The sequence below is a fragment of the uncultured Paraglaciecola sp. genome (assembly GCF_913020055.1).
Classification (GTDB): Bacteria; Pseudomonadota; Gammaproteobacteria; order Enterobacterales; family Alteromonadaceae; genus Paraglaciecola.
This window is the reverse complement of the sequence record NZ_CAJWCF010000002.1, coordinates 1-57,671: the sequence shown is the minus strand read 5'-3', so window position 1 is coordinate 57,671 and position 57,671 is coordinate 1. Positions and strand designations below refer to the sequence as shown.

Sequence of the window (57,671 nt, the reverse complement as noted above, 5' to 3'; positions counted from 1 at the left end):
CATATAAATTTAAGAAACATTTAAATAGTGATCTTGCGAACCAAAAAAAGTTAATGTCTGGTGATGTCAGTGATATTTTAGTAGGTAAAGGTGGTGAAATATGGATAAGTACATTTTCAAATGGATTGCACCTTTTCAACCCACATTTGCAAGCACCTTTAGATGATACTGGGAAAAACACAAATTTATTAGATGACATCCAATTTTCACCTGTGATTACTGATGTATTTATCAATGACAAACTATCTTCATTCGAAAATAACACTTTACTACTGCCTGTAGGAGCTGATCGTTTTTCAGTGGAATTTACAACGCTTGACTATACCTCACAGTCAGAAATCAAGTATGCATACATGCTTGATGGCTATGACAACGATTGGATATATATTGATTCAAAGAATAAGCGAGCAACATATACCAATATTTCTCCAGGTAATTACTTACTAAAAATAAAATCTACTAGATCAGGTGAAAACCTGGGAAGCAAAGAAACCACACTTGCAGTCATAAAGGCAGCTGCGTGGTATGAAATGCTGTTATTTCAATTAATAATCCTATTTTTAGTTATTAGTCTTATTATACTTATTTATAAATGGCGATTTAAAAATATTATCCGTCAGAAACAAAGATTGGATTTACTTGTTGAAGAGCGCACTAAGCAGTTACAACAAACGCTGAGTGAAGTTGAAAAACTGAGCCTGACCGACCAACTAACGAAACTTAATAATAGACATTTTCTAGCTAAAAACATCAATCATAGAATGGCTGATCTACAACGTGAAAATTATGCAAAACCTACAGAGCAACATGTAAAACTTGGCATATTATTGATTGATGTTGATTATTTTAAAAAAACAAACGATTCATATGGTCACTCTGCTGGTGATAAGGTACTTGTTCAAATTGCCAATATATTAACTAACTCATGTAGGAAGACTGATTGGATCGTCCGTTGGGGTGGGGAAGAGTTTTTGGTTTTAGGTAAATTTAATCATCAAGATGAAATTAAGATCTTGGCCGAAAAAATCATAGCTAATATTGAGGATTTTAAATTTGATATTGGTAATAATCTAGAAGTTAACTGTACATGCTCTACTGGAGTAACCAGTTTTCCGTTCGATCCTTACAATCAAGAACTGGTTTCTTGGGAAGAAGCTATCAACATAGCAGATTTATCACTTTTCATTGCCAAAGATAGTGGGAGAAATACATGGGCATCTATGTTTGCAGGAAAGATTAAAAATAAAGATGAATTCTACACACATATTATCAGTGACTATCAATCAAAAATCACAAGTGGAGAGGTGATTTTAGATACTCGCAAAGGTCACAAAGATACATCACCTAGCAACGGATATTAATCCTTTTCCTTGCGATTAGTAGTTACTTGTTTAGGTAAAAATTAATCATTAAAGCTCTTCATTATTAAGAATAAGAATCACAACTTTGTGTGCGACGTTAGAACCACACTAGCCTAGTTTGACGTTCCAAGGCAATAGTTGTTCAGGCTCAGTACCACCTTGCATAATTTTTTCCATCACGTGAACTAAGTAATCATAGGGAACGAGGCCGTTAGCTTTCGCTGTTTCCACAATAGAATATAACGTGGCACTGGCGTTAGCACCGTTGGCAGTTTGACTAAATAACCATGCCTTCCTGCCCATCACGAAGGGTTTTATCGCTCGCTCTGAGCGATTATTGTCGATATCTAATCGACCATCATCGCAATACCTAATGGTTTTATCCCATTGGTTGAGCGCATAGTTAAGCGCTTTACCCAATAAGCTTTCAGGTAATACATTGGGCGCTGACTTATCTAACCATGTTTTGAATTGGTTGAGTAGCGGTACTGATTTTTCTTGCCTAGTACGATAGCGCTCCTCAATGGGTAAGCCTTTAATTTGTTTTTCAATCCGATACAGTTTCTGAATTTGACTAAGTGCCCAATCCGCTTTACCCGTTTTTTGGCTGCTTTTACTTTGTGCTTTTTTCGCTTCATCGAATTTACGACGGATGTGCGCCATGCAGACCACAAGGTTACAATGCAGTTTATGATAACCGGCATAACCGTCTACTTGTAAGTAGCCGGTGTAATGCTGTTTATCATCGTTTTGTAAAAAGTCCACTGCACACTTACCTGCGCGCGTCGGCTGGTAGTCGTATAAGACGATATTGGGCGCACTGTCACCGTTAATATTAGCGAGTCAGCCCCACTGCTGTATACCCACATATAGGATTTAATGTTGTCATCCTTAATGACCTTTAGCGGAGTTTCATCGGCCTTTATCACATCTTGTTGCAGCAGTATTTTATGCCAGTATTCATACAATACTGGGTGTAACACGTTGGCGATTTTAATCAGCCAATCGGACATAGTTTGGCGGGATAATTCGATACCCAGTTGTCTAAATATCACTTCTTGACGATACAGCGGCAAGCCATGTTGATATTTGGCAGCTATTAACTGCGCGATCAAGCTCGGGGTGGCGTAACTTTTGGATAATATGCTCGGTACTGGCGGCGCTTGTTTAATCGGTGTCTTGGTATCGTTTTTATCACACCCTGTACACGCATACTTTAAGCGGTGATGCTCTTCGATTTTAGTCAAGGCTGGCACAAACACTAACTTTTCATTTACTTCTTTGCCCATGCAGTGCATTTCACCTTGGCAGCATGCACAGACTTTATCGGCATCATCAATATCATGGACAATGACTTCACGGGCAATATGAGCAGCAAAGGGTGCGTTTCTTTTTCTGTGTGGGCTGCTTTTCTTCGCTATCCGCTTGTTCACGCTCAAACTCGGCAATGTCTTCAACCTCGTTGAACAAGTCATCCTGCCCAGGATGCGCTTCGTTTTGACTCGCAAAGCGTTTGTGCTGGGCTAGGCGAAACTGCTCATCTAAAAAATCAAGACGCTGCGACAATTTCGTAATAAGCATGTCTTTTTCTTCACCCGACAAGCCTTGCTTCGCTTGTTTTTGCTGAAGCAATTCTATTTCGATATCACGCTTATTTGGCTTTGTTTTCATAGTCTGTATTTTACCGCAAACCACACCTAAGATGTTGTTTTCACTTAGACTAAATCGTGATCGATAATCCCTACTTATGATCGGATGTTATAAGCCAGCAGAAGCATAAAACAAGGGCTGATGACCATGAATATCAAACCCGCCTAGTAGGCTGTTGAGTTGCTGTTCGCTTAAACTCATTGAAGTTTGCGTGCTGCTAGGCCACTTAAATACGTCTTTTTCCAAACGCTTACTCCACATGGCTAAACCGGTATTGTCCCAATATAATATGCGCAAGCGTTTGCGGGTACGATTGGTAAAGATAAATAAGTCGCCAGACATTAACGGCACATCAAATTGCTGCTCGACAATTAATGCAAGTCCATTAAATTGCATTCTGAAGTCTACTGTTTTGGGGTATAAATAAACGGCGCTTGGGTCGACAAACATTCTCATGCGGCGAGACCTTTTAATACTTTAGCAACCCACAGTGGGTCACACTGACTAGAAAATGATAATTGGGCTTCACGCGTTTGCATGACAATACTGCAATTGGGCGTGACTATTTGAGCTTGTACAAACTGACTAACAGGTTTAGCTGGCGTTACTTTAGGTTTGTTATGTCTTGGCTTCGCCAAGCCTAAAGCATGGCGGCGCGAGTAGAAGGTTTGCAAATGAATATTGTGTTGCTCACAAAATGCTCTCGTGCTGAGAGTAGATTGAGCATATTGCTCTACAATACTTTGCCATTGCGCTTTGGTTCGCCTAGTCATCTTCGGTTTCCTCAAGTGAAAACCTGATTATCAGATAGCTGACAGTAGTAGACTAGGTGTGGTTGTTTTGACGGACACGAATAACTCATCAATCGAACCTTTTTAATTCCCTCCCCAAATTATATAGGCAAAATATATTTTTGGCATGGATAAAATAAGGAAATTTTAAAGTCATCAGAGATGCGTTTTAGTAAAGTATCGTTACTGTTTTAGGTGAGAAAGGTTGGATGTTTATATGCCGTTTGGGTTACTAAAGTCGTAAAGATATCAATGCCTGTAATTTCATAAATTTCGTTAACTACCTTTTCGAATAAACTTTGCAACTTCACAGTCTTTCGGCACTCTCTCGACACGGTTATCTATGTTATCAGCTACCGCAATCAATTCAGAACGAGCGGGAAGTTGCTTAGGAAGTTTAATATTTTTAACAATCCTTAGGTTATGCAATGCATTTAATACCCACCACCCAGGATCAGGTTCGTCGCTATATAACCCTAACATTGCAGAACCAGGGTAAGCATGGTGATTGTTATGCCATGCTTCACCCATTGATAGCAAACCCGCAATTCTAATGTTGTGACCTTGTACAGAAGCTCCTTCAACTTCCCAAGTGCGGTCACCTTTATTGTGGGCGAAATAACCAATTAACCAATGTCCGCCAACAGAAATAACAATTCGTACAGAAACGCCCCAAATTAACCAAGAAACCCCACCGAGAAGAAATAAAGGAACGGCTAAAACTAATTGCTGAAGCATCCATGTTTTCTCGACGAATTGATAAAATTTATCTAATGTAACTTCCTTTTCTATATGAAATTCAGGTGGTTGATTTAAATCTAAATCACAATTTAATTGCCACCAACCATCTTGTAGAATTTTAGAACCATGCAATAAATAATCATGACATTGCGATTGTCGTTGTGCCCAGTCACGAAGGTCATGTTGTATCAACATTCCTATTGGGCCAGCCATGCCGACTAGCACACCTAAATACACAAACAGATATTCTATCCATTTAGGGCATTCGTAGGAACGATGAATTAATAATCTATGCATTCCGAGAGAATGACCAAAACATAATGTTATTGAAGTAAAAATTAGAAAGACTAAAAAAGTAGATATAGATAGAACAAACGGAGCGACCAAAACAGTTACTAATAAATGAGTTAAAAACCAAATAGATTTAATTGGCTTCCACCTTACAACGCCAATGAAAGCACTTGTCTCATTATTCGATCTAACTCTATCCGTATTGAGCATTACTATCCTAGCGCTGCTAACTTTAAGATAGCAGGCAATATTGTAACGGAAAAATAGCGAAACGCGGCTGCGCTTGCGTTTCAGTGACCCGAGAGTAAGAGTTTAGCGCTTTGTTAGGCATCTACGTCCAAAACCTTGATTTGCGCAATGTCCATTACCCTGATGTGTGTTTGGAAATAATATTTGCTAGATGGTTTACCTTGGGAAACAAAATTAATTCTAATCCTTTTAGCCTGTCCAATAACTGAGACAGATTTATTTACGAAATACTCTTGAGGTGTTGCTCCATACTTATCTAAAAACAAGGGAACTAGACGAGGATGGATAGCAACTGTGACTGAGCGTTGGTCACGGTAGTCAAATTCTGTATTGAGGTATACAAACGGCCCTTGATTCCCAGCCGCTTTGATTTTTAATACGTATTCGCCTTCGACACCATCAGGCGCAGAACCTGCCGCGCTTTTAATGATCTCCATAGTGTTGGAATAAGATACCGCTATTTCCTTATTGGTTTTAGGCTGAGTTGTGGTGCATCCAGCTAAAACAAAAACGAGACTTAATAAAACTATTTTCATTTTTTATTTCCTTATAAATACCTAACAATATTAATAACCGGAAAAGTTACGTGTTTAAACACGTAACTTTTCCGGCTTTCTACATTCCTCATTTCTATCACAGCATCTAACCCAATGTACAGGTTAACTTTATTACCTACTCCTAATTTGCCAACTGGGGAAACACGGAATTTTTCTTAGATCTTGCTGTTAACCGGAAGTCTTACCTGAACTTTGTAAAAACACAGTTATTTTGTGACAACTTGTTGATACACCCATAGCAAGAATACGTAGGGCAAAACTTAAATAGACTAAGACAGTTGTCGGCGAAGCCTGTGCTTTTGATTTACCCTCGACTCAAAGCTCGCCACTAAACGACTCATTTTTGTAGGACAATCGCCATGGACAGGCGATTGAGTAATGCGTCGTCGGGAATGAATCATTACGACCTGCAAAAATGAGTCGTTTAGTGGATGAAGAGTTTTGTCCTCGAGCGGCTTTTTTTGCTAACTTTTTGCAGCTGTAGGCAAAAAGTAAGTCGTACAGCAAGGATGCTGTGTGAAAAAAGCCAGGATGGCAGTAAGCGCCAGCGCTTGCTTTAACCAGAGCAAAAAAAGGTCTTGGTATAACCCAAGACCTTTTTCATAATTGGTGCGGATGGAGAGACTCGAACTCTCACGGCCTAAGCCACAGCCCCCTCAAGGCTGCGTGTCTACCAATTCCACCACATCCGCAAATTAGTTTTTAAACCTTAGAGGTTAGGAATGTCGTCTTCGTCAGCAGTTTCTGTTGCTGCTGGTACATCAGCATCAGTAGTAACCGGTAGAGACTGTTCAGTCACTGGCACATCAGAATTCATAACTTGTTCTTTAACAACAGGTACTTCTAGGTTTTGCCAATCGTCTACTGCTTTTTCTTTATCTGCTGTTTGGTTACCCAAAATCAAACTGATAACAAAAAATAGTGTCGCAAGGATAGCCGTTGTTCTGGTCAAAAAGTTACCTGACCCCGTGGAACCAAATACTGTATTTGAACCGCCACTACCAAAAGACGCGCCCATTCCGGCACCTTTGCCTTGTTGGATCAGTACAAAACCGATAAGCATAACTGCTACGATCAAATAAACAATAACTAAAATTTCATAAAAAACCATGTGCTGCCTCTACTGATTTGCCGCTTGGCAAATACTTAAAAAATCTTCTGGATTCAAACTGGCACCGCCAATCAAACCACCGTCTACATCTGCCTGAGAAAACAATTCTTGGGCATTATTACCTTTAACACTACCGCCATATAAAATCACTATATTGGCCGCAATGTTGTCATCTTGTTTTACTAAACACCCACGTATAAAAGCATGTACTTCTTGAGCTTGAGCTGGGCTAGCTGTTTTACCTGTACCTATTGCCCAAATAGGCTCATAGGCTAATACAATTTTAGAAAATTGGTTTATACCAACTTTACTTAATACTGCATCTAGCTGCGCGGCGATATAATCGAAAAATGTGCCATCTTCTCGAACATTTTCAGGTTCACCTACACATAAAATTGGAGTTAAATTAGCTTTTAAAACCTGTTCAACTTTTTTCGCGACTAATTCATCAGATTCATTATTATCTGCGCGGCGCTCAGAATGCCCAACAATCACATATTCACAATTGAACTCATGCAACATGGCAATAGATATTTCACCGGTATGTGCACCCGAGTCAAATTCGCTGATGTTTTGCGAACCTAATTTGACGCGACTATCAAACAAACCTAAATAAGGAAACGGCGGACAAATCACCACATCCATATTTTTCAGACTGGCACCCGCTAGTTGTTTCTGCATTTGCTCAACTAGAGCTTTATCGCCATTCATCTTCCAATTACCAGCGACTAACTGTCTACGACTATTTGTTTGCACGTTTCACTCCGTGTCGCACCAATAAAAAAGCGCGCGAGATATTAACTAACCCAATGACAATATACAAGTGGATACACCTAATATTGCCCGCTAAACCTTATCAATCGGTTACTTTACGCACAGCTTCAGCAATATGTTCTGCCCAACTACTAGAATCCTGTGCATCATTCGCTTCTACCATGACCCTAACAAGCGGTTCAGTACCACTTTTACGTAACAAAACCCGGCCTCTATCATCCAAGGCTTTTTCTGCCTCAACTACGGCTTGTTTAACGGCTTTGTTCTCAAGTGGCTTAGTGCCTTCCTCAAACCTGACGTTGATTAGTGTTTGCGGGTATTTAGTCATACCGCGACTCAATTCGTTTAAGGTCATATCAGCGTTTAACATAGCTGCTAGAACTTGCAGCCCTGCCACTATGCCATCTCCTGTAGACGCTGCGTCTAAGTTCAGCACATGTCCAGACCCTTCGCCTCCAATTGACCAGCCTTTTTTCTTGAGTAACTCCATGACATGTCGATCGCCGACTTTACTGCGTAAAAATGGCACACCTAAGGTGCCAAGTGCCACTTCTAAGCCTAAGTTACTCATTACGGTGCCAACTACTCCACCATGTAAACGTCCACTCTTAAGGGCATCTCTAGCAATAATATAAACAATTTGGTCGCCATCAATCACGTTACCTTTGTGATCAACTAACATTAAGCGGTCGCCATCGCCATCTAGGGCAAAACCTAAATCGGCCTCATTTTCAAGCACACTTTCAGTAACGGCCTTCATCGACGTAGCGCCAACTTTACGGTTGATATTCAAACCATCTGGCTCAGTACCGATCTCTATGACTTCAGCACCTAATTCAGCGAGTACATTTGGCGCTATATGGTAAGTTGCACCGTGAGCACAATCGACTACTATTTTTAACCCTTTGAGTGACAACGAAGAAGGAAAGTTACCTTTGCAAAATTCGATATAACGACCGGCTGCATCAGCAATACGCACAGCTTTACCCAATTTATCTGAAGCCACACACTCCATGGGTTTATCCATTTGTTCTTCAATAGCCATTTCGATGTCATCATCTAATTTCATGCCATCGGCAGAGAAAAACTTGATGCCATTATCATAATAAGGATTATGTGAAGCACTAATAACAATACCGGCTTCAGAACGAAATGTTTTGGTGAGGTAAGCAATGGCTGGGGTTGGCATTGGGCCAAGCAAACCAATATTGATACCAGCGGCAGACAAACCAGCCTCTAAGGCCGATTCCAGCATATAACCTGAAATTCGCGTGTCTTTGCCAATCAATACTTTATTGGTGCCTTGGCCAGCGAGTACCTTCCCAGCTGCCCAACCTAACTTCATTACGAATTCCGGATTGATAACCGTTTCACCGACTTTTCCGCGAATACCATCTGTACCAAAATATTTTCTATCGCTCATTATTACTCCTGTAAGCGTTAAGCATGTTTATTATTTTAACAGCATCTACTGTCTCTTTAACATCATGAACTCTAATTATTTGCGCACCCTTTTGCGCGGCGACTGTGGCAACAGCAATATTACCTGCTAAACGTTGTTCTACTTCTCGCTGCAACAAGTTGCCAATCATCGATTTACGCGACATACCAGCCAAAACTGGCACCTTTAATTTATGAAACAACTGAAGGTTAGCTAAAATTTGGTAGTTATGCTCAAGTGATTTACCAAAACCAAACCCAGGATCAACAATAATTTGCTCTTGAGCGATACCTAATTGAAGGCAAACAGAAATCCGATCCTGCAAAAATGTCATCACATCCTCAACTACATTATCGTATTGAGGGTTTTGCTGCATGACTCTTGGTTGCCCTTGCATATGCATCAAACACACAGGCACGTTAGCTGCAACCGCTGCCTCTAGCGCACCGTGTTCTTGTAATGCTCTTACATCGTTAATTAAGCTAGCGCCTGCATTAACGGCTTCGGTCATCACTTTAGCTTTACTAGTATCGATTGAAATAATGCTATCAAAACGTTGAGATATTGCTTCAATGATAGGGATAACCCGGTCCAGCTCTTGTTGTACAGAGACGTCTTGAGCGCCCGGTCTGGTAGACTCACCACCGATATCAATAATGTCAGCACCTTCACTTAACATTAAGTCTGCTCGAGCTAAGCCGTTTTCAAGTACATTAAATACACCACCATCGGAAAACGAATCCGGTGTGACGTTTAATATGCCCATGACTTTAGGTGTAGATAAATCTAAAAACTTATCTTTAAACTGCATACATACTCAATATTTTATTATTGCTAATAAAAAAAACGCCTTGCTGAACAATCAACAAAGCGTTTTCATCACAACAGATTACTCTAGCTGGTTGCGTCGCCAGGATTGCCAACATTTGGCTTCACTGGTTTATCATCTTTTTTATCGCTATCCGATACAGTTGCGCCACCAGAAGGTTTGCTACCGTCATCTTTGTTATCACGTTCCCAATCAGCTGGTGCTCTGGGTTCAATTCTTGCCATTAGGTCATCAATTTGTAATGCGTCAATGGTTTCGTATTTCATCAAACAATCTTTCATTGTTTCCAAAACATCGCGATTTTCAGTCAGTATTTTTTCGGCACGTTCGTAGTTACGATCGATAATTGATTTAATTTCAGCATCTATTGCTCGGGCCGTATCATCAGACATGTTTTTGGATTTTGACATGCTGCGACCAAGAAATACTTCACCTTCTTCTTCGGCGTACAACATAGGGCCCATTTTTGAAGATAGTCCCCACTGTGTCACCATTTTGCGCGCTATGTCGGTTGCACGTTCGATATCATTTGATGCACCGGTGGTCACGCCATCTTCGCCCAAAGTCATGGCTTCGGCGATACGCCCACCAAACAAGCTAGAAATCATACTTTCTAAATGCTGTTTACTGTGGCTGTATCTATCCTGCTCTGGCAGATACATAGTTACACCTAACGCTCTACCGCGAGGAATAATCGATACTTTATAAACAGGATCATGCTCAGGCACCATACGCCCTACGATTGCGTGACCAGCTTCATGGTAAGCAGTGTTAGTTTTTTCTTCTTCAGACATCACCATGCTCTTACGCTCAGAGCCCATCATGATTTTATCTTTGGCTTTATCAAACTCTTCCATTGCTACTGTTTTCTTGCCTGAACGTGCGGCAAACAATGCAGCTTCGTTAACCAAGTTGGCTAAATCAGCACCAGAAAAACCTGGGGTACCACGAGCAATCAAACTAGCCACTACATTGTCGTTTAAAGGCACTTTACGCATATGTACTTTAAGAATTTGTTCACGACCACGAATATCAGGTAAACCAACAGTCACTTGACGGTCAAAACGACCGGGCCGCAATAAAGCCGGGTCAAGTACGTCAGGACGGTTAGTAGCAGCAATAACAATTATGCCTTCATGGCCTTCAAAACCATCCATCTCAACTAACATCTGGTTAAGGGTTTGTTCTCTTTCATCGTGACCACCGCCGAGCCCAGCTCCACGTTGGCGACCTACCGCATCAATTTCATCAATAAAGATGATACAAGGAGCAGATTTTTTAGCTTGCTCAAACATGTCACGTACACGAGATGCACCAACACCAACAAACATTTCCACAAAATCAGAACCTGAGATAGTAAAGAAAGGTACTTTTGCTTCACCAGCAATAGCTTTTGCTAATAAGGTTTTACCTGTACCTGGAGGACCTACCATCAAAATACCAGTTGGTATTTTACCGCCTAATTTTTGGAATTTAGTTGGGTCACGTAAAAAATCGACTAACTCAGAGACGTCTTCTTTAGCTTCATCACACCCTGCCACATCGGCAAAGGTAGTTTTAATTTGATCTTCACCTAACAGACGGGCTTTACTTTTACCAAAGGACATTGCGCCTTTGCCACCGCCACCACCTTGCATTTGGCGCATGAAAAATATCCAAACACCAATGAGTAGTAACATAGGGAACCAAGATATAAATATCGAGGTTAAAAGAGACGACTCTTCTGGCTCTTTACCAAAAACAGCTACATTGTTTTCGATCAGCTCATCCATTAAGGCAAGGTCCGTATAAGGAATAATGGTAGTAAATGACTCGCCATTACGTTTTACGCCATTGATTTGCCCTGTATTTCTGTCGATAGTGGCACTGCTAACCACACCATTACTGACATCGCGCAAAAATAACGTGTAGTCAGTATTAGCTGATTTAGACTCATTGCCCGAAAAGTTTTGGAAAACCGACATCAATACGACAGCGATAACCAGCCATAAGATTAAATTTTTTGCCATGTCGCTCAAGTTGTTAAACCTCTGTTGTTGCTAGAGTTTATTAGACTCTATGAATTGCGTCTCGCGCCTTGTTACTTAGTGATGTCGAGACTACTATAATTTGTATCCCGTCGCCACCAGATAAACCTCTCTGGAACGTGCTCGGGATGATTCAGGCTTACGAGTTTTGACCGTTTTAAAAGCACTTTGCATGTCTTTCATAAATGGCTCGACTCCCTCCCCCATAAATACCTTAATCACAAAACTGCCATTTTTCTTTAGAACTTGGTGGCACATATCCAAAGCTAACTCGCTCAAATACATTGACTTAGCTTGATCTATAGCATCATTACCGCTCATATTAGGCGCCATGTCTGACATTACTACGTCTACGTTTTTACCGCCTATTTTGTTCAGTAATTCGTTTAAAACATTTTCTTCACGAAAATCCCCCTGAAGAAAGGATACACCTGCCAAAGGGTCCATAGGTAAAATGTCACAAGCTATTACTAAACCTTCTTCACCTACTACTTTAGTCACGTATTGCGACCAACCACCGGGCGCAGCACCTAAATCAACTACTGTCATATTAGGTTTAATCAAACCGTCTTTTTGTTGAATTTCTTCAATTTTAAATCCAGCTCTAGATCTTAGACCTTGTTTCTGCGCTTTTTGCACAAATTTGTCGTCACGATGTTCTTTTAACCACCGTTGACTGCTAACAGATTGTTTTTTCTTAGTCATCGAACTTATTACGAGCTGTATTCAATTAGGAATAAAAGGTAGATGGCGCTAGAATAGCGCTTTTCAACCATCCATCTTTAATAAATTTGTAAGAAAGACTACTCAATGAACTTATCAAACAAACAAAAGCAGTACCTAAAGGGCTTAGCCCATGTAATAAAACCTGTCGTTCAACTAGGCAACAACGGCCTGACAGAAGGCGTTTTGGCAGAAATTGAAAGTGCGATTAATCATCACGAATTAATTAAAGTAAAAATCCCCACAGACGACAAAGAAGAAAAAGCACTTATTATAGATGCCATTGTTCGCGAAACTGGTGCTATCAAAGTGAACGCCATTGGACACGTTTTAGTTTTATTTAAACAAAGCGACGAGAAAAAAGTTGAATTGCCAAAGCGATAGATTAATTAGTTTTTAGAGACCTAGCTAAATGAGTCAAGTGCAAAAAGCTGGCAGTGTTGTTTGTGTGAGCACAGGTATGACACTTGGGGCGCACATGTCACCCATCTGTAGAAGCCATATAGAACAAGCCGATGTAGTGTTCGCTGCTTGCCACCCGATGCTTGAACTCTGGCTAAAGGAAATGAACTCAGATGTTCGGTCTTTACAAGTTTTTACGCTGAAGGAAAAGACAGACGTATTACTTACCGTGAAATGGTCGCGGCCATGATGAGCGAAATACGCGCTGGCAAAAAAGTAGTGGGCGCGTTTTATGGTCATACTGGGGTATTTGCTTGGGCTCCGCATAAAGTGATTGAAGAAGCGAAAGCTGAAGGTTATGCGGCTCATATGGAGCCTGGTATTTCCGCCGAAGATTGTTTGTACGCGCATTTAGGTATTGACCCTGGTACCTATGGTTGTCAAAACTTTGAAGCTAGTCAATTTATGTTTTATCAGCGTAATATCGATCCCAGCGCTTATTTGATTTTGTCGCAAGTAGCCATTGCAGGTGATAAATCCATCAAACGTTACAGTACTGGAGCGGCATACAGACAACTTTTGATCGAACTACTAAGCGAACACTACCCATTAGATCATAAAGTGGCGTTATATGAATGCCCTACTTTGGCTATCGATGAAGCCCGCATAGATTGGATACCACTAAGTGATTTTGCCGTTGCAGATGTATCACTCATCACCACTATGGTTATACCTCCTAGTAAAAAAATGCTTAAAAACCAACAAATATTAGATAAACTCGCGGAGTTGGCCAATCAATCCCAAAAACGCAAGATTGAAAAATAATAAAGATAAGAAGCAAAAATGACAGCCATACAAATTTTAGAAAAACTCGGTGCCAATGCATTATTTAATCCATCTCTTTTAAATGAAGAAGATAAACTGACTATTCAGCAAACGCTAAGTGAGACAAATAAATTTAATGCAATTCAGACTAACACAGTGCCTGATGAAGAAGAGATCCCAGATGAAGAACAAGATGATGAAAAAAATGACGAGAAAAATGACGAGAAAAAATCGTGATTTTTAGACTCTAAAAATTCGTTAAAAAACCTGAATTTTTATGTTTAAGTTATTGGTCTTGTTATTGTATGTCTTTGCTTCTGCTGCTTATGGAGGAGTCGACTATGATCATATACTCAAACAAGCAGATAATTTAAAGACTTCCGCTCCAAAACAATCAAATGAGTTACTTGAAAGTATTGATAAAACTCAATTATCCAAAGCACAGAAAGGTCTATATGACGTTATAATGGCCAACCATTTTTTTACTTTTGGCAAGCCAAAAAAAGCAAAAAAATTAACTTTACAATTACTCCAAGAAGCGCCCGAAATTTCAGTAAAAATAAGAGCACTAACTCAGCTGATCACGTTTTACATGACAATGAATGATTGGCCTAACGCCATACAAACAACAAAATCTCTGCAGCAAGAATTATCTTTGGACACTCAACTTGATCCCACAATACGTGAACTAGCTGAATTTAAAATATTTGACTTCTATAACCAGATTGGCGAATACCAACATGCTAAAAAGCTGGGATTAGAATTAATGTCTAAAGCGGTGACTACCAAAGGCCGCTGTGTTATTGAAACAAATTTGTTATACAGTCATATGGAGACCACCCCAGAACAAATTAGCCCAGATGATTTTTATCGCGCACAATCTTTATGCCAAACTATAAAAGACCCAATCTTAGACAATCTTGTTTATGCTTATTTTGCTAAATACTATTTAATTATTAAGCAACCTTCAGAAGCCCTTGAGGTGTTAAATAAAAATCTCGATTATGTAAAGACGACAGGGTATCAAGCTCTAATCGCTAGTTTTTATGATCTGATGGCAACCGCTTATTTAGCAAAAAAGGATTATCTACAAGCTGAAAAATACGCCCAAATAATACTCGACACAAAAAGTCAGCATCAATAAGAGCCAAGTATTACTGCTGCAAGTAAAGTAATGGCCGAAATTGCTGAACAGGCAAAACGCTTTGAAGAAGCGTTTATTTATTACAAACAGTACTCAGAAGCCAAACAATTAAATTTGGACCAGGAAACTGCAAAATTACTGGCGTTACAAAAAGCGCAATTTGACGCCGTAGAAAAAAGTGTACAAATCACTTTGCTCGATAAGGAAAACTCCTTACTAAAAACCCAAGCTTTGTTAGACAGTCAATCTGCACAAAATAAACGCTTGGCCTTAGCACTACTGAGTATGGTTTTGGTTGTGTTTATTTTATGGATCTATAAAAATCGACGTAACTATTTAAAACTACAAAAATATGCACAAGTTGATGATTTAACCGGTATCGCCAATCGCCACTATTTTACTCAGCAAGCCATTACTGCTATCAATTATTGTAAAAGGACTGATCAACCGGTTAGTTTTATTATGTTTGACTTAGATTTTTTTAAACGTATTAACGATACCTATGGTCATCAAGCGGGCGACATTGCTTTAAAAATTTCTGTGAATGCAGCAAAATCAGCATGTCGTAAAAATGACATTATTGGACGTTTAGGTGGTGAAGAGTTCGGTATTTTATTACCGGGTTGTGCCAGTCATTTGGCCACAATTATCGCTGAAAAATGTCGTGCCGCCATTGAGTATGTTAGCTTTGCTGAATCTGGGTACGATCTAACTGTAACAGCCAGTTTTGGAATTGCTGACTCTGGTAACTGTGATTACAACTTCGAAAAGCTATTCGCTGGTGCTGATTTCGCTTTATATCAATCGAAAGATTTAGGCCGCAACAGAGTAGTGCAATATCAACAAGAAGCCGTTGCTTTTAATATCTAACAACGGCTACTCATTTATATTAAGTCACCTAGATAACTGATTGATGACTAGTGGTGATGCCCACCTGCACCATGAGCATGACCATGTTCAATTTCTTCATCAGTGGCAGCACGTACATCTTCAACCTGAAATTCAAACTGTAAGGTTCTACCGGCTAACGGATGGTTGGTATCTATGGTGACCATAAATTTACCGACTTTTATAATTGTTACTTCACGCTGACCTTGCTCAGTGTTCACCACCGCGGTCATCCCCGCTTTCCATTTTGGCTTTTTTTCTGCACTTAAAAAATGTTTAACCGATATACGCTGTTCGCTGTCGGCTTGGATTTCACCGTAGGTTTCAGCTGCTTCCAATTCAGCTTCGAGCACATCGCCTTTCGACATAGACTCTAACGACTTTTCGATACCGGGCATCATATTGTTATAACCATGCAGATAAGCAACGGCTTGATCGCCAAAGTTGGACTCCAACTCTTTTCCGTCTGTATCTTTGATACGATAATGAAACTGTACAACTGTGCCTTTTGAAATTTTCATAAAATAATCTTAATAAGCAAATAATGGCAGGATCCTAACAGAATCCTGATGGGTGTTTAATACTAATCAGCGTTAATCATCATCGGCACCGGCCACTATGTTGGCAATATTGAGCAAACTAGACACAGCCATATAGTTAACCGAACCTTTCGGATAACGGCCTTTGGTATTATGTACACCGGCCTCCTTATCCATCAACAACTCCAACGCATCATCAACTGTTTCAACTACACAAACATGGAATTTCTGTGCTTTTACTGCTGCTAACACTTCAGTATCAAGCATAAGGTTCACTTGATTAGACTTAGGAATAATCACCCCTTGAGTCCCGGTTAACCCGCGATGTTGACAAAGCTTAAAGAAGCCTTCAATTTTTTCATTCACACCACCTACCGACTGCACTTGGCCATACTGATTAATGGAGCCTGTAATGGCTAAGTCTTGGCGTACTGGCATTTTGGTTAATGCTGAAATCAGCGCGACTAATTCACCTAATGACGCACTATCACCGTCTATATGCCCGTAGGACTGTTCTATAGCAATATTCGCAGATAAGGTTAATGGGAATAGTTGCGCGTATTTATGGCCTAAGTACCCTGTTAATAACATCACGCCTTTAGAATGACTAGGTTGACCAAGTTCAACTTCTCGCTCGATGTCGACCACGCCATTGGCCCCTGCGTATACTGTTGAAGTTATACGTGCAGGTGTGCCAAACATACTATCGCCAATTTCCAATACGGTTAAGCCGTTCACTTTGCCTATATCTATGCCTTGGGTCGCAATCAGAATTTGACCTTGTTTAATATCGTCTAATACCGCTTCACTGACACGCCCAGTACGATGTGTTTTGGCCGCTAATGCAGTCTCAATATGGGTCACATCGAGTTCTTGATTTTGTTTCTTCCGACAAAAATACTCTGCTTCATGCAGCAGCTCAATGACATCTGAAAAACGCGCAGATAAACGTTGTTGATGTTCTGCAAGACGTAAACTGTATTCCACTAATCGATACATGGCTTTAGCGGAAATACTTTGTAAACCCAGCTCTTGAACTTGAACTCTTATCCGGCCGACAAAATCAAACAATGTCTTTTTATCGAGTGGGATCTCGTGGTCAAAATCGACTAACACCCTGAACAATTCGTAAAATTCATCATCATAATCTTGTAAGGTGTAATACAGGTCACGAGAGCCTAATAACACCACTTTGACATCAATCGGTATTTGCTGAGGGTTAAGCGTAATGGAATTAACCATGCCTACATCATGCTGGGGCAAATCCATTTTCAACGAACCAAACTTAAGCACTAATTTTAGTGTTTCCCATGCATAAGGTTGCTCAATCAGTTTGTCTACATCTAGCAGTAAATACCCTCCATTAGCTTTATGCATTGCCCCGGGTTGGATCATACGATAGTTAGTAAAAACTGATCCTTCGATATTGGTATATTCCACTCGGCCAAACAAATTCTGATGGGTTGGATTAGGTTCATATATCACCGGTGAGCCACTATTTAACTCATGTGACACTATAATATTGGGTAAATATTGTTCTTCTAAAATCGCGCGTTTGTCGTACTCATCGTGTTTACCTTCTTTTCTATCATCAGCTAATACTTCAACTACTGTTTCTACTAAATGCGATTTTAGCTGGCGTAAAAATTTCAAAATAGCCAATTCGGATGAATACTTGTGTTCTAAAGTTTTTAGTAAAGGCCTGATACTCTGCTCTGCTGTGTCTTTTTTTAGTTTTCTAAGTTTTTCAGCCGTAGCACGTTTCCATTTAGGTAATTCAATTAACGCTTCATTTAACTTGTCTTCAATAATATTTATTAATTGGAAATAAGTTTGTCGCTGTTCATCCGACAACTTTGCAAACTCAATATCAGTTACAGGTTTACCTTCAATAATAGGCGAAAAGGTAATAATGCCTCCCTCTTCACTTAAGGCGACACTCTGTTGTTTCGCTTGTCTTTCAACCTGCTCAATCGCTTTGTCGTAACCTTGATCAAATTCACGGGTGATGGCTGCTTTTTTGCGCTGATATCCAGGATTATCAAATGCAGCGGGAAAAGTATCTAACAGCTCATCAATAAGATTTTCCATATCTTTGACCAGTTTTTTACTTTCACCTGCAGACAGCTTTAATGCAAAGGGTTCACGCTCATCTTCAAAATTATTGATATAACACCAATCATCTGGAGTGAAAGTTTTACTCACATATTTATCAATAAATTCATGTACTAAGGTAAAACGCCCAGTAGCTTGTTCACCCATTACGTAAAGATTGTAACCGCGTGCTTCTATACCCAAACCAAAAGACAAGGCATCACGCGCCCTATCCTGGCCAATAAAAGTAGAATTTAATGCTTGCTGATCTTTTAACGCTTGATTAATCAATCGTCTACTAGGTTTTGCAGTCAACTCCTGCAGATGTAAGGCATATTTGCTTTGCATGTTAAAAGGCTTAATTACTACAAATAAGGAATATACCAATTAGTGAAACCTGTAATCAGCAAGCTGTCAAACGGATACGGAAAGAATGTGGAAAAGTGACTACTTTTAATACAATTTAAGCCAAAAAGTGATTCGTCGTTCTGGGGTAGGCAAATCGTTCAATATTTACTCATTTAAATATAAATAACTTATTACACCTAAAAACTTCAGAATAAGCTCGATAAATCACGCATTTACTATTGTTAGCAAGGGATGCGCTAAGGTATTCTAACAAGCTAAATTTTATATCATTGTTTAGGGTCATTTTGACCTTATCCCTCTAGTCACGGAAATCTTTGTTAATGGCCGAAAAACAGTATCAACCTCAAGAAATAGAAAAAGAGGTTCAAGCCTATTGGGAAACTCAGCAAACTTTTAAAGCGACAGAAGATGCTGATAAAGAAAAGTTTTATTGCCTTTCTATGTTTCCCTACCCTAGTGGCCGTTTACACATGGGTCATGTTCGCAATTACACCATTGGCGATGTGATCAGCCGTTATCAAAGAATGTTAGGCAAAAACGTACTGCAACCTATGGGTTGGGATGCGTTTGGATTACCTGCCGAAAATGCAGCCCTGAATAATAATACTGCACCGGCCAAATGGACTTACTCCAATATTGAGTATATGAAAACCCAGTTAAAAACATTGGGATTTGGCTATGATTGGGACCGCGAAATAGCGACCTGTAAAAAAGATTATTACCGCTGGGAACAATGGTTTTTCACTCGATTATTCGAGAAAGGTTTAGTTTATAAAAAGAACGCCACGGTTAACTGGGATCCTGTTGATCATACGGTTCTAGCAAATGAACAAGTCATTGATGGTCGCGGCTGGCGCTCTGGTGCCTTAGTTGAACAAAAAGAAATCCCCCAGTGGTTTGTTAAAATTACTGATTATGCGGAAGAGTTGGTCAACGATTTAGAACAATTAGAAGAATGGCCAGAACAAGTACGTGCCATGCAGAAAAACTGGATTGGCCGTTCAGAAGGCGTGGAAATAACCTTCGAACTTGAACAAACTGTTGCGCAGTTAACAAGTTTTGATGTGTATACCACTCGCCCAGATACCTTATTTGGTGTGACCTATGTGGCTGTTGCAGCACAACACCCGATTGCATTAGAAGCCGCCAAAACGAACAGTGATTTAACCGCTTTTATCGAAGAATGCAAAACTACTAAAGTGGCTGAAGCTGACATGGCCACCATGGAAAAGAAAGGCTGCGCCACAGGTTATTACGCAATTCACCCTTTAACCGGTGACAAAGTACCGGTTTGGGTCGCTAACTTTGTTTTAATGGGATATGGCTCAGGTGCAGTGATGGCAGTGCCAGGCCACGATCAACGTGACTGGGAGTTTGCCACTAAATACCAGCTTGAAATAAAACAAGTAGTTAAAGGCGACACAGAAAACACCACTGAATGTGATTTAAGCCAAGCAGCATTTACCGAAAAAGGCCTACTGGTTAACTCTGGCGAATTTGACGGCTTGAGCTCAGCACAAGCCTTTGAAAAAATTGCCCAAGCTCTTAATGATCAAGGCAAAGGTAAGAAGAAAATCAATTATCGTTTGCGAGATTGGGGCGTGTCACGTCAACGTTATTGGGGTAGCCCAATCCCCATGTTGAATTTGGAGAATGGCGAATCTGTTCCTGTACCTAGTGACCAATTGCCTGTCGTGTTACCAGAAGACGTAACAATGAACGGGGTTATTTCTCCGATCAAAGCAGACCCTGAATGGGCAAAAACAGAATATAACGGTCAACCCGCATTACGCGAAACCGATACCTTTGATACCTTTATGGAATCATCATGGTATTACGCTCGTTATTGTAGTGCGCAAAACGACCAAACTATGTTAGATCCAGCGCAGGCCAACTACTGGTTGCCAGTCGATCAATATGTAGGTGGAATTGAACACGCCATTTTACATTTATTGTACTCACGCTTTTTTCACAAGTTAATGCGTGACGAAGGTTTGGTTCAATCTGATGAACCATACAAACGTTTGTTATGCCAAGGCATGGTGTTAGCTGATTCATTTTATCGTGAAGATGCTACAGGCAAAAAAGTCTGGTATTCACCTGCAGATGTTATCAGTGAAAAAGACGATAAAGGTAGGATCATCAAATCTGTACTTGAGTCTGACGGCCAAGACGTGATTCATCACGGCATGATCAAAATGTCCAAGTCAAAAAACAATGGTATCGATCCACAGCAAGTCATTGACTTGTATGGTGCAGATACTATTCGAGTTTTCACTATGTTTGCAGCGCCGCCTGAACAAACATTGGAATGGATTGATTCAGGGGTTGAAGGTGCACATAGGTTTGTAAAACGCCTTTGGAACTTAGTCCAAGAACACGTCGAAGCAGGTGAAATTGCGGCGCTTAATAAAGCGACTCTATCAGGCGAACAAAAGAACCTTAGACGTTTAATCCACAAAACTATTGAAAAAGTCAGCGATGATATTGGTCGTCGTCAGACATTTAATACGGCTGTTGCCGCCACTATGGAATTGCTCAATCATTTACAAAAAGCGACAAAATCGTCTGAACAAGATTTAGCCGTTATGCGCGAAGGTATTAATGCAATAGTCTTGTTACTGGCGCCTATCGCTCCGCACATTTGTCATGTTATGTGGAAAGATTTAGGTCACAAGAATGAAGTAGAAACTACGCCATGGCCATTAGCCGAAGCTGAAGCAATGGTTGAAGATGAAAAACTGGTAGTAGTGCAAGTCAATGGCAAAGTTAGAGCTAAAATGACAGTCGCTGCCGATGCGACAAAAGAGCAGGTTGAAGCGATGGGCTTAGCTGAACAAAATGTGCAGCAACACATAGATGGCAAAACAATCCGTAAAGTCATTTATATACCGGGTCGATTACTCAACATAGTAGCCAATTAAGATGTTACAACGCATAAGCTTAAAGGTTTGTATTCTGACTATTGTTTTAACATTAGTAGGATGCGGCTTTAAGTTACGTGGTGACTATGGGATGCCCGCAGGGATTGGGCAACTACAATTGTTAGCAGCACAAAAAAATACACCACTGCATAGGATTTTGGGGAAACAACTACAAGGGTTAAATATCGAAGTGTGGGATAACACCGCCAGTGTTAACCAAATCGATGAACAAGCGGATGCCATTGTTTATTTAACATCTGACAAACTGGAAAGACGATTATTGTCTTTGTTTTCAACCGGGCAAGTAGCGGAATACGAGTTGGTTTATACCATTAATTACCAGATCCAGTTTCCTGAGCAAGATGCGCTAGAGATAGAGTTCGATGTCACTCGGGAATATCAAGACGATCCAGATGCTGTGTTAGCTAAATCTCGTGAGCTAGACTTAATCCAAAACGAAATGCGTAAAGAAGCAGCCAATCGTATTATCCGTCAAATTGCCAGTTCCTATAGTAATTGGCAACAGACTACAGGTGGCTAATGCAGGTTTATCCAAACCGTTTTAATCTAGATGCCTCCTCAGAGCTTAAACCCTTTTACCTTATTTTTGGTGATGAGCCGCAACAAAAACTCGAATGTATTGAGTTAATTAGAGTGGCCGCATTAGCCCAAGGTTTTGACGAACGCCAGTCTTTGGTGGCGGACGGTCAATTTAGCTGGGACACATTAATTGAAGCGACCCAAACCTTATCCTTATTTTCCAGTAGACAAATAATTGAACTCGAATTACCCACAGGAAAACCTGGTGCAGAAGGCAGCAAAGTATTAAGTGCCTTGGCGCAAAATATTAATCCTGATGTGTTGATTGTGCTGCATGGCGGTAAAATAGGTAAGGATGTACAAAACACCAAATGGTTTAAGGCTGTGGATAAACACGCTATTTATGTGCCTTGTTACCCGCTTGAAGGCAATGCATTATATCAATGGTTAAATAACCAAATGCGCTTAGCAGGCATGCAGCCTTCCCAACAAGTTTCACAGTTGTTAGTAGACTACTGCGAAGGCAATTTATTGGCTGCCAAACAAGAAATTCAAAAATTAATGCTGCTATATCCACAAGGCGATCCAAGCTTTGAACAAGTTGAACAAGCAGTGGTTGATCAGTCCAGATTTACTGTGTTTCACTTAGTTGATGTGTTGCTCAGCGGAGACGCGCAAAAAGCCGTCAAAATGCTGTATCGCTTAGAAAGTGAAGGGGTCGAACCGAATATTATTGTTTGGGCTTTGACACGCGAGTGGCAAACCTTGCAAGCCATATTATTTGACAGGCAGCAGGGCAAAACTATTAACTGGAATCAACACCGGATATGGAAAAGTCGTCAGTCTCTATATCAGTCAGCATTACAACGTTTATCCTTAGAACATATGCAAGCACTACAAGAGAAATTAACTGAGTTTGATAGCGCCATCAAACAATCACACGTCACTCGGCCTTATGTAGAGTTGTGCCACTTATGTTTGTTGTTTGTTCCCTATTCACTGGGTAATGTGCCGTTAGACTATGGCGTTTTAGACTAGGAATTCATTAAGCATATGCAACTCGCTCCTCCTCTAGGTATTTTTGGTGGTACTTTTGACCCTATTCACAATGGGCATATATACCCAGTGCTGGAAGCAGCAGAAAAGGCCAATATCAAAAAAGTAGCCTTGATGCCGTGTTACATACCTAGTCATAAAAATCCAGCCTCTGCATCAAGTGAAGATAGACTTAAAATGGTAGAACTAATTTGTGACGACTATCCTTTATTTTATCCCGACTCACGAGATATTAAGCGTGGCAAACCCACCTATTCTGTGGACTCATTAACAGAAATTCGTGAAGCAAATCCCACTACCCCACTGTGTTTTTTCATTGGTACCGATTCATTAAAAAATTTATTTACTTGGCATGATTGGCCGACGTTATTTTCTCTTTGTCATTTTATAGTATGTGATAGACAAGGAGAGTCAGTTACAGACTCAAATCAAAACTCTGAACATCAGCAGCAACTGCAAACGCTGCTAAATAAAAGACAGGTTTTTAATCCAATTGACTTACATAAAAGCCTAGCTGGACATATTTTTGTGGCTAATACTCAAACACTTACCATCTCATCCAGCGACATCAGACAACAATTGGCCAATGCGCAATCGAGTGAGGCATTTATCCCGCCAAAAATCTTAGATTATATTCATCAGCATAAGCTCTATCAGCCAAGTACTGATTTCTGCTAAACTACTGCAAACACAATAGTATTAAATTCAACTAAGAGGAAAGTCTTTGGACCACCAACAGTTAAAAGCCTTTGTAATAGAAAAAGTCGAAGACTTAAAAGGCCGTGACATCATTGATTTGGATGTTGCAGAAAAATCTACCGTTACCGAAACCATGTTAATTTGCTCAGGTAATTCTAAACGTCATGTCATTTCAATTGCCGAAAATGTGGTAGTTGAAGCCAAACAAGCTGGCACCGCCCCCTTAAGTATTGAAGGGCGTGAAACCGGTGATTGGGTGTTAGTTGACTTAGGTGACGTGGTGTTACATGTGATGCAAGATGAAGCTCGAGATTTCTATCAATTGGAAAAACTCTGGGGTTAATATAACCAGTGCGTATTCAAATGATAGCAGTGGGCATGAAAATGCCCGCTTGGGTTGAACAAGGGTTTTCAGAATATTGCAGGCGTTTTCCTGCCGATATGCCTTTGCAGCTCACAGAAATAGTTGCCGGTAAGCGGGGGAAAAATGCGGATATCAAACGTATCCTGCACAAAGAAGGCGAATTGACCCTAGCTGCCATTCCCAAAGGCAACAGGGTGGTAACATTGGAAGTAACAGGTGTTCCTTGGGACACTCCCAAATTGGCTAAAACCATGGAAAGTTGGCAAATGGACGGCAGAGACGTCAGTTTACTAATTGGTGGGCCAGAAGGTTTAGCACCAGAATGCATAAAAATTGCGGAACAAAAGTGGTCATTGTCGAGTCTGACCTTACCACACCCTTTGGTGCGCATAATTGTAGCTGAGAGTCTTTACCGAGCTTGGTCAATTAATAATAACCACCCTTACCATAGAGAATAAATTTGCCTTCACCGCGTATCCTTATTAAAGACCATTCAGCAGAAGCTAATCTGTTTGCTAGACGGACTTTGATTGGGCTACTTGTGGTATTTTTCATGGTGGGCATGTTGTTGACAAATTTGTATTACTTACAAATTAGTCGATTCGAAGATTACCAAACACGCGCCAACGGAAACCGAATAAAAGTGTTACCTGTGGCACCTAATCGTGGCTTAATTTATGATCGCAACGGCATACTGCTAGCTGAAAATCGCCCGGTATTTAGTCTACAAGTCATCCCTGAAGAAATTCAAGATTTAGAATTAACCATCAAGCAACTCAGCACTTTATTAGAGATTGATGAAGATGATGTCAGCGACTTTTATAAAGACTTAAAAGGCAATAGACGTTTTAAACCGGTCAATTTGATTAACCGTTTAACCCCTAAAGAAGTCGCCCTGTTTTCTGCTAAACAACATATGTATCCTGGTGTTTCTGTCGAAGCAAGACTCGCTCGCTACTATCCATACGCTAGTGCCCTGACTCATGTATTAGGCTACGTAGCCAAAATTAATAAAAAAGACTTACAAAAACTCAGCGAAGCTGGTTTTGAAGCCAACTATGCCGCTACGTATGACATTGGCAAGCGAGGCATAGAAAAATACCATGAAGAAAAGCTTCACGGAGAAGTAGGATTTCAAGAAGTAGAAGTCAATAATCAGGGCAGAATCATCCGTATTTTGGACTTTAACCCACCCATCCCTGGTCAAGATATCGTTTTGAATATCGATATGAATTTACAACTTGAAGCGGAGAAAGCCTTTGCTGGAAAACGGGGTTCAGTGGTGGCTATCGATCCTCAAAATGGTGGTGTACTCGCGTTGCATAGTAGTCCAAGTTACGACCCCAACTTATTTGTACATGGCATCAGTACTAAGAATTATAAGAAATTACTCACCTCTGACAGACCTTTATTTAACCGAGCGACTCAGGGCCAATATCCGCCCGCATCAACGGTTAAACCGCTGTTAGCATTGGCGGGACTTGAAGAAAAAGTGATTACACCAGAAAGCCGTATCCATGACCTTGGTAAATATAAATTAAAAAATGTTGAACGTATTTGGCGAGATCATAATCCATGGGGTCATGGCTGGGTGAATGTGACTAAGGCTATAGAAGTGTCCTGTGATATTTACTTCTACGATATGGCTTACAAATTAGGCATAGATCGGATTAGCGAAAGCATGAACGAATTTGGTTTTGGTGACTACACAGGTATCGACTTACATGAAGAAGCCGATGGCATAATGCCAAGTAGAGGCATTGTTAAAGCCTTATTTAATCGCCCTTGGTATATCGGTGATACCATCAATATAGGCATAGGACAAAGTTATTGGACGGCCACCCCTGTGCAACTTACTCAAGCAATTTCTACATTGGTTAATAAAGGTAGACGTATCATCCCTCAAATAATTCGAGGCAACATTGTTCAAGATGAAACTATTTTAGACCCGATTAAGGAACGTAGACCCATTGCTATGGGCGATGAACACAACTGGGATATAGTGTTGGATGCCATGTATGGCACAGTCAATCGAAAAGGCTCCGCGCGTAACGCATTTAAAGGGGCGCATTATATATCTGCGGGTAAAACGGGCACCGCACAATTGGTGACTATAGCTCAAGACGAAAAGTACGATGCCACAAAGTTATCCAAGAAAAACCACGATAATGCCATGTATGTGGGTTATGCCCCTTATGACAAACCACAAATTGCCCTCACTGTTGTGTTAGAAAATGCCGGACACGGTGGCGCTGAAGCGGCACCAATCGCCCGTAAAATGATGGATAATTATTTTAAAGATCAAACCTTTCCTGAACATCAGGTTATTGAATATTTAGGACAAGAGCCAGAAAGCCTTGAGTTAACACAAGCCGAAGGACAACCTGATGCTGAGAACTAAACTCGCACTACACAATCGTTCTTTTTTGAACCGAATACACTGTGATGGCATTCTGCTAATTGGGCTGCTGGTGTTAATGGTAGTGGGACTGATAACTATTTATTCTGCTGGAGGTCAAGACTTAGGCCTTATCCAAAGGCAACTAACTCGTCTTGGGTTAGCACTTGGTGTGATGTTAGTTGTAGCGCAAATTCCACCCTTAGCTTATCAAAAGTTCTCCGTTTATTTTTACGTGATTGGCATAGGCATGTTAGTCGCTGTACTAATAGTAGGAGTTTCCAGTAAAGGGGCTCAACGTTGGTTAGACTTAGGCGTATTTCGTTTTCAGCCTTCTGAAATAATGAAACTAGCGGTGCCTATGATGGTGGCTTGGTATATTAGCCGATTCAACTTACCACCTAAAACCTGGCATATACTGATTGGTTTTGTGTTAGTTGCCATACCCACTTTATTAATTGCTCGCCAGCCAGATTTAGGTACTTCACTTTTAATCGCTAGTTCGGGGGTTTTTGCGCTATTTTTAGCTGGCATGAGTTGGCGTTTTATCTCCTTTGTTGCCGTTGCCGCATCAGCTTTCACCCCCATAATGTGGATATTTTTGATGAAAGATTATCAAAAGCAAAGAGTACTGACATTTCTCAATCCAGAAAGCGATCCTTTAGGTTCGGGATATCATATTATTCAATCACAAATAGCGATTGGCTCAGGTGGATCACAAGGTAAAGGCTGGTTACAAGGAACACAATCACAACTCGAGTTTTTACCTGAGCGGCATACTGATTTTATTTTCGCAGTATTCAGTGAAGAATTCGGTTTTTGGGGCGTAGTAGGATTGTTGGCTATTTATGCCTTTATTGTCATACGCGGCATGTTGATAGCGGTAAAAGCACAAGATGCCTTTAGTAAAATTTTAGCCGGTAGTATTACCCTCACCTTTTTTGTTTATGTGTTTGTAAACATGGGCATGGTATCCGGTATTTTACCGGTTGTTGGCGTGCCTTTACCCCTAGTGAGTTACGGTGGTACCTCCATGGTCACACTACTAGCTGGGTTTGGTATTTTGATGGCAATTAGCACGCAAAAAAGAATTATGTCTCGAGAATAACGAGGGACTGCTACAGAGTTAACTTTCTAGGAAAAACCATGAAATTGTTTAGATCATTTTTAGCATTAGGTCTGTTTATAACTGGCTTTAGCATCCAAGCGTCACCATTAGAATTGCAAAAGCAGTTTGTCGACTTGATGGTAGATACACATCAATTTGATCGGCAAATGATTGAGTCCACTTTAGCAAAAGCCAATAAAAACGAAGCTATTTTGAAATCCATCGCTAAACCTTGGGAAGCCAAACCATGGCATCAATACCAACCCATTTTTCTTACCGAAAAACGCCTATCAAAAGGTTTAGAATTTTGGCAAACCTATCAAGAAACGTTAGCCCGTGCAGAACAAGAAAGTGGCGTACCTGCTGAAATCATTGTAGCGATAATTGGTGTTGAGACTTTTTATGGTACCTACAAGGGCAAATATTCAGTGCTGGATGCATTAGTCACTTTGGGTTTTCATTATCCCCCCAGAGCGACGTTTTTTCGCAGCGAATTAGCGCAACTATTTTTACTCGCAAAAGAAGAAAATTTCGATATAACCGAACTTAAAGGCTCCTATGCTGGAGCAATGGGTTGGGGCCAGTTTATCTCTTCTAGTTATCGTCACTATGCTGTGGATTTTGACGGCGATGGCATTCGCGATTTATTAAACAATCCAGCGGACGCAATTGGCAGCGTTGCAAACTACTTTAAAAAAAATCACTGGAAGGCCAATTCTGACATTGCATTTAAAGCACAAGTTAGTGGCACCCAACATTCAGCATTGTTGTCAAAATCACTTAAATATTCACACCAATGGGCACAATTACAAGATGCAGGCGTCAGCATTGCTGAGCCCAACTTAAACAAAGACATGAGTGTGAAGTTGTTTGAATTTGAGCAACCAAATAACAAAGAATATTGGGTTGGTTTGCCTAACTTTTACGTGATAACACGTTATAACCATAGCCCTTTATACGCCATGGCTGTTTTTCAATTTAGCCAACAACTTAAACAAGAGTTCAACGCTAATACCACTGCCAAAGTAAGCAATTAGTCCAGCCATGATAAATTATCATCGTTACCTTGTTCTACTGATAATAATCCTACTAACTGCTGGTTGCACTACCAGTGGGCGTTATTATCAGGAGCAAGACTCAGCCCCCAAAATAGTTCCACAAAGAGTTACAACTAAGGATGCTGTGGCTAAATACGAGCCGTATAAAACAGCGAATATGCGGCCTTATACAATAAGAGGCATACGCTATCGGCCACTGCACACAGGTAAAGGTTTTAGTGATGAAGGCCACGCAAGTTGGTATGGACAGAAGTTTCATGGCCATTTAACGGCAAATGGTGAAATTTACGATATGTACCAAATGTCAGCCGCACATAAAACCCTCCCTTTACCTTCTTTTGTACGTGTTACTAATAAGAATAATGGCAAACAGGTAGTCGTTAGAGTCAACGACAGAGGCCCTTTTCACAGTGGTCGCGTGATAGACCTATCTTATGCCGCAGCGTTAAAATTAGACTTGCTAAAATCAGGTGTTGCCGATGTAAAGTTAGATGTTATCCATGTAGATAAAACCGGAAACGTCACAGTGGGCCCCCTTCCTGTTATAGCGAATAACGACAAAAATAACGCGGAAAAACAGGTGTTTATTCAAGTTGTGGCCTCTCAAAACAAAAAGAAAATACAAACATTGGCCCTAGGCTTAAAAAACTTATACCAACGCACCTACAAAACAACATTCGAAAAAGGCATCTACAAGCTACGTCTAGGACCTATGGAAAACGAGTATGAAGCAGATAAGTTACTAAACGAACTTAAACGTAATGACTACCCTAGCGCGTATAAGGTTTACTCAGAATAGTCTCACTCTTTGCGTAAACTTAAACTTTTTAGCAGAATGTATGTCTGACATTGTTGAAGCTAAAAAAAAGCCCCATATTATTGGGTTTTAGTGATCACTAGAGCAGCAATTCAACCCTCAAAGTGCTATATTGCTGTGCATAATTTGAGGTCATGATTTATGTCTAACAAGACATACCTAAGACTTCTATTCTTACAACATTTTCAAAAACGGTAGTTTAATGTTTAAAGTAAAAACGAATCTTGGTTTTCTAGTAAGCAGCATAGTCTTGTGTTTCTGTGTTTTCTCAGCCTCTGCAGCTGTTGTTATCCCACCTGCGCCTAGTGTTGCAGCGAAAGGTTTCATATTAATGGACTTTCAAACGGGAAATGTCATAGCAGAGCAAAATGCGGACATTCAAATCCCCCCTGCCAGTTTAACGAAAATGATGACCAGTTATGTAATCGGTGTTGAAATAGCCAACGGCAATATTACAGAAACCGATTTGGTGACTATTTCTGAAAATGCTTGGGCTAAAAACTTTCCAGATTCGTCAAAAATGTTTATCGAAGTAGGCAAAAAAATATCAGTTGCTGACCTTAACCGCGGCATTATTGTGCAATCAGGTAATGATGCCTGTGTAGCAATGGCAGAACATATTGCTGGCAGTGAAGACGCCTTTGCTAGCATGATGAATATGCATGCTGAAAAACTAGGTATGACCTCAACGTATTTTGTTAACAGTCATGGTTTACATGATGCCCAGCATTACACTACGCCAAGAGATATGGCGATTTTATCTGCCGCGTTAATACGCGACGTGCCAGAAGAATATGCACTCTATGCTGAAAAAGAATTTACTTTTAACGATATTAAACAATACAACCGTAATGGCTTATTGTGGGATAAAAGCTTGAATGTTGATGGCATAAAAACGGGCCATACTTCTGATGCAGGATACAGTTTAATTACTTCGGCGTATCAAGGTGATATGCGCTTAATTTCAGTGGTAATGGGCACAGACAGCGAGCGAGCACGTAAAGTTGAAAATAAAAAGTTACTAAAATACGGGTTTCGCTTCTATGAAACTATCACTCCTTATAAAGCCGGTGACAGCTTTGTTTCGCACCGAATTTTTATGGGCGATAAAGAAACAGTAGACCTTGGTATTTTGCAAGATACCCCTATTAATATCCCTAGAGGCCAAAGTAAAAACTTACAAGCTAACTTTAAGCTAGACAAAGACTTAAGAGCCCCAATTGCCAAAGGTGAAGTTGTGGGTAAATTGTACTTACAAATTGAAGGTGAAGACATTGCAGAGTATCCACTAGTTGCTTTGCAAGAAGTAAAAGAAGGTGGGTTTATCGACCGTATAGTTGATTTTGTTAAATTACAGCTTGGCTTTGATAGTTAATACACGAGAGAAAGATGGATACTAATTTTGATCAGCTGCTGGATTTTCCATGTCAGCAAACTTTTAAAATAATGGGTATTGCCCACGAGCAATTGCCGCAAGATGTCATATCTTGTCTGCAGATCCACGCGCCAGGTGATTATGTACCGGTAGTAAAACCTAGCTCAAAAGGCACTTACCATTCTATTTCACTTAGCGTGACGGTAATCAGCAAAGAACATATGGAAACGATTTACATTGAACTGGCTAAGCTTGAGTTAGTTAAAGTTGTTCTGTAAAAACGTTAACTTACTGTATGTCCGCTAAATTAATTGTCAGGCAACTAGGTATTCAAGCCTACTTGCCAATCTGGCAAGCCATGCAAGACTTCACCAATAACAGAGATGCTGAAACTGCCGACGAAATTTGGTTAGTTGAACATCAAGCTGTATTCACTCAGGGCCAAGCAGGCAAAGAAGAACACGTGCTTATGCCCGGCGATATTCCAGTGGTAAAAGTCGATAGAGGTGGCCAAGTCACCTACCACGGACCCGGTCAACAAATGATGTACGTGTTACTTAACCTTAAACGCAACAAATTAGGTGTAAGAACTTTAGTCACTGCATTAGAAGAATGTGTGGTTAATACATTAAAAGATTATGCCATAGAGGCTTACCCTAAAGCAGATGCCCCAGGCGTGTATGTTGATAGCAAAAAAGTCTGCTCAATTGGCCTGAGAATTCGCAAAGGTTGCTCTTTTCATGGCTTGGCTTTAAACGTCAACATGGATTTAAGCCCGTTTCAAAGAATAAATCCCTGTGGTTATGCCGGTCTGGAAATGGTAGATTGCGCACAACTTAATGGTCCTAAAACGCTTGCTGAAGCAGGCACCCAACTGACTAAACATTTAACTGCCTTATTAGGCATAAAAAATACAGAATATAGAGAAGGCTTCAATGACTAACGCACGACCGCAAGCCGGAGTAAAACTTCGGGATGACGAAAAAGTTAAACATATCCCTATTACCATCATGCCCACTGAAAAGGCAGAGATGTTGCGTAAACCTGCGTGGATCAAAATAAAGCTACCCCGCAACACAGACAAAATTGACCATATTAAAAAAACCTTACGTAAAAATAATTTACATTCTGTATGTGAAGAAGCCAGTTGCCCTAACCTAGCCGAATGTTTTAATCACGGCACCGCGACATTTATGATTTTGGGTGATATCTGCACCCGTCGCTGCCCGTTTTGTGATGTGGCTCACGGTAAACCTTTACCTCCAAGTGCTGAAGAGCCAATCAAGTTGGCTAAAACCATTGCAGAGATGAAGTTAAAATATGTGGTTATCACCTCAGTAGACCGAGACGACTTACGCGACGGTGGTGCTCAGCACTTCGTAGACTGTATTAGCGCTATTCGCGAACACAGTCCATCTACCAAGATAGAAGTACTAGTACCCGATTTCAGAGGTCGTATGGACAGAGCCCTTGAAATACTCAAGATAAGTCCTCCAGATGTATTTAATCACAACCTTGAAACTATCCCTCGTTTATACCGAGAATGCCGACCCGGAGCGAACTATCAATGGTCATTAGACTTATTGAAAAAATTTAAACAACAACATCCTGAGATCCCCACCAAATCAGGTCTAATGATGGGAATGGGCGAAGACAAACACGAAATCGCTGAAGTATTAAAGGATCTACGTGCACATAACGTTGAAATGTTAACTTTGGGCCAATATTTACAGCCCAGCAAACATCACTTTCCGCTAAAGCGCTACGTGCACCCTGATGAATTTGACGAACTAGGTGAAGTCGCCAAAGAATTGGGCTTCAGTCATGCTGCGAGTGGCCCTATGGTTCGTTCTAGTTACCATGCGGATAAACAAGCTGCGGGTGAAGAAGTCAAATAAGCTTCGGTTAGATAAAACCAAGCAACTAAAACCAAAAATCCCAGCCAATCGCTGGGATTTTTGGTTTCAAAGGTGATGTTTTAGGACAAAAGAAGACGAGCTCGGCTATCTATCTCTGCCACTACAGAATTCAAATGCTGTTATCTCGCGTCAGGTAAAAGCCCTAATCCAAATTCCATTTTTATGGATTGGTATTTTTCTGTTTGTTTTATGCTTTTAATAGCGTCTGAAACTTTGTTAACTATATCAGCATGTTTATTAGCTAGATGATGATAACTTGCCACTTTTTGTAGTGTTCGATAACACAGTCCTTCCAGTTGTTTTCGCTTGGTAAACAACTCGGGGTCAAACACTATCATGTAATCCACATCACCAGCATAAAGTGATCGCCAAGCCGCAGGATAAGACATTTTAAGCACTTGGTCTGGCTGTAATTTGGTTACCCATTCTTCAAAAATTTTAGCATCAATACCATAAGCAAGTGAGCTCCCCATTGGTAAAAGGTTATTTTTAAGATCACATTTTACGTTCGGACCGCCGACTAAAAACAAGCGTGTTTCTAATATGGATTCAGGCACTTTAATAGCCACTTTGTTGAGTTCTGGGATATTTATCACTCTAACCAAATCACCGTCTGCTCCAAAGCTAAACGAGCTAATCACTGCTTTTGAGTCTTTGTAACGGTTAACCGATACATCATAACCAAGTGTCCCATATGCTTCACTCAAAACACGAGAATACAGATACGTTCCTTTGCCTGTCATACTTGAGAAGCTCAATAATTTACCTTCATCAATCATGTTTTCGGTTATCGATGTATTAGTCTGAATACCTTCATTATTCAATCGTTCAATCGCCTTTGTATTACCACTTCTAATACTAGAAATTAACGCACTACCCCAGGCTAAAGATACTTCTGTTGAAGCATCACGATCAAAGAACTGCACTAAAGATGAAGCGTTTTGCACGCGTTTTTGTGCGGTGATAGAGCGCTCTGAAAGAGCTTCAACATAAGCCGGCTGTTTGCTCACCGACAACCAACCAAGTTGAAATGCTAATGAATCGATTGCTGTATAATTGCTAATAAAGTTCAGTAAACTTGCCACTTGTGTTTGTTTATTACTTGAAGAAGGCACTACCAGTAATTCCATGGGAGCAACTTCAATATCATCGTGACCTAACCCCATTTCAGGGAATGGGAAAAAACCTATTTTTTCATTTCCAATCAATTCAATTTTTTCTTCAACAAATTGCCCCATCAATGTCATGGCTGCTTGCTGCCTTAACACTGCTGGAATAACTTGATCCCAGCGCCAAGTATGTTCAGGGGCAAAAAATACGTCTTTATTAGTTAAGTATGTGATCTCTTTCAATAAGTCAGCCATGTGAGCCGGATTAACACTGTCACCATTTACTAAAGAGCGACGAAATTTTTCGCCACCTATGTGCACTGAAAGGTAATCTAACCAAGCCAAAATGGGCCATTGGCCATCCGTTGCTTGAACCAATGGCGTTACTCCTTTTTCTTTGAGAGTAAACATCAGTTTTTTAAACGCTTTCCATGTCTTTGGGGGAGAAAGCTTTAATTCGTTAAATATGGATTTGTTATAATAAAAACCCCAAATATAATGTCCAAGTGGTAATGCATAGATCTCATCATCATAGGTAACAACGGGTAAAACATTAGAGTTATATTGTTGTTTTAGATCTTCTAGGTTGATAAGGCTGGATAATGGAATGATTTCTTCAGAGGTAACCAGATCTTCTAATCTTTTACCAGCTTGCCAATAAAGCAAATCATAGGTACCTAACTCAATCCAATCTTTGATATGTTTTTTAAAGGTTATATCGCTAAAAAACTGCAATTCAACATTAATATTAGTTGACGATTCGAACTGTGAGAACAATTTATTGTACGCTTTCATTTGCTGTTCGCCTGTGGTCAACACGGCAATTTTGACGGATTGTTCAATGGCGGAAATTGGCCCTACTACCAAAACACAGAGTATAAAAGTGAGGCACCTCAAATACTTACTTGTCATATGATTTCCTAAACAAAAACGTTTCCAAGCGACTAGTATTACAAAAACACTGTATTACGTCTTAACTTACGCCATACCTTGTTCAGGGTAAACAATTTACGAGCATTTTAGACAACAATCTCAAGCAATTAAATTTAGCCGCTAATGGCATATTATTTTGTGCCGACCTTTAATAAAGGTAACTTGAAAACGGAACTTTTCATGTAAGATTTGGTTTTGAATATGAACCTACACCACCTATATAGCTAAATGCCGTCGCATCAAAGATTTAGTTACGAACACTGCAAAAATCATATGTAATTAAATTAGATTCCTAGGGGGTTCAAGTTACGTATTGACGGTGGTACTTTAATTTGAACGTATTAATAAGCGTTACCTCACTCATTTGAACGATTTTCACTGCTAATCTGATTACCATTAAGCTGTATTCTATCATTGCTATTTGGTGCCATTGTGAAATTTAAAACATCCGTTATTTTATTACCCTTAATGGTTTTTATCTTATTTGGCTGCTGGCCTGAACGTTTTCCAACTGTTCAACATCAATCAACTGCACAAAATACCCAACGTTTACTTAACCTAGAAGAAAAAATAAATGTTTTGATTAGCCAAATGACCTTAGCAGAAAAAACCTCATTGGTTCACGCAACCGGCAAGTTTAAAATATCCGCAATAGAAAGACTGGGGATCCATGAAATGTGGTTGTCTGATGGTCCCCATGGCGTGAGATATGAAATGGAGCGGGACGGCTGGGCACCCGCAAATTGGCTTGACGATCATTCTACCTACCTGCCCAATTTGACCTCGGTTGCTGCTAGTTGGGATCCGCAAATGGCCTCCTTACATGGCAATGTCCTAGGCAGTGAAGCAAGACATCGCAGAAAGGATTTTATTTTAGGTCCTGGAGTGAATCTTGCCCGCTTGCCTTTGTACGGAAGAAACTTCGAATATATGGGGGAAGATCCGATACTTGCTGCAAAGCTAGTGGTCCCTGCAGTACAAGCGATCCAAAAAAATGATGTAGCGGCTACCGTTAAACATTATGCCTTGAATACCCAAGAACTGAATCGCACCGGTGTGAATGCGAAACCTGATGAAAGAACACTTAGAGAGGTTTACCTTCCCGCTTTTGAAGCGGCGGTTAAAGAAGGTGGAGTACTTGGTGTAATGGGCTCTTACAACCAATATTTTGGAACCAACGCCAATCAAAGTAAACATTTAGTCATGGACATCCTAAAAGGCGAATGGGGATACCAAGGTGTACTGTTGACTGATTGGAATGTCGATATCAATACATTTGATGCTGCAATTTATGGATTGGATATTGAAATGGGAACGGACGTGGAAAGCTATGACGATTATTTTCTTGCTGATCCTTTAATTGAAATGATTGTCGCCGGAAAAGTCCCAGTCGCCGTATTAGATGACAAGGTCAGACGAATTCTACGGGTGCAATTTTCGATAGGTATGATGGACCAGAGCAGATTATCCGGACAAAGAAATACCAAACAACATCAACAGGATGCGAAAACAATTGCGGCCAATGGTGTGGTATTACTTAAAAACGAAAATGTATTACCGCTCACCCCTAAAACATTAAAAAATGTATTAGTACTTGGTGCTAACGCCGATAAAAAACATGGTTTTGGTGGAGGCTCATCCGAAGTCAAAAGCCTTTACGAAGTTACGCCTCTTGAGGGTCTTCAAGCTCGATTAGGGGATGAGGTTAAGATTACTGTAATGAGAACGCGTTCCAATGACCTATCCTCCATTGCAGCAGATTATATAGCCACCCGACATTGGACCGGCACACCCGCTTGGAATATTACGTTTTATAACAATTCAGACAGAAAAGAAACGATAGAAGAATCATGGATAGTAGACTCTGCATATAGAGGAAAAGGCAATACCTCGACCAAATTCATTCGAATGGCAGCAAGCATTACCCCCCTTAAAAGTGGCATACACACATTCAAAATGTCTTCGGCTGGGGAATATTCAATCACCGTTGATGGTAAAACCATAATGTCTGCCAACCATGCTTCACACCAGGTCGATACAATGTCCATTGAGTTAACCTCTGGAAAAGCTATTGACGTGGTTATTAACTTTAATGGGCATGAAGATTTCACCTTGGGCTGGGATGCACCAGGAAATTTATTTAGCACGGAAGAAGAATATTTATCCGCCGCGGCCGCTGCCGATACAGTAATTTATTTTGGTGGTTTATCCCATGGAGATGACAGAGAAGCGATTGACCGACCTGATATGCAGCTGCCCCATGGCCAAGATGAGATTATTGCAAAATTGCTGGCAGCAAACCCGCAAACCATCATTTTTATGATCGCCGGTTCTGCTGTCGAAATGCCATGGGCAGAAAAAGCCAAAGCGATTGTGTGGGGCTGGTATGCAGGCATGGAAGCAGGTAATGCTTTTGCTGAAGTACTCACCGGAGATGTTAACCCTGGTGGTAAAATGCCCATTAGTTTGCCTGAATACTTGAGTGATACCTCAGCAATCATGTTAAACGACTACAATGCCCAGGAGTCACTTTACCCTGAAGGTGTATTCATCGGTTATAGGTGGTTTGAAAAGAACAACATACGTCCAATGTTTCCCTTTGGCCATGGATTGTCTTATACCACCTTTAAATATTCGAATATTAGCCTGTCATCTACCTCAGTAGGCGAAAATGAAGATCTAGAGGTGCGAGTCACTATTCGAAATACGGGCACTGTAGCCGGTAGTGAGGTGGTGCAATTATACCTAAACGATAAAGAAGCCAGTGTCGAACGACCCGCTAAAGAGTTAAAAGGTTTTAATAAAGTATTCTTAGAAGCAGGTGAAAGTAAAACCGTTTCGATGAGACTTAAACAACGAGACTTATCATTTTGGGATATCAAATCGAACAATTGGTTAGCAGAAAAAGGCGAATTCAAGGTGTTGCTCGGTTCGTCTTCTGCGGATATCAGATTGACAGCCTCCTTTAATTATATGGGTCATTAAATCAAAACTTCCCTAAATTGAAGGTTTGCCTTAAACAATACGACTAGGATACGAGCTTATCTTTGCGATATTGAGTCGGTGTAGAACCGACTATTTTTTTAAAGAAGGTGTTGAAAGTGGCTTTACTATTGAAGCCTGCCAGATCCATCACGTCTAACATGGTCGATTTTTTATGTTTTTCACAAATCAATAATACTTTACTTTCTTCAACGCGATATTGATTGATGAATTCAAAAAAATTCTGCTGAAAATGTCGATTGATGATTTGCGATAAGGTACGTGGAGCAATGTTAAGTTGCCTAGCCAAATTATGGATGGTCAAAACGTGGTTTAAATAAGGCTTTTGTTCAGTCATATACTGCTGAATGTGTTCTACCACAGCTATTGAAATAGGTTCTTTTTCCAATTCTGATTCTTTGTTAGGGACAATTCCTTGGAAAACACTTGAAAACCCCATACTAAAAAAGATTAAAAAGCTAATTAGGAATAACACTGTCCAATTCGATATTAAACCAAGCGCCTCATAATCCACGTCAAAACCAACTTGGAACGAAAAAATCATCCCTAGGCTAACGACAATCGCATCTAAGCGAATCAGTCCTCTGCGACGTCCGAAAATAAGAACAAGGTCAACGCTGACTTTGTTTATTTTTATCGCGGCAAAACATACGGCTCTTGGGGATTATCATTGGGTGATGACGCTAACTGGGTATTGCCTGCCAATGGCTTAAGTGCTAAATCACAAAACGGACAGGTCACAATGACACCCGCTACCTATAAACAAGCCAATGATGCAGTTAATTTAAAGTGGTCACGTAAAAAAGGAAAAGGCCAATTTGCTATTTATGGTAACAGCATTAATTTACAGGCCATTGAACACAATGCGGCGTTAACCATGGAAATTAAAGTGATTAAAAAACCTAAGGCTAGTGTCACACTAGGCATGGACTGCGGATACCCTTGTCGAAGTGAAATTCACATTCATAAAACCTTGCGGGCGTTTCCTAAAAACCAATGGCAAACCTTTCCTATTCCATTAAATTGTTTCAGCTCAAAAGGCTTAGATGTGACTAACATCAATGGTGCTTTTATTCTGGCCACAGAAAAGAAATTTGAAGTGGAAATAGCCAATGTACGTATGGAATTACTGCCTGAGGGTGCACCGACTTGCCAATAATAAACATCAGTGAGTAAACAAAAATTAAAGCCCAATCAAAGTTGATTGGGCTTTAATTCATTTACTTTTCTTTTGAAGTGCTACTGCTAACTTAGTAACTTTAACAACTCCGCAGTTTTCTGTTCCATCAAAGCAATATCTGCTTTTGATTCAACATTAAGTCTCACTACAGGTTCGGTATTAGACTTACGTAAATTAAAACGCCAGTTGCCAAACTCTAGACCAATACCATCGGTGTAATCGACCTCTGAAGCACTTGATTGGTATTTGTCTAACACCGCCTTAATCGAGGCATCTGGATCGGCCAATGTGCGGTTAATTTCACCTGAAGAAGGAAAAGCTGCAATACGCTCTTTTACTAACTGCGACAAAGGTTTTTGTGTGGTGCATAACAGTTCTGCTACCAACAGCCATGGGATCATGCCTGAATCACAATATGCAAAGTCACGGAAGTAATGGTGAGCACTCATTTCGCCGCCATACACCGCATCATCTGCGCGCATACGTTCTTTTATAAATGCATGGCCAGTTTTACTTTTAATCGGCACGCCACCTGCTGATAAAACAATATCTTCAGTGTTCCAATAAACACGAGGGTCATAAATAATTTTTGACCCAGGTTTTTTATCCAAAAAGGCCTTGGCTAACAATCCAACAATGTAATAACCTTCAACAAAGTCACCTTTTTCGTCGAACAAGAAACAACGGTCAAAGTCGCCATCCCAAGCTATACCCATATTCGCCGAATTTTTGATCACGGCATTAGCGGTATCCGCCCTACTCTCTGGTAGTAATGGATTAGGAATACCATTTGGAAAAGTGCCATCGGGTTGATGATGCACTTTAATAAATTCGACGGGCACATTTACCGCTTCTAATGCCGCTTGAATAGCATCTAACGCGTCGCCCGCAGCGCCATTACCCGCATTCACTACCAACTTTATAGGTGTAATGTTCGCAGTATCAATGTAAGACAACATATGGGCTACGTAGGCCTGCATGTTGTCTAATTTACTGTACTGCTTTGTAGCAAGTAATTTACCGGAATCAACCGATGACTGACCTTGAATAAACGCTTGTTCACTCACCAAGCCATTTGAATAAAACTCTAGTCTTGATTGAACATCGTCAGCTGAATATGTCTCGGCCAAATCACGTATAGCAAACAAACCGGTATCACCACTGACAGGCTTTGAGTCTGTTTTGACTAACTTCATACCGTTATAATCAATTGGATTATGGCTAGCAGTCACTTCAATCCCGCCATCCATACCTAAATGTTTGGTAGCAAAATAAATCTCTTCAGTGCCAGTCATACCTAAGTCAGTGACGGTCGCACCGCCATCAATTAAACCGGCTGATAAGGCTAATTTGAGAGGTTCGGACGTTAACCTAACATCTCCACCAACTACCACTGTTTTGGCTTGCATGTATTGGGCGAAGGCTCGACCAATGCGATAGGCAATTTGTTCGTCTAACTGTTCGATTAATTTACCGCGTATGTCATACGCCTTAAAACATGTAATTTTCATAAATTCTCTAATTTGGGAGTCAAAATAAACTGCGTTTACTTGGCTTCAACTCGGCCATAACGGTCAGAAAAACGCACAATATCATCTTCGCCTAAGTAGGTGCCTGATTGCACTTCAATAAGTTCCAGCGGAATTCGGCCAGGGTTTTCTAACGCATGTATCACACCTATTGGGATATAGGTTGACTGGTTTTCTGACAATAATAAGGTCTCATCACCATTGGTTACTTTTGCCGTACCTGATACCACAATCCAATGTTCGGCTCTGTGATGATGCATCTGTACTGAAAGTTTTTCACCAGGTTTTACCGTAATACGTTTTACTTGGAAACGTTCACCGTTATCAATAGAGTCGTAACTACCCCAAGGTCTAAACACTTCGCGGTGGAATTCCCACTCTGGACGATGTTCAGCTTTAAGTTGGTTAACCACATTTTTGATGTCTTGCACTTTATCTTTGTGTGCCACTAACACTGCATCTTTAGTTTCAACCACGACCACATCATCTAAACCTACTACTGAGATAAGGCGTTGTTCAGAATTGATGTAGCTGTTGTTTACGCCATCAAGAATGGCATCGCCAATTACCACATTATTATTCGAATCTTTTTGTTTGGCTGTTTCCCATAAAGAAGACCAACTGCCCACATCACTCCAACCGGCATCAAGTGGCACGACACAAGCTGAGTCCGTTTTTTCCATAACTGCATAATCGATAGAATCATCAGGACAGGTAACAAAGACATCGGCATCAACACGGACAAATTCCAAATCGGCAGATTCAGTAGCAATCGCCTTTTTGCAAATATCCAACATCTCTGGGGCGTATTTCTCTAGTTCTTGCAGGTAACGGCTGGCTTTAAACATAAACATACCACTGTTCCAGTAAAACTCCCCTGAATCGACATATTGTTGTGCAGTAGCTAAATCTGGCTTTTCAACAAAGTTAGCCACATCAAAACCCACCTCTGCACTGGCGACCTTGTCACCGCGTTTTATATAACCGTACCCCGCATGCGCCGAGTCGGGCACAATACCAAAGGTGACTAATTTACCTTGCTTGGCTAATGTTTCTGCCTGAGTGATGGCTTTATGAAATTCAGCCGCGTCATTGATTAAATGGTCGGCAGCTAAAATAAGTAAAATAGGATCTTCGCCATTTAAAGACGCGTGTAACGCAGCCAAAGCAATGGCCGGTGCAGTATTACGGCCCATAGGCTCAAGTAAAATTCCTCCGTGTTGAATATCCTGCTGACGAAGTTGCTCTGCAACTAAAAAGCGGTGTGCGTCATTACAAATAACGATAGGCTGATCGGCATCAGTACCTTCTAATCTTGCAATGGTGTCTTGCAACATAGTTAAATCACTGGTCAGACTTAGAAACTGTTTAGGTAATGCAGCTCTCGATTTAGGCCATAAACGACTACCACTTCCACCAGCTAAAACGACAGGTTTCATCACACATTCCTTTTTGATTATTCTTAAACTAACAAGGCAAATAAAATGCCATGCATTTATATACCTGAATAGTATTAAAGCTTGGCTGGTTATTCAATCAAGAACACCAAACAAGCTCTCTTTATTCATCAATTAATAAAATAAAGTGGCTCTAAAAAAGATAACAGACTCCATTGGAGTTATGCCCCGCGCCACTGATACAATAGCCATAAGAATAAAATGTATTAATAATGTGAGTTTATGGATCAGCAGCAAGTATCTGAGCAACGTTTTGGAGGCACCCAACGCCTATATGGTCTATCAGGAACCGATATTTTACGCCAATCTCATGTGTGTGTAGTAGGCATAGGTGGTGTGGGGTCATGGGTGGCAGAAGCGTTAGCAAGAACTGCTCTTGGGCATATTACCTTGATTGACTTAGATGACATTTGTGTGACTAATACCAACAGGCAAATTCATGCACTGCAGGATACTGTTGGTGAAGCAAAAGTCGAAGCAATGGCCAAGCGGATTTCGCAAATTAATCCAGCTTGTGACGTTTCCACTGTTGAAGACTTTGTCACGCCCGACAACGTTGCAGAATTAGTCACCCAAAAATATGACTATGTCGTAGACGCTACCGATAGCATAAAAGCCAAAGCAGCAATGGTAGCTCATTGTAAACGGAATAAAATCCCTATCATCACCATTGGCGGCGCTGGCGGACAGATAGACCCAACCCAAGTAGCGGTCACTGATCTGAGTAAAACTATTCAAGATCCTTTAGCAAAAAAATTACGTTCAGAACTACGTAGATTTTATAATTTCAGCAACAATCCCAAACGTCGTTTTGGCATTGATTGTGTTTTCTCGACTGAACAACTTCGTTACCCCCAAGCTGATGGCAGTGTTTGCATGAACAAAACCCTCACAGATGGCAGTGTTAAATTGGACTGTAACAACGGTTTTGGCGCTGCGGTAGCAGTGACTGCCACCTTTGGTTTTGTTGCATCAGCTAGGGTTATAGACAAATTAATCAGTAAACATAGTCAAAAAAATCAGCAGCCCTAACTTGCTGTTCTAAACTTTTTGTAGTCTAAAAACAAAGCGATGCTCAGCCAAATACTAACGGCTATGGCTAAGAACCAAGTGTTTTCAGCCATTTGCATAACCTGTTCACTCAACACTGATGTTCCCCAAATAAGCAGTAAATAATAAGGTAAATTTAGCAAGCCCGCCCAAAGTACCACTTTGGGTGATTGATGATTTGCCCCTTGGGAAAACATAAAAAAGGCTAAAGAATTGATGTGTATCATAGCCACTAACAATTTTTTAACGGATAAATTCGGCTTGTGTTGGTTTATATCACCAAACCTCCTACCTAAAAAATAATTAATACATGAGCCTAAAGTTGCGGCAACCACCATAATTAACGTGAGTATCAGGATATCCTCTGGCTGTGGTTTAGATAATACCACTAAGACAACAGCAAAAAATTGCCCAGGGAAGTAGAACCCAACGTAGACAATCGACTCCAACAAAATGATCAATAAGATAAGTAAATAGAAAGCATTATCAAAATTTGTTTGTAAACTCTGCAAAAGCGTTAAACCAGAAGGAATTAAACCGTAGCTAACAGCAGCAGATAACATACACAGCGCAACTAGAGCTGACAAGGGTAAAACAAAAGAATACTTCAAAAATGAGAACACCTATTTTTATTTGTCTGCTTACTTACGAAATTCATAGCGAACAGATCATCTATGAAAAATATTAATCACTTTAACGAAATAAGATTTCTAATCGACAAACAGTCGAATAAACAACACAATAGTCCTATACAAAGTTTAGAGAGACAAAATATGCAAATGACATCGGCGGAACTCACAGATTTAATGATAGACAGCGCGCAAAATGCGATTATCACGACCGAAGAAGAATTCAATCTGACATTGGATGGTTCTGAGCAAAGCATTGATCTCGTAGATGACGTGATTCTAAGCTGGTTGGGTCGATATAAAGATCAAGCACTAGAAGAAAACGCAGTGTTCACTATTTGTAATATTTACGGTGCATATATAGGCGAAATTTTTCGCAATAAAGTCGGTGGCACTTGGGCTTATGATGAATCTGATCCTGATGCGCCTTATGTGGTACTAAACTATGCAGGCAACACTTATGCATTTGCTGGTATTTGTTACCAGCGATTGGTGAATGATAGCCAAGTGAGTGCCAGAAGTTATTACGACCAAGCCCTTGCCAACAATATGCAATAGACAATTAAACCGATGGTTTTGCTGATGATGTTATCGGAATAAATCTTTTCCAGTCCGTTAACATCAGCTGTGTATGTTTGTCTTTAGTCAAAAAGTAAAAAACCAACGAATCAATTAACAACGTAAAAGCAATAACCCAAGAGAATTGCCAATGGCTTGTACTAGCCAACATAAAATGTAAGCCTAAATCAGCACAAACCGAAAAAATTAATAACGGTTTAATACAAGAAAACATCCAACATCGACCTACATGCCAAATTTTCTCTCTAAAGCCCAAAAGTAATAATGCTAAAAAAGCCGGAAAAGCGATAGCAAGGCTAATATAAAGATACTGCCGTTCTGGATAAAACAGTGCTAACAGCTGTTCACCATTTTCTCGTACTGATACCGAACCTACTAATATCAGCAGGCTTCTGGATAAAAACGCAATACACAAATATAAAGACACAGCAGGTTTCACTCTGCCAGCTTCATCGTAATATTTAAGGGGGAGTAACAACTTCATTATTAGGTATTTACACACTCGTCAATAGCAGGCTTTGTCGACCCTAAAAATACAAACACAGTTAAGCCTTAGGCAAAACACTACGAATTTCAGATAATACATCCTCGGCATCTGATAGGCTGTTGACTGAACTGTATACGTGCATATTCGACAAAACACTAATTTTATCTCCATCATCAACCTTAAAACTCACATCTGCTAAGGCTTTTTGAATTCTTGAGAATAAATCTTGAGCTACTACATCCTCAATGTTAACTAAACAAACAATAAATTGGTGTGTACCAACGCGGCCAACAATGTCTTTTTCTCTGGTGGCATGTTTTAAACATTCGGATACTTTTTTCAGGCCAAGTTCACCTGCCTTATAACCATACTTATCATTAATTTCGGTAAAATTGTTCAACTCAAATAAAGCCAGGGCGTTAATCTTTTCATCTAAGGGGGCTTTTACCTTTCTAATTTTAGCGATGACAGAATGTTCATTAGAAAGCCCTGTAAGAGGGTCAGTAGCTAACTTGTGCAGATAACGTCTGCCAAAAGTAAGATAGACTAAACCAGTCAAACCTAGAATAGTCATCAATACCAATAAAATAACCTGTAACCGCTGCTCTTGTGCTTCGGCTAGACTCGTTTCTAATCCTAAAATCTCGTTGTGTAAATTAGCAACCCCTAAAACACGGGCAGAAGTTTGTTGGTTTTTAATTTTATCTGATGTAATAGCAGAATAATTATCAAAACTAATATTTGCCGCCTCTACATCACCCAAAAACAAGTGAGCTTTAACTAAAAAAGCGTTGTAGTGCATATGTTTTGACAAACGAGCAGGCATAGCTGAACTAGTATCATTTTGCCTTTGTAAAAAGCGTTGTACACATTCTCTGTCTTCCTCATGCAAACACAAAGCAGTGGTATACCATTCATGTAATCTCTGCATAGTATGGTTGGATATTTGATCTAAAAAAACCTTCCAACTACGTAAACTCTTGCGCAAACTCTCATAATCATTAGTCCGATATGCTTGTCTGCTTAGTGCAAAGTGATACCAGCTATTTGTTAAAGGTGTGTTGACTTTTAGATTGCGCCTACCCAACTCTTCGATTACCAATTTCGCGCTCTCATAATCACCACTACCGGTATGGGCAGTAATAACGCTAATTAAGGGAGCTAATTGATTTTTCTCTTCATAAACATTTAAACCCAGTTCATAAGTTTTTTCATACTGCTCGGCAGCGAGTGCCATCTGACCAATAGAACTGTATAACAAACCAATATTATTATGAATGTGCGCAATAGATTTTAAATCGTTACTAGAAGAGTAAGCTTTAAGTAACGCAAATAACCGCCCTAGTTTGACACCAATCTCCTGTTTGTCTTCATCACAAACAGTAATTAATCCGAGTTGTGAACTGAGATAAATATCATCATATTTACCTTTAGATAATTGTTCAGATTGGCGGTAATACTCACATTTTTCAGGCTTACCCTGTACATCAAAAATAAAACCTAATTGATAATGCACACTGGCATAACTCTGAGAGTTTTTATCCATAACGGGATCTGACAGCAGGTTTTCAAGAATAATTTCAGCTTGATCATTCTTACCAACACAAATTAACCAATGTGCCTTGTGCACTTTTATCTTAATAAGCTGTTCTGGTAAAACACTGACCCGTTTTAAATATTCGTCAACTTGTGGCATAAATTGATCGTCTGGGCAGTCATAAGTAGAAACCTGAATACTTTGAATAAAGTCGTCTACTTTATTATTGGCTAAAACACTTTGTGAATAGGCAACAAAAAACAAGCCCAAACAAGTGGCTTTAAAAAAAAGGGGAAAAGAAAAACTATGTATATGCTTCATATTCGGTAACCATAAATGCTACCAATATATTTTACCAGTTCAATTCGATTTGAATGAATAAAAACATCCTATTTATTCCAATATTCACATGTCTCGTTAACATTACCTAGGTAACGAATAGCTTATTAACTCTGCATTAGAGTCAATATCATTCACTAAAGTATGTGTTTTATCACAAACCAATATTTCGCTGCTAAGATTTGCCTCACTAGAAGTTGCTAATGTATTTTTTGAATAAGCAAACTGCCCAAACTCGCAAAATGACAACGTAAAAAACGCAATCCAAAATATTTTTTTGTTAGACATGCCCTGCTACCTTTTATAAATAGAATACAAACACTTTTGTTTATACTGTATTTATTCAGAGCAAATCTAACGCCAAAATTTAATTGTCAATACTTTCAATAAGTTAAGCACTTTAATCTGATTCACAATAAATCAAATCGCTAATAATTGATAAATTTAACCAATTTTTGAGTTATCAGACAAACATTATTAAACACAATCAGAGAACCAGTAGACTGTTAAAATACTATGGACTTACCGCGGCCATTCGCTTCTGACGCCGCTTCAACTTTGCCTTCTTTATTTAAGATAACGTGCATATCGCCAAACCTGCGGTTACTCATGGTGTAGCCCATTTCCTCTAATTCAGAAATGACTTCAGGCTCAAATCCATTATGGTAACGAATAACATCTTTGGGTAATAATTGATGATGGAACCGAGGTTTGTTGACCACATCTTCCGCGCTCATAGAAAATTCCAAAGCATTAAGAATAGACAGGTAGACCGAACTTATAATGGTTGTGCCGCCAGGCGATCCTGTGACCATACTAACACTGCCATCCTTTAACACTATGCTCGGCGTCATAGATGACAACATACGTTTCTTAGGTTGGATTTCATTGGCCTGACCACCCACTGCTCCAAATACATTGGCCACGCCGGGTTTGGAACTAAAATCGTCCATTTCATCGTTTAATAAGAAACCCGCGCCCTCTACTACCACGCCACTGCCAAATCCAAGGTTAATGGTGGTGGTATTCGATACGGCATTACCCCATTTATCCATAACCGAAAAATGCGTGGTTTCTTCACTTTCTTTTAAGCCTGGTTTAACCAATTCAGTCGCGGAAATCTTATCTTTTGATACACTTTGACTGCGCTTTGTAAGATATTCATCATTAATCAGGTTATCAACTGGCACGTCAACAAAATCAGGATCGCCAAGATATTCAGCTCGGTCTGCAAATACCCGTTTGCCTATTTCTGCTAATAAGTGCAAGTACGCTGAAGAATTGTGAGTTAGTTTTTCTTGATCCCGGGTTAATAAGTTATACATTTTTAACCATTGAACAATAGCCACTCCACCAGAGCTAGGAGGCGGTGAAGTGAGTAATTGATACCCCCGCCATTTAGCTGTCAGTGGTTGACGTGACTTAGCCTCATATGACAATAAATCCTGTTCAGTCACCAAGCCTTTTTCCTGACGCATAAAGTCACTGATGATTTTTGCTGTTTGGCCTTTATAAAAACCGTCTCGCCCTTGATCACGAATCCGTTTTAAAGTGTCTGCCAGTTCCATTTGTTGAAACACTTCATTTGCTTTTGCAGCTGCAAAATAATCTTTAAAGTTGACGTCAAATCCACGTTTTTCCAACCTTTGAATATGTCTTTCAATAGACGCCGCTAGTTTGGGATGAACCTTAAATCCTTGTTCTGCAAGAGTGACAGCTGGTTGCACTAATGTTTTCCAAGGCAAACTGCCATACTTTTCGTGGGCTAACCACATACCTGCAACGGTACCAGGGACGCCAGATGACAATATACCGATAACCGATTGATAAGGTATAACTTTACCGTTTTCATCCAAATACATATCTCTGTGAGCCGACAACGGAGCTTGCTCACGGTAATCTATAAAATCACTTTTTTTATCTTTGTACACCAGCATAAATCCACCGCCACCAATGTTGCCCGCTTCAGGCAAAGTCACGGCTAATACAAACTGCGCAGCAATCGCAGCATCAACAGCATTACCACCCGCTTGCAGTATATCTTTGGCCACATCTGCACTGTAGCTATCAGGCATAGCCACTGCTGCTTGTTTTAATGTGGCTGTGTTTGATACTTGCGTTTCGCCAACCTGCTCGGTACATGCAAATAGACATATACTCATCAACGAAAGCAACGCTTGGCCGATAAATTTACTTGGTAATATGCGGATAGACTTCATTACATTTTCCTATAGATTTAAATCAAAATTAAACTAGCGATAAAATATCCTACAAAAGCTAATACGCCACCAAACAGCGCATACGGCATTTGTGTTCGCACATGGCTCAATAAGTCACACCCTGAAGCGATTGATGATACAGCTGTGGTATCAGAAATAGGTGAACAATGATCACCAAAAATACCACCGCCTAAAATTGCCGCTATCACCAAGGATGGTGGTAAGCCTAATGTTTGGATCAAAGGTACACCAATGGGGATCAGTATGGCGAAGGTACCCCAAGATGTACCAGTAGTAAAAGACATCAAAGCCCCAGCTAGAAAGAGCACAGGCACTATTAAACTAATGGGCAAATAGTCCCCCACAATATTGGCTACAAATAGCCCAGTACCGAGTTCTTTTAGACTTGCACCTAAGGTAAGTGAAAACAATACAATAGCGACCAAAGGTAAAATTTCACCCATACCTTTAAAACCGGTATCAACTAATTCTTTGTGAGAGTATTGTTTTGAATTGAGCAATAAAACATAGGCAACAAAACAGGCTAAAACCGTTGCATAAAGTACCGACTTGCTACCGTTACCGCTAGCCAGATCACCATTACCAGTCCACAGCATAAAACCGATCATACCTAAAACCATACTGGCTAAAGGCAACAACATAAAACGCGCTTTGCTAGCTGCTACAGGCACATTTTCACCTTCCAATTTAGCTAACTCTTGTTCAGCCTCTTTCATGGGCCCATGCACTTTGTCTGACAATATAGTGTACAGCACTAACAAGAGTGCAATGATGGCGTAAAAGTTTAGTGGAATGGTGCCCCATAAAATAGAGACGGCGCTTTGTTCAAGTTCATAATTACTCAACAAACCAAGAATAAATGCGCCCCAACCATTGAGTAGAATCAGAATACAGATGGGTGCGCTGGTACTGTCGATGATATAAGCCAACCTAGCGCGACTCATGCTAAATTTGTCGAACAAGCCTCTGGCTAAAATCCCCGAGGTCAACACACTTAAATTTGATTCGATAAAGACCACTACACCAGTAAACATAGTGAGCAGACCAACCTGCTTTTTACTCTTCGCCACGCCCTTTCTAATTAACATTTCTACTGTAGCTGTTACCCCACCTGAATAACGCATATAGGCTAACAAAGCACCAATCAGCATACTAAACAGTAGAATTCGACTATTACCAGCGGAAGTAATTATTTCTATGACCCGTTCAATTGAACCAATTGTGCCAGTGAACAAGACTTCCGTTTTATTTTGATAAGCCAGAAGCCATTCAGCAGATAAAATCGCTGCAACTAAGGCCAAAATTACTTCTTTACGCCAAAAAACAATAACGATGGCAATAACGGGGGGTAAAATGGAATACCAATGCATATACGAACCTTATTTTGATGACACTTTTTTTATTTGGTTAGATTTGAATGCCTAACTAGGCGGCGCTAAATAACTCGTTCTCAGGTTAAATAGGTAAAGCAGTTGTGTATTTAATTTGTTCCATCGCAAAACTTGATGTCACGTCAGACAAATCAACTCCCTCTACCAACTTCTTATAAAATACATCAAAGGCTTGCATATCTGCTACTACTACTTTGAGCATATAGTCATATTCACCACTCATTCGATAAAATTCGACAATTTGCTCAATATTGGTTGCGTGGTCAGCAAACTTTTTCAACCAAACAGAATCATGTTTAGAGGCTTTAACTTGTACAAATACTGTCATGCCTAAGCCTATTTTTTCAGGATTAAGCAAAGCGACACGTTTATCAATGATGCCTTGTTTTTCTAATGACTGTATACGCCGCCAACAAGGTGTAGTACTCAGGCCTATTTGTTGTGCAATATCAGCGACCGATTGAGTTGCATCTTTCTGCAAAAGCCTCAATATTTCGCCATCAAGTCTATCCATAATTTTTATTACCAATTTATTATTATTTCATAGAATATTTTTCTATCGTAACAAAACGTTAAAGAATTATATGCAATTAAATTCCTAGTCACTCATGTCAAATATTCAACATACTAAAGCCACTGAGCACTAATCCATGAATGCCCAAACGAATACCTTGGCAAAAAGCATTAGGTCTTTATCAAATATCCCCCATACAGCCATTTCTAGGTCTAGAATATATGACGATTTACTCAGATCATGGGTAATACTCCCTTGGGAGCCTAAGTAGATTGGCCGACAAGCTTTCGGTAAAATCCAATACTTTGGCTAAAATAGAATATTTTAATTCTCCTGTTCAATAAAACTTCCTCTGGTACAGCTGCATAGGCAGCCATTAAAATCGGCCATACATCATGACAAATGTCATATGAAACTGATGATTTTCGGCCATTACCTCAGACCTAAATAATTCTTATATTTGTACTAATAAACTAAAAGGGATTATTCATGACTAAACACAACACTCAAACCTTAGAGCAGCAGCGTATTGCCTTTAGCAAAAAACGTTTTCTCGCTATGCCATTAGCTGGGAGCATAATCTGGACCCTAATCGGTATAGTCGGAGCGACCATGCCACCTGTCTGGCAAGTTTGGTCGGTATGGATTGGTTGCGGCAGCATTGTTTATTTGGGCATGGCATTAGCTAAATTATTGGGTGAAGACTTTTTAAATAAACAAACACCAAATAACGCCTTTAACCACCTTTTTATGGTCGGACTGGTGATGGCATTGTTAGTTTTTTCGTTGGCCTTACCGTTCGCTATGCAAGATTACACATCCATTCCGCTGACGGTGGGTATTATCACTGGGTTAATGTGGATGCCCTTTTCCTGGGCGATTCAACATTGGGCAGGTTATTTTCATGCAATTAGTCGCACCATATTGATTTTGGCGGTTTGGTTTATCTTTCCAGAATTTAGATTTGTCGCCATTCCGGTTATAATTGTCATTATCTACATCATTACTATGCTGGCACTAGAACGAAGATATAAAGCGGTCAACGGACTACATTAAGAATCAAACAAAATTAAAAGTGAGAGGCAAACACATGTCGAAGTTTTCGTTGCGCACTGGCACTTAAAAAATTCGACATTCGACTAAAAACGGTCACCAGCCTTGAGCCATGTTGAGCGATAAAATCTGGATTATTGATAGCAATTTCGGTTTCGTTAGCGGCGCTAAGTTCACAAAGTTGGTGCAATAACTCAGTGGAAACAGTTGATTTTTCAGTAGTTAATCGATCATAAAAAACAGGTTGTTCGCATTGTCCGAACTGAGCAAAAAAAGCTTCTCTGTCACAAGCACAATAATGGTAAACGATATTCTCTGCATCATCTCCAATAACACTTGCCACTTCTTCTCTTTGCGATAGGTCAAATAAGTTTTGTACAAAAGCAGAGGTACCATAAGCAGCGTGATACAAACCAGCCTCTTGTAATACTTGTGACGCGTTCCACTCCTTCAATAAACACCTAGTACCTTCTAGATGTGCAATGAGTGAACCGTCTACGTGTTCAAACTCCCCAGCTCCAAGTTCTATTAAGCGCCGAAACTTTTCGTCCATAACCACTCCTATTTTCACCGAATATAACCTAAGCCAACATTATACTTAGTTAAACCATCTCGCTAGTGTAAGACCGCAACTTAGGACATATTAATCTATTAAATAGAAGAATTGGCATTTGCCGAATTGAATATGCTAGGCTAATTTTTCAGTTTTTGCTGGGTCTTAACAATGACTGAAGTTGTACATAGAAAGATGTAAATACCAATAAAAACATAAAGTTATGCATCATTGTAGTTAACAGTTAATTAGTATTTGGAGTGAAAATGCTCGGGAATTTGTACTTAAATGGAAACCTAACGCCTAGATCCGAATTTGAAATCAGATCTAAAAAACTAGCCAACATATTACAAAAACAAGGTGTTGGGCAAAATGACACTGTTGCTATTTTAATGCGTAACGACGTTAAATATTTAGAGGTTATACAAGCTTGTCGATACTTAGGTAGCTACTTTGTGCCTTTGAATTGGCATTCTGTTGCACCTGAAATTGAGCACATCGTTGAAGACTCTGGTGCAAGAGTATTGATTGCGCATAAAGACTTAGTACACCAGCTTGAAAAGCAAAATCTACCAGACGTGTTATTTGCGATTTTCCCCACACCAATTGAAGTAACAGAAAGTTACCAGCTTGATATCAATGCTCACAGTCAATCCGCTGATATGGCTTTAGATCTTGAGTTGGCATTACAAACAAGCGAACCAATCAACCAGCCACCTAAATTCTATAGAGGTATGTTCGCCTATACCTCTGGTAGTACCGGCAGACCCAAAGGTATTAAACGCGAGGCCGATGATAGCAACGGTGATAAATATGCTGTCTACCAAGGATTAGCGCGGTCCTTAATGCAATTAGAAACAAACGACCGCTTCTATGTTGCAGCACCTATTTACCATAGTGCGCCCAACACCTTGAGTATTTGCAGCCTTGCAGCAACAGATGTAGACATTTATATCTCTGCTAAATTTGAGCCTGAAGACTTTTTAGCGACCATAGGCAAATACAAAATCACGCATATTTATATCGTGCCAACCATGATGATTAGACTGTTAAAATTGCCAATATCTATTCGTGAAAAATATGACATAAGCTCACTAAAATATGCACTATCCACTGGTTCAGCTTGTCCTGCGGACATCAAAAAGGCCATGATCGATTGGTTTGGTCCAATATTTTACGAGTCTTATGGCGCCAGTGAAATCGGCTTTATGACGTTAATATCTTCTTCTGAGGCAATTCAGAAACCAGGCTCTGTGGGTAAAATAGTCGCAGGCGGTGCAATCAAAATACTGGATGAAAACAAACAAGAATTAGGTCCTCTGCAATCAGGACTGATTTATGTAGATTTACCTATGTTTGGTGAATTCAAGTACACCAACTTCGATGGTGAGAGCAGCGCCTATTCCCATCAAAATTTTATTTCTGTAGGTGATATTGGCTTTTTGGATGAGGAAGGTTATTTGTTTATTAATGATCGCCAGAAAGACATGATAATTTCAGGTGGTGCGAATATTTTCCCCCTCGAAATAGAGTCGGTGTTAATTCACATGGATGCCATAGTTGACTGTGCGATATTTGGCATGCCTGATCCTGAGTTTGGTGAAATGGTTGTCGCTGCAGTGCAATGTCAACCCACAAAAAGTCTCACCCTTAAACAGATCCATGAATATTTAGAGGGCAAACTAGCGCGTTTTAAGTTTCCTAGAAAACTCGAGATACACGAACAACTTCCTCGACAAGACAGCGGTAAAATTTTCAAGCAAAAATTGCGGTCGACTTAAGCGAAGGTTACTCAATCACGATTTTTTTATAACTCACTTTCTCAATGTCCATGACTTCAACAGACAATGAAATGGCAGACTTAAACACATCGCTGAGTTTATCTAAAACTAATGCTGTTAAGTCTTTTTTCTCTTGATGATTTCTACCATGCATAATTTTTAATGTGATGTGGATAAATGGCATGTTGGTTAAGCCAGTTTGATAATGAGTAAACTCAATGGCCCGTGTTTTTATCGATGATTCTTCAAACAACTCGGATAAAAAGACACAGTGATGCACCAAACTCACTAACTCCTGAACGGCTAATGTTTGTTCTATTTCTTTGGAATATTCAATAATACAATGTGGCATTACAACGTCCTATTAAGCTCAGTGTTATGATTTAACATAGATATTCATTTCTGTGATTTCAGTACCAATGCGATAATGTTTCAACACATCACCCGCTTATTTGACATACAAAACCAGGAATTATCAATGAAAATAAGAGCTTATCATCTTGGCGAAGAACATGAAATATGGCAACTTTTCAAGCATACTATTCATCATGTTAATGCTCAGCACTATTCTAAAAAACAATTAAACGCATGGGCACCTGAAATATTCGACAAAACTTTATGGAACAACAAACTTGCTAAGCTCAGGTCTTTTGTTTGTCTTAAAAATGAGAAGATAGTCGGTTACAGTGATTTACAGCAAAATGGTTATATCGATCATTTTTTCTGTCATCATCAATATCAAGGTTGTGGGGTTGGTTCAGCTTTAATGGCACATATACATACATTAGCTGAACAACAAAATATCACCCAACTTTCAGCTGATGTCAGCATCACCGCTAAGCCGTTTTTCCAGATAAAAGGTTTTACAGTATTAACACAACAAATAGTGCCTACCCGAGGTCAAGAATTAACTAACTTTAAAATGTGCAAAACACTAGAGTTTAAGATGCAGTAAACTGAAAATATAAAATAATTAAGCTAGAAGCAGCAGTCAACATCAACACCAAACCATTAATACCAAAATGATCTTTGTCACGACGATTACGCCGACGTTTCATGATCAACACCACAACACTTATCAACACACATAGCGATAACAAGCCAAATAAATACATGGTAAGCGTTTGTGACCACTCTTGACGTCCTTCTATGCCCCAGAATGCTTGCACTCCAGAGACAAATTCAGGGCGAGCATCATGAAACACCAAAAGCGCCCCAAGAAAGGTAAACCAACCCAAAACGTTGATAAATACCATACATTGAAAAAACCTATCGTTCTCTCTTGGTGACTTTCTTCTATTCTGTACCGGTTTTACTGTTTGCTTTGTGTTTTTCATATGCTTAATAATACTAGCTTTATTGTCGATTTTTCTTGAGTCTAGGCGCTACCTGAGTAAGATTACACACCTTACGAGATTAGCCAAGTAAACTGCAGCTAGAAATGTAGTTAATTTGTGTTTGTTTTCGGCTGCATCCAAAGTTTCAAGAGTATTTTTTGTCTCCTTAAGTGGCTTCCAGTAGAATTAATTTTACAGATTCTGCTTTTGTTTGTGCTTTGGTAATCAGTTTACACATTAAATGATGACGGGAACGATATCCCAATAATTGGAGAGAAGTAGATGGCGCACGCCCCGGTGGCAGACATTTTTGCCGGTAAATATTCAGTTGGTGACCAAGTGACAGTTAAAGGGTGGGTACGTACTCGCCGTGATTCAAAAGCAGGTTTGTCTTTTATTGCCTTACATGATGGTAGCTGTTTCGATCCAATTCAGGTGATTGCACTTAATTCCATTGAAAATTACTCCGATATCCAAAAACTCACGACAAGTTGTTCACTTGTAGTAACAGGGTCTTTGAAGGAATCACAGGGTCAAGGTCAATCATTAGAAATTGAAGCAACAACAGTTGAAATAATTGGTTGGGTAGAAAATCCAGACACTTTCCCTATGGCACCTAAACGTCATAGCCTGGAATATTTACGTGAACATGCACACTTACGTGCACGTACCAATGTAGGCGGCGCAGTTACCCGTGTACGCAACTGTTTATCACAAGCTATTCATAGATTTTTCTATGAGCAAGGATATTGCTGGGTAAGCACACCAATCTTAACCGCTAGCGATACCGAAGGCGCAGGTGAAATGTTCAGGGTGTCGACTTTAGACATGTTAAATATCCCTAAAACTGAAGAAGGCGAAGTAGATTACAGCCAAGACTTTTTTGGTAAAGAGACTTTTTTAACCGTCTCAGGTCAGCTAAACGGTGAAACTTACGCAACAGCGATGTCAAAAATTTATACTTTTGGCCCCACTTTCAGAGCTGAAAACTCTAACACTAGTCGCCATTTGGCTGAGTTTTGGATGATCGAACCTGAAGTCGCTTTTGCTGATTTAGCCGATATTGCCCAGTTGTCCGAAGATTTGCTTAAATATGTATTCAAAGCAGTGTTAGCTGAACGTCCAGACGACATGGCCTTTTTTGCGCAACGTATCAACAAAGAAGCGATTTCTCGTTTAGAAAAAGTCATAGACCAAGATTTTGTGCGTATGGACTACACCGATGCCATTGAAATTTTGCAAAACTGCGATAAAGACTTTGAGTTCCCTGTTAGTTGGGGTGTGGATTTATCATCTGAACATGAGCGTTATTTGGCCGAAGAACATATTGGCGCGCCTATCATCATGCAAAACTACCCGAAAGACATTAAGGCGTTTTATATGCGCATTAATGACGACGGTAAAACCGTAGCGGCTATGGATGTGTTAGCACCGGGCATTGGTGAAATAATTGGTGGCTCACAACGAGAAGAGCGTCTTGATGTTTTCGACCGTCGTTTGGCAGAAATGAACCTTAATCAAGAAGACTACAGCTGGTATCGCGATTTACGTAAATACGGCACAGTGCCCCACTCTGGTTTTGGTTTAGGTTTTGAACGTTTAGTTGCTTATGTAACTGGCATGCAGAATGTGCGTGATGTGATTGCCTTCCCAAGAACACCGGGTAATGCGAGTTATTAAGAATTGATAGTTGCTATATTCTAAATGAGCCACCTTTAGGTGGCTTTTTTCTGTCATCAACAAAACATATTCGAGTCACCTCAAGCGTTCGGCATGCCCCTCTCCCTACATTGCATACCAAACACCAAACAACCTAAAGCTCAGGACTAATACCAATCAGATTATTTAAACACCCAAATCCATCCATTCTCTCATACACATCCCTTTGACCCGCTCTGAATTACTC

54 protein-coding genes, 1 tRNA gene and 1 pseudogene (1 of these 56 running past the window's edge) are annotated in these 57,671 nt (G+C 40.0%); 28 read left to right on the top strand and 28 right to left on the bottom strand.

Going from position 1 to position 57,671, the window contains the following annotated elements:
* On the top strand, positions 1-1,361 hold the 3' portion of the coding sequence (locus tag QZ488_RS00825; RefSeq protein WP_293745731.1) for a ligand-binding sensor domain-containing diguanylate cyclase. 919 nt of this gene lie to the left of the window's left edge; the window shows 1,361 of its 2,280 coding nt (coding positions 920-2,280); its start codon lies beyond the left edge, outside the window; the stop codon is at positions 1,359-1,361.
* A 108-nt stretch (positions 1,362-1,469) separates the two neighbouring features.
* Here the strand turns inward: QZ488_RS00825 and QZ488_RS00820 are convergent.
* The 12 genes and pseudogenes from QZ488_RS00820 to rlmE form a co-directional block, all read right to left on the bottom strand.
* Positions 1,470-3,032, bottom strand: a pseudogene (locus QZ488_RS00820) (IS66 family transposase).
* A gap of 87 nt (positions 3,033-3,119) precedes the next feature.
* Positions 3,120-3,467 (bottom strand): IS66 family insertion sequence element accessory protein TnpB, encoded by a 348-nt coding sequence (gene tnpB / locus QZ488_RS00815; protein WP_293745730.1) that lies wholly within the window; start codon positions 3,465-3,467, stop codon positions 3,120-3,122.
* Positions 3,464-3,784: a hypothetical protein gene (locus QZ488_RS00810; protein WP_293745729.1), complete on the bottom strand. Its 321-nt coding sequence runs from the start codon at positions 3,782-3,784 to the stop codon at positions 3,464-3,466. The genes tnpB and QZ488_RS00810 overlap by 4 nt, the downstream gene beginning before the upstream one ends.
* Positions 3,785-4,078: 294 nt before the next feature.
* Entirely contained in the window at positions 4,079-4,840 is a 762-nt protein-coding gene (locus QZ488_RS00805) for an acyl-CoA desaturase (protein WP_293745728.1), read from the bottom strand.
* Positions 4,841-5,157: 317 nt separating this feature from the next.
* A complete protein-coding gene (locus tag QZ488_RS00800; RefSeq protein ID WP_293745727.1) occupies positions 5,158-5,619 on the bottom strand; it encodes a hypothetical protein in 462 nt (153 codons plus the stop codon).
* A 628-nt stretch (positions 5,620-6,247) separates the two neighbouring features.
* Positions 6,248-6,332: transfer RNA gene (locus QZ488_RS00795), tRNA-Leu, on the bottom strand.
* Between the two features lie 17 nt (positions 6,333-6,349).
* A complete protein-coding gene (secG, locus tag QZ488_RS00790; RefSeq protein ID WP_293745726.1) occupies positions 6,350-6,751 on the bottom strand; it encodes a preprotein translocase subunit SecG in 402 nt (133 codons plus the stop codon).
* Positions 6,752-6,760: 9 nt separating this feature from the next.
* Entirely contained in the window at positions 6,761-7,507 is a 747-nt protein-coding gene (gene tpiA / locus QZ488_RS00785) for a triose-phosphate isomerase (protein WP_293745725.1), read from the bottom strand.
* A gap of 100 nt (positions 7,508-7,607) precedes the next feature.
* A complete protein-coding gene (glmM, locus tag QZ488_RS00780; RefSeq protein ID WP_293745724.1) occupies positions 7,608-8,948 on the bottom strand; it encodes a phosphoglucosamine mutase in 1,341 nt (446 codons plus the stop codon).
* On the bottom strand, positions 8,938-9,777 hold the full coding sequence (gene folP, locus QZ488_RS00775; protein WP_293745723.1) for a dihydropteroate synthase: 840 nt from the start codon (positions 9,775-9,777) through the stop codon (positions 8,938-8,940). Before folP ends, glmM begins: the two co-directional genes overlap by 11 nt.
* Positions 9,778-9,860: 83 nt before the next feature.
* Positions 9,861-11,813 (bottom strand): ATP-dependent zinc metalloprotease FtsH, encoded by a 1,953-nt coding sequence (ftsH, locus tag QZ488_RS00770; protein ID WP_293745722.1) that lies wholly within the window; start codon positions 11,811-11,813, stop codon positions 9,861-9,863.
* 84 nt (positions 11,814-11,897) lie between these two features.
* Positions 11,898-12,527, bottom strand: a complete 630-nt coding sequence (rlmE, locus tag QZ488_RS00765; protein ID WP_293745721.1) for a 23S rRNA (uridine(2552)-2'-O)-methyltransferase RlmE — start codon at positions 12,525-12,527, stop codon at positions 11,898-11,900.
* Between the two features lie 105 nt (positions 12,528-12,632).
* On the opposite strand from rlmE, the gene yhbY reads away from it, so the two are divergent.
* The 5 genes from yhbY to QZ488_RS00740 all read left to right on the top strand — a co-directional run bounded on the left by yhbY (position 12,633) and on the right by QZ488_RS00740 (position 15,786).
* On the top strand, positions 12,633-12,929 hold the full coding sequence (gene yhbY, locus QZ488_RS00760) for a ribosome assembly RNA-binding protein YhbY (protein ID WP_293745720.1): 297 nt from the start codon (positions 12,633-12,635) through the stop codon (positions 12,927-12,929).
* A gap of 252 nt (positions 12,930-13,181) precedes the next feature.
* A complete protein-coding gene (locus QZ488_RS00755; protein WP_366508965.1) occupies positions 13,182-13,772 on the top strand; it encodes an SAM-dependent methyltransferase in 591 nt (196 codons plus the stop codon).
* 18 nt (positions 13,773-13,790) lie between these two features.
* The gene (locus QZ488_RS00750) at positions 13,791-14,009 is read left to right on the top strand and encodes a hypothetical protein (protein ID WP_293745719.1); all 219 of its coding nucleotides are present in this window, start codon (positions 13,791-13,793) and stop codon (positions 14,007-14,009) included.
* A 40-nt stretch (positions 14,010-14,049) separates the two neighbouring features.
* A complete protein-coding gene (locus QZ488_RS00745; protein WP_293745718.1) occupies positions 14,050-14,916 on the top strand; it encodes a hypothetical protein in 867 nt (288 codons plus the stop codon).
* A 30-nt stretch (positions 14,917-14,946) separates the two neighbouring features.
* On the top strand, positions 14,947-15,786 hold the full coding sequence (locus QZ488_RS00740) for a GGDEF domain-containing protein (RefSeq protein WP_293745717.1): 840 nt from the start codon (positions 14,947-14,949) through the stop codon (positions 15,784-15,786).
* A 47-nt stretch (positions 15,787-15,833) separates the two neighbouring features.
* Here QZ488_RS00740 and QZ488_RS00735 read toward each other — a convergent pair whose 3' ends face one another.
* The gene (locus QZ488_RS00735) at positions 15,834-16,325 is read right to left on the bottom strand and encodes an FKBP-type peptidyl-prolyl cis-trans isomerase (RefSeq protein ID WP_293745716.1); all 492 of its coding nucleotides are present in this window, start codon (positions 16,323-16,325) and stop codon (positions 15,834-15,836) included.
* 72 nt (positions 16,326-16,397) lie between these two features.
* Complete coding sequence (locus QZ488_RS00730; RefSeq protein ID WP_293745715.1) at positions 16,398-18,785, bottom strand: AAA family ATPase; 2,388 nt, start codon at positions 18,783-18,785, stop codon at positions 16,398-16,400.
* A 341-nt stretch (positions 18,786-19,126) separates the two neighbouring features.
* Here QZ488_RS00730 and leuS point away from each other — a divergent pair, with 341 nt between their 5' ends.
* The 14 genes from leuS (at position 19,127) to lipA (ending at position 33,043) form a co-directional block, all read left to right on the top strand.
* Positions 19,127-21,730, top strand: coding sequence for a leucine--tRNA ligase (gene leuS / locus QZ488_RS00725; RefSeq protein ID WP_293745714.1), 2,604 nt, complete (start codon positions 19,127-19,129; stop codon positions 21,728-21,730).
* A 1-nt stretch (position 21,731) separates the two neighbouring features.
* Positions 21,732-22,271 (top strand): LPS assembly lipoprotein LptE, encoded by a 540-nt coding sequence (gene lptE / locus QZ488_RS00720; protein WP_293745713.1) that lies wholly within the window; start codon positions 21,732-21,734, stop codon positions 22,269-22,271.
* The gene (holA, locus tag QZ488_RS00715; RefSeq protein ID WP_293745712.1) at positions 22,271-23,308 is read left to right on the top strand and encodes a DNA polymerase III subunit delta; all 1,038 of its coding nucleotides are present in this window, start codon (positions 22,271-22,273) and stop codon (positions 23,306-23,308) included. The genes lptE and holA overlap by 1 nt, the downstream gene beginning before the upstream one ends.
* A 15-nt stretch (positions 23,309-23,323) precedes the next feature.
* On the top strand, positions 23,324-24,004 hold the full coding sequence (nadD, locus tag QZ488_RS00710; protein WP_293745711.1) for a nicotinate-nucleotide adenylyltransferase: 681 nt from the start codon (positions 23,324-23,326) through the stop codon (positions 24,002-24,004).
* 46 nt (positions 24,005-24,050) lie between these two features.
* A complete protein-coding gene (gene rsfS / locus QZ488_RS00705; RefSeq protein WP_293745710.1) occupies positions 24,051-24,368 on the top strand; it encodes a ribosome silencing factor in 318 nt (105 codons plus the stop codon).
* A gap of 8 nt (positions 24,369-24,376) precedes the next feature.
* Positions 24,377-24,847 (top strand): 23S rRNA (pseudouridine(1915)-N(3))-methyltransferase RlmH, encoded by a 471-nt coding sequence (rlmH, locus tag QZ488_RS00700; RefSeq protein ID WP_293745709.1) that lies wholly within the window; start codon positions 24,377-24,379, stop codon positions 24,845-24,847.
* A 2-nt stretch (positions 24,848-24,849) separates the two neighbouring features.
* Positions 24,850-26,790: a penicillin-binding protein 2 gene (gene mrdA, locus QZ488_RS00695; RefSeq protein WP_293745708.1), complete on the top strand. Its 1,941-nt coding sequence runs from the start codon at positions 24,850-24,852 to the stop codon at positions 26,788-26,790.
* On the top strand, positions 26,777-27,895 hold the full coding sequence (rodA, locus tag QZ488_RS00690) for a rod shape-determining protein RodA (RefSeq protein ID WP_293745707.1): 1,119 nt from the start codon (positions 26,777-26,779) through the stop codon (positions 27,893-27,895). Before mrdA ends, rodA begins: the two co-directional genes overlap by 14 nt.
* A 38-nt stretch (positions 27,896-27,933) precedes the next feature.
* Positions 27,934-28,932 (top strand): lytic murein transglycosylase B, encoded by a 999-nt coding sequence (gene mltB / locus QZ488_RS00685; protein ID WP_293745706.1) that lies wholly within the window; start codon positions 27,934-27,936, stop codon positions 28,930-28,932.
* A gap of 7 nt (positions 28,933-28,939) precedes the next feature.
* Positions 28,940-29,752 carry a septal ring lytic transglycosylase RlpA family protein gene (locus tag QZ488_RS00680; RefSeq protein ID WP_293745705.1) on the top strand — a complete coding sequence of 271 codons (813 nt, stop codon included), beginning with the start codon at positions 28,940-28,942 and terminating at the stop codon, positions 29,750-29,752.
* 220 nt (positions 29,753-29,972) lie between these two features.
* Positions 29,973-31,145, top strand: a complete 1,173-nt coding sequence (locus tag QZ488_RS00675; protein WP_293745704.1) for a serine hydrolase — start codon at positions 29,973-29,975, stop codon at positions 31,143-31,145.
* Positions 31,146-31,159: 14 nt separating this feature from the next.
* Positions 31,160-31,423: a DUF493 family protein YbeD gene (gene ybeD / locus QZ488_RS00670; RefSeq protein ID WP_293745703.1), complete on the top strand. Its 264-nt coding sequence runs from the start codon at positions 31,160-31,162 to the stop codon at positions 31,421-31,423.
* Positions 31,424-31,440: 17 nt separating this feature from the next.
* The gene (lipB, locus tag QZ488_RS00665; protein ID WP_293745702.1) at positions 31,441-32,088 is read left to right on the top strand and encodes a lipoyl(octanoyl) transferase LipB; all 648 of its coding nucleotides are present in this window, start codon (positions 31,441-31,443) and stop codon (positions 32,086-32,088) included.
* Positions 32,081-33,043: a lipoyl synthase gene (gene lipA, locus QZ488_RS00660; RefSeq protein WP_293745701.1), complete on the top strand. Its 963-nt coding sequence runs from the start codon at positions 32,081-32,083 to the stop codon at positions 33,041-33,043. The genes lipB and lipA overlap by 8 nt, the downstream gene beginning before the upstream one ends.
* 140 nt (positions 33,044-33,183) lie before the next feature.
* Here the strand turns inward: lipA and QZ488_RS00655 are convergent, their stop codons facing one another.
* Complete coding sequence (locus QZ488_RS00655; RefSeq protein ID WP_293745700.1) at positions 33,184-35,085, bottom strand: ABC transporter substrate-binding protein; 1,902 nt, start codon at positions 35,083-35,085, stop codon at positions 33,184-33,186.
* Positions 35,086-35,538: 453 nt separating this feature from the next.
* On the opposite strand from QZ488_RS00655, the gene QZ488_RS00650 reads away from it, so the two are divergent.
* Positions 35,539-38,091 (top strand): glycoside hydrolase family 3 C-terminal domain-containing protein, encoded by a 2,553-nt coding sequence (locus QZ488_RS00650; RefSeq protein ID WP_366508964.1) that lies wholly within the window; start codon positions 35,539-35,541, stop codon positions 38,089-38,091.
* 43 nt (positions 38,092-38,134) lie between these two features.
* Here QZ488_RS00650 and QZ488_RS00645 read toward each other — a convergent pair whose 3' ends face one another.
* Positions 38,135-38,653 carry a helix-turn-helix domain-containing protein gene (locus QZ488_RS00645; RefSeq protein WP_293745699.1) on the bottom strand — a complete coding sequence of 173 codons (519 nt, stop codon included), beginning with the start codon at positions 38,651-38,653 and terminating at the stop codon, positions 38,135-38,137.
* Between the two features lie 126 nt (positions 38,654-38,779).
* Between QZ488_RS00645 and QZ488_RS00640 the strand changes: the two genes are divergently transcribed.
* The gene (locus QZ488_RS00640; protein WP_366508963.1) at positions 38,780-39,268 is read left to right on the top strand and encodes a putative glycoside hydrolase; all 489 of its coding nucleotides are present in this window, start codon (positions 38,780-38,782) and stop codon (positions 39,266-39,268) included.
* A gap of 86 nt (positions 39,269-39,354) precedes the next feature.
* Here the strand turns inward: QZ488_RS00640 and QZ488_RS00635 are convergent, their stop codons facing one another.
* Both QZ488_RS00635 and QZ488_RS00630 read right to left on the bottom strand, forming a co-directional pair.
* Positions 39,355-40,800 carry a phosphomannomutase CpsG gene (locus QZ488_RS00635; protein ID WP_293745698.1) on the bottom strand — a complete coding sequence of 482 codons (1,446 nt, stop codon included), beginning with the start codon at positions 40,798-40,800 and terminating at the stop codon, positions 39,355-39,357.
* A gap of 35 nt (positions 40,801-40,835) precedes the next feature.
* Positions 40,836-42,257, bottom strand: a complete 1,422-nt coding sequence (locus QZ488_RS00630; protein ID WP_293745697.1) for a mannose-1-phosphate guanylyltransferase/mannose-6-phosphate isomerase — start codon at positions 42,255-42,257, stop codon at positions 40,836-40,838.
* A gap of 240 nt (positions 42,258-42,497) precedes the next feature.
* Between QZ488_RS00630 and tcdA the strand changes: the two genes are divergently transcribed.
* Positions 42,498-43,307, top strand: a complete 810-nt coding sequence (gene tcdA, locus QZ488_RS00625; protein ID WP_293745696.1) for a tRNA cyclic N6-threonylcarbamoyladenosine(37) synthase TcdA — start codon at positions 42,498-42,500, stop codon at positions 43,305-43,307.
* On the opposite strand, the gene QZ488_RS00620 is transcribed toward tcdA, so the two are convergent.
* Entirely contained in the window at positions 43,304-43,936 is a 633-nt protein-coding gene (locus tag QZ488_RS00620) for a hypothetical protein (protein ID WP_293745695.1), read from the bottom strand. The genes tcdA and QZ488_RS00620 overlap by 4 nt on opposite strands.
* Positions 43,937-44,098: 162 nt before the next feature.
* Here QZ488_RS00620 and QZ488_RS00615 point away from each other — a divergent pair, with 162 nt between their 5' ends.
* Positions 44,099-44,512 (top strand): hypothetical protein, encoded by a 414-nt coding sequence (locus QZ488_RS00615; RefSeq protein WP_293745780.1) that lies wholly within the window; start codon positions 44,099-44,101, stop codon positions 44,510-44,512.
* A gap of 4 nt (positions 44,513-44,516) precedes the next feature.
* Here QZ488_RS00615 and QZ488_RS00610 read toward each other — a convergent pair whose 3' ends face one another.
* The 6 genes from QZ488_RS00610 to QZ488_RS00585 all read right to left on the bottom strand — a co-directional run bounded on the left by QZ488_RS00610 (position 44,517) and on the right by QZ488_RS00585 (position 51,041).
* A complete protein-coding gene (locus tag QZ488_RS00610) occupies positions 44,517-45,017 on the bottom strand; it encodes a DUF2919 domain-containing protein (RefSeq protein WP_293745694.1) in 501 nt (166 codons plus the stop codon).
* Positions 45,018-45,078: 61 nt separating this feature from the next.
* Entirely contained in the window at positions 45,079-46,878 is a 1,800-nt protein-coding gene (locus QZ488_RS00605; protein ID WP_293745693.1) for a GGDEF domain-containing protein, read from the bottom strand.
* Between the two features lie 102 nt (positions 46,879-46,980).
* Complete coding sequence (locus QZ488_RS00600; protein WP_293745692.1) at positions 46,981-47,184, bottom strand: hypothetical protein; 204 nt, start codon at positions 47,182-47,184, stop codon at positions 46,981-46,983.
* 218 nt (positions 47,185-47,402) lie between these two features.
* Positions 47,403-49,115 carry a gamma-glutamyltransferase gene (gene ggt / locus QZ488_RS00595; RefSeq protein ID WP_293745691.1) on the bottom strand — a complete coding sequence of 571 codons (1,713 nt, stop codon included), beginning with the start codon at positions 49,113-49,115 and terminating at the stop codon, positions 47,403-47,405.
* A gap of 17 nt (positions 49,116-49,132) precedes the next feature.
* Positions 49,133-50,506: a Na+/H+ antiporter NhaC family protein gene (locus QZ488_RS00590; RefSeq protein ID WP_293745690.1), complete on the bottom strand. Its 1,374-nt coding sequence runs from the start codon at positions 50,504-50,506 to the stop codon at positions 49,133-49,135.
* A gap of 85 nt (positions 50,507-50,591) precedes the next feature.
* Positions 50,592-51,041: an Lrp/AsnC family transcriptional regulator gene (locus tag QZ488_RS00585; RefSeq protein WP_293745689.1), complete on the bottom strand. Its 450-nt coding sequence runs from the start codon at positions 51,039-51,041 to the stop codon at positions 50,592-50,594.
* 489 nt (positions 51,042-51,530) lie between these two features.
* Between QZ488_RS00585 and QZ488_RS00580 the strand changes: the two genes are divergently transcribed.
* Entirely contained in the window at positions 51,531-52,097 is a 567-nt protein-coding gene (locus QZ488_RS00580) for a hypothetical protein (protein WP_293745688.1), read from the top strand.
* Positions 52,098-52,110: 13 nt separating this feature from the next.
* Here QZ488_RS00580 and QZ488_RS00575 read toward each other — a convergent pair whose 3' ends face one another.
* A complete protein-coding gene (locus tag QZ488_RS00575; RefSeq protein WP_293745687.1) occupies positions 52,111-52,647 on the bottom strand; it encodes a DUF6817 domain-containing protein in 537 nt (178 codons plus the stop codon).
* A gap of 266 nt (positions 52,648-52,913) precedes the next feature.
* On the opposite strand from QZ488_RS00575, the gene QZ488_RS00570 reads away from it, so the two are divergent.
* A complete protein-coding gene (locus QZ488_RS00570) occupies positions 52,914-54,428 on the top strand; it encodes an AMP-binding protein (RefSeq protein ID WP_293745686.1) in 1,515 nt (504 codons plus the stop codon).
* 7 nt (positions 54,429-54,435) lie between these two features.
* On the opposite strand, the gene QZ488_RS00565 is transcribed toward QZ488_RS00570, so the two are convergent.
* Complete coding sequence (locus tag QZ488_RS00565; protein ID WP_293745685.1) at positions 54,436-54,780, bottom strand: 5-carboxymethyl-2-hydroxymuconate Delta-isomerase; 345 nt, start codon at positions 54,778-54,780, stop codon at positions 54,436-54,438.
* Positions 54,781-54,906: 126 nt separating this feature from the next.
* Here QZ488_RS00565 and QZ488_RS00560 point away from each other — a divergent pair, with 126 nt between their 5' ends.
* Positions 54,907-55,383, top strand: a complete 477-nt coding sequence (locus tag QZ488_RS00560) for a GNAT family N-acetyltransferase (RefSeq protein ID WP_293745684.1) — start codon at positions 54,907-54,909, stop codon at positions 55,381-55,383.
* On the opposite strand, the gene QZ488_RS00555 is transcribed toward QZ488_RS00560, so the two are convergent.
* The gene (locus tag QZ488_RS00555; protein WP_293745683.1) at positions 55,370-55,765 is read right to left on the bottom strand and encodes a hypothetical protein; all 396 of its coding nucleotides are present in this window, start codon (positions 55,763-55,765) and stop codon (positions 55,370-55,372) included. The genes QZ488_RS00560 and QZ488_RS00555 overlap by 14 nt on opposite strands.
* Positions 55,766-56,047: 282 nt before the next feature.
* Here QZ488_RS00555 and asnS point away from each other — a divergent pair, with 282 nt between their 5' ends.
* The gene (gene asnS / locus QZ488_RS00550; RefSeq protein ID WP_293745682.1) at positions 56,048-57,445 is read left to right on the top strand and encodes an asparagine--tRNA ligase; all 1,398 of its coding nucleotides are present in this window, start codon (positions 56,048-56,050) and stop codon (positions 57,443-57,445) included.
* The last annotated feature ends 226 nt before the right edge of the window (positions 57,446-57,671 follow it).

Coding starts and splice junctions, on each gene's coding strand:
- secG (WP_293745726.1), bottom strand. CDS start 6,751: ATGGTTTTTTATGAAATTTTAGTTATTGTTTATTTGATCGTAGCAGTT.
- tnpB (WP_293745730.1), bottom strand. CDS start 3,467: ATGAGAATGTTTGTCGACCCAAGCGCCGTTTATTTATACCCCAAAACA.
- QZ488_RS00555 (WP_293745683.1), bottom strand. CDS start 55,765: ATGAAAAACACAAAGCAAACAGTAAAACCGGTACAGAATAGAAGAAAG.
- yhbY (WP_293745720.1), top strand. CDS start 12,633: ATGAACTTATCAAACAAACAAAAGCAGTACCTAAAGGGCTTAGCCCAT.
- QZ488_RS00730 (WP_293745715.1), bottom strand. CDS start 18,785: ATGCAAAGCAAATATGCCTTACATCTGCAGGAGTTGACTGCAAAACCT.
- QZ488_RS00740 (WP_293745717.1), top strand. CDS start 14,947: ATGGCCGAAATTGCTGAACAGGCAAAACGCTTTGAAGAAGCGTTTATT.
- QZ488_RS00750 (WP_293745719.1), top strand. CDS start 13,791: ATGACAGCCATACAAATTTTAGAAAAACTCGGTGCCAATGCATTATTT.
- QZ488_RS00680 (WP_293745705.1), top strand. CDS start 28,940: ATGATAAATTATCATCGTTACCTTGTTCTACTGATAATAATCCTACTA.
- QZ488_RS00655 (WP_293745700.1), bottom strand. CDS start 35,085: ATGACAAGTAAGTATTTGAGGTGCCTCACTTTTATACTCTGTGTTTTG.
- mltB (WP_293745706.1), top strand. CDS start 27,934: ATGAAATTGTTTAGATCATTTTTAGCATTAGGTCTGTTTATAACTGGC.
- folP (WP_293745723.1), bottom strand. CDS start 9,777: ATGCAGTTTAAAGATAAGTTTTTAGATTTATCTACACCTAAAGTCATG.
- ybeD (WP_293745703.1), top strand. CDS start 31,160: ATGGATACTAATTTTGATCAGCTGCTGGATTTTCCATGTCAGCAAACT.
- rlmE (WP_293745721.1), bottom strand. CDS start 12,527: ATGACTAAGAAAAAACAATCTGTTAGCAGTCAACGGTGGTTAAAAGAA.
- holA (WP_293745712.1), top strand. CDS start 22,271: ATGCAGGTTTATCCAAACCGTTTTAATCTAGATGCCTCCTCAGAGCTT.
- leuS (WP_293745714.1), top strand. CDS start 19,127: ATGGCCGAAAAACAGTATCAACCTCAAGAAATAGAAAAAGAGGTTCAA.
- QZ488_RS00755 (WP_366508965.1), top strand. CDS start 13,182: ATGGTCGCGGCCATGATGAGCGAAATACGCGCTGGCAAAAAAGTAGTG.
- QZ488_RS00810 (WP_293745729.1), bottom strand. CDS start 3,784: ATGACTAGGCGAACCAAAGCGCAATGGCAAAGTATTGTAGAGCAATAT.
- QZ488_RS00745 (WP_293745718.1), top strand. CDS start 14,050: ATGTTTAAGTTATTGGTCTTGTTATTGTATGTCTTTGCTTCTGCTGCT.
- lipB (WP_293745702.1), top strand. CDS start 31,441: ATGTCCGCTAAATTAATTGTCAGGCAACTAGGTATTCAAGCCTACTTG.
- QZ488_RS00580 (WP_293745688.1), top strand. CDS start 51,531: ATGACTAAACACAACACTCAAACCTTAGAGCAGCAGCGTATTGCCTTT.
- ggt (WP_293745691.1), bottom strand. CDS start 49,115: ATGAAGTCTATCCGCATATTACCAAGTAAATTTATCGGCCAAGCGTTG.
- QZ488_RS00585 (WP_293745689.1), bottom strand. CDS start 51,041: ATGGATAGACTTGATGGCGAAATATTGAGGCTTTTGCAGAAAGATGCA.
- tcdA (WP_293745696.1), top strand. CDS start 42,498: ATGGATCAGCAGCAAGTATCTGAGCAACGTTTTGGAGGCACCCAACGC.
- QZ488_RS00800 (WP_293745727.1), bottom strand. CDS start 5,619: ATGAAAATAGTTTTATTAAGTCTCGTTTTTGTTTTAGCTGGATGCACC.
- QZ488_RS00635 (WP_293745698.1), bottom strand. CDS start 40,800: ATGAAAATTACATGTTTTAAGGCGTATGACATACGCGGTAAATTAATC.
- QZ488_RS00610 (WP_293745694.1), bottom strand. CDS start 45,017: ATGAAGTTGTTACTCCCCCTTAAATATTACGATGAAGCTGGCAGAGTG.
- lipA (WP_293745701.1), top strand. CDS start 32,081: ATGACTAACGCACGACCGCAAGCCGGAGTAAAACTTCGGGATGACGAA.
- QZ488_RS00735 (WP_293745716.1), bottom strand. CDS start 16,325: ATGAAAATTTCAAAAGGCACAGTTGTACAGTTTCATTATCGTATCAAA.
- QZ488_RS00575 (WP_293745687.1), bottom strand. CDS start 52,647: ATGGACGAAAAGTTTCGGCGCTTAATAGAACTTGGAGCTGGGGAGTTT.
- QZ488_RS00675 (WP_293745704.1), top strand. CDS start 29,973: ATGTTTAAAGTAAAAACGAATCTTGGTTTTCTAGTAAGCAGCATAGTC.
- glmM (WP_293745724.1), bottom strand. CDS start 8,948: ATGAGCGATAGAAAATATTTTGGTACAGATGGTATTCGCGGAAAAGTC.
- QZ488_RS00565 (WP_293745685.1), bottom strand. CDS start 54,780: ATGCCACATTGTATTATTGAATATTCCAAAGAAATAGAACAAACATTA.
- QZ488_RS00615 (WP_293745780.1), top strand. CDS start 44,099: ATGCAAATGACATCGGCGGAACTCACAGATTTAATGATAGACAGCGCG.
- QZ488_RS00590 (WP_293745690.1), bottom strand. CDS start 50,506: ATGCATTGGTATTCCATTTTACCCCCCGTTATTGCCATCGTTATTGTT.
- QZ488_RS00605 (WP_293745693.1), bottom strand. CDS start 46,878: ATGAAGCATATACATAGTTTTTCTTTTCCCCTTTTTTTTAAAGCCACT.
- nadD (WP_293745711.1), top strand. CDS start 23,324: ATGCAACTCGCTCCTCCTCTAGGTATTTTTGGTGGTACTTTTGACCCT.
- QZ488_RS00560 (WP_293745684.1), top strand. CDS start 54,907: ATGAAAATAAGAGCTTATCATCTTGGCGAAGAACATGAAATATGGCAA.
- asnS (WP_293745682.1), top strand. CDS start 56,048: ATGGCGCACGCCCCGGTGGCAGACATTTTTGCCGGTAAATATTCAGTT.
- lptE (WP_293745713.1), top strand. CDS start 21,732: ATGTTACAACGCATAAGCTTAAAGGTTTGTATTCTGACTATTGTTTTA.
- QZ488_RS00645 (WP_293745699.1), bottom strand. CDS start 38,653: ATGATTTTTTCGTTCCAAGTTGGTTTTGACGTGGATTATGAGGCGCTT.
- QZ488_RS00805 (WP_293745728.1), bottom strand. CDS start 4,840: ATGCATAGATTATTAATTCATCGTTCCTACGAATGCCCTAAATGGATA.
- QZ488_RS00630 (WP_293745697.1), bottom strand. CDS start 42,257: ATGAAACCTGTCGTTTTAGCTGGTGGAAGTGGTAGTCGTTTATGGCCT.
- rodA (WP_293745707.1), top strand. CDS start 26,777: ATGCTGAGAACTAAACTCGCACTACACAATCGTTCTTTTTTGAACCGA.
- QZ488_RS00600 (WP_293745692.1), bottom strand. CDS start 47,184: ATGTCTAACAAAAAAATATTTTGGATTGCGTTTTTTACGTTGTCATTT.
- QZ488_RS00570 (WP_293745686.1), top strand. CDS start 52,914: ATGCTCGGGAATTTGTACTTAAATGGAAACCTAACGCCTAGATCCGAA.